This is a genomic window from Mycobacterium intracellulare ATCC 13950, assembly GCF_000277125.1.
Classification (GTDB): domain Bacteria; phylum Actinomycetota; class Actinomycetes; order Mycobacteriales; family Mycobacteriaceae; genus Mycobacterium; species Mycobacterium intracellulare.
The window spans coordinates 732743-789868 of sequence record NC_016946.1 but is presented as its reverse complement, the minus strand read 5'-3'; the positions used below and the strand labels follow the sequence as shown (position 1 = coordinate 789868).

Below are 57126 nucleotides of genomic sequence, written 5' to 3'. Positions count from 1 at the left end.
AATTCTTGAGGGCGCCCCGACCGAGGGGCCCATGGCGCGATGATCAGAAGGTGCCGATGCCGCGCAGGACGTAGTACCAAAAGCCAACTAGCGCAGCCGCTGCGCCCCATCCGAAACCCAGACGCACCAATTCCTGCCACACGGTCGAACCTCCAATCGCTCAGTGGGCTCCCGGTCGACTCACCGGGCCCCAAGACCATGGCGTGTGCTCTCGAGGAACTCGTCGAGCACACGACCGCGTACGAGTTTGGAGTCGTGATTGGTGACGAGCAGCGCATAGAACCCCAACAAAAAGAAGAGCGCGCTGTTTTCGGGGTCGGCTTCCGAACGCGCGACCCCGTCCCGTTGCGCCCGCGCGATCCGCTGGGCGACGAGTGCCACCAGTGGATGGTCCGTGGGCCTGCCGAAGCCGGGGGGTCGGGTTTGTGAAAAATGCAGGGCCAAAACATCTCTGAAGAGGCGCGGGCCGAATCTGGATTCCGCCGCCAGCACCAGCCTTACCACCTCCGAGAGGGTGGACCATACGTCAGGCTCCGCCGCGACGAAGCGGGCCAGCTCCCGGGCGAGCCGTGTGACCAGATCCCGCTCGATCTCCTCGAGAACGTGCTCCTTGGTAGGGAAATGAAAGTAGAAGGTCCCGCGCGCGACACCCGCGGTCGAGATGATGGCGGCGATGTCGGCGTCCGCGACACCCGATCGTTTGAACTCGGCCACCGCCGCCTCGTAGACGCGTTGGCGAGTCTCGAGCCGCTGCGCTTGGCGTCGCTGTGGCTTCTCATTGGCGTGTGTTGTCATCGGACGCTATCGTGAGCCGATCACTGACAAATGTCAATGACAATTTTCAACGAAATGACGGTGGCGACCCCGTCGCGCGCACGCCGAGCGTCGCCGAGATCAGCGCACTCGATATCGGCGACCGCGGATTCCACCCCGTCGGCGATCGTGACGCCGGTCAGGTCCGCCGCCTGCCGGCGCGGCCGGGCAGATCGTCCGCGAGGACCCGTATTCCGGTTCCTGCCGGGCCAATGCGGCAACCATGAGATCCCAGCAATCGGCGGCGTGCGCACCACCGCGCACCAAAACCAAGCCGGGCATGTCATGGTGGGTGACTGCGTCAGTCGCGGCGCACAACGCCGCGCAGGAAAAAGTCGACGGCGTGCTGCAAGTGGCGTTCCTCCTCCTCGGGAGGGCGGTAGATCCCGGAATCCGCCAGCCGCGCGGGTAGATGCTCGACCAACGCGATGAAGTGGCCGGCGGACAACTCGAGATCATCGACCTCGATCGCTCCGGCCCGCTGGTGGCGAGCAAGCAGGTCCATCACCTGCCGGTGGCGCGGGGACCAGGTCATGGAATGCGCGCTCACGGCGAATTCGGGAAACCGTGCCGATTCGGTCATGGCGATCTGCTTCAGGCGCACCATGTCCGGATCGATTGCGCGCTGCAGACCGGCGCGACCGACCGCAACAAGGGCGGCTCGCAGGTCATTGTCATCCACTTCGTGCGTGGCTTCATGCTCGGTTTTGCGGGTGAGCGCCCACGGAATGACGTCGAGAAAGACCGAACGCTTGTTGGGATAGCGCGCGTACAGAGTGCGTCGGGTGGTGCCGGCCGCTTTGGCGATCGCATCCATGCTGGCACCGTCGTAGCCGTGCTTGATGAATGTCGCGATCGCAGCCTTGCGCAGCCTTTGTTGCAGCTTCTTGACTTCGGCCTGCGTCGGGCGTCCTCGCCGGGCTGCGGTGACCACGGAAATATACATTAACGTATAGATAACTGTGGGCGCGACGAAGGACGTCAAGGAGCACCGTGACCATCACGCAGTCATTCATCAACGGCGAATCGGTGGCATCGGCGGACGTGTACGACAACATCGATCCGGCCACCGGACGATCCCTCGGTCCGGTGGCGCGCGGCGGGTTTGACGAATCAGATCGCGCCGTCAACGCGGCCCGAGCGGCGTCGGCCCCTTGGCGAGACACGTCACCCGAGGAACGCGCGATCCTGTTGACGCGGATCGCCGATCTCATCGACCAGAATCACGAACGGTTGGCCCGGATCGAAAGCGAGGACACCGGGAAGCCGCTGAGCCAGGCGCGCGGGGATGCAGGCGTTGCCGGGCGTTACTTCCGTTTCTACGGCCACGCCATCGACTCCTACTACGGCCAAACCATCCCGCTCACAACGGATTTACACGCGTATACCCGACGCGAGCCATTCGGCGTAACCGGTCACATCATCGCCTGGAACTACCCGATGCAGTTGCTCGCCCGTGCCGTAGCTCCCGCCATCGCGGTGGGCAACTGCGCGGTGGTCAAGCCCGCCGACGAAACACCCAGAACGGCAGTGGAACTCGCCGTGCTCGCGGTGCGGGCCGGGCTCCCGCCCGGGGTGTTCAACGTGGTGACCGGGATCGGCGCCGAAGCCGGCGCCGCCCTGACGGCACACCCCGACGTCGATCACCTGGGGTTTGTCGGGTCGACTGAAATCGGGTCCGTGGTCGCCCACGCCGCGGCGGATCGGGTGACACCCACGACGCTGGAGTTGGGCGGCAAATCCCCGCAGATCGTCTTCCCCGATGCGGATTTGGCCCGCGCATCGGAGTCGATCGCGAAGGCAATTCTGCAGAACGCGGGTCAAACATGCTCGGCCGGCTCACGTCTGCTGGTACACGACACGATCCACGACACCCTGGTCGAGATGGTGCGCATGCGTTTGTCGTCGACCACGATTGGGCCCGGAGTCGAAGACCACGACCTCGGACCGCTGATCTCCCGGAAGCAGCAGCAGCGGGTGCGATCCATGCTCGCCGATAATGTCGACGGCGAAATCCTTTGCGGCGGGGCACCTCCTGACGATCCGCGCCTGACTGACGGTGCGTACTTCTGTCCCACGATCATCGACGACGCCGACCCCGCGTCAGCGATCGCGCAGGAGGAGATCTTCGGACCGGTGCTGACCGTCCACCGGTTCCGCACCGAGGACGAGGCGATCGCAATGGCCAACGGCACGCAATACGCTCTGCTCGGCGCGGTGTGGACGACCGATCTGTCCCGCGCGCACCGCCTGGCGGCGCAGATCCGCGCGGGCCAGATCTACGTGAATACCTATGGCGCCGGCGGCGGAGTGGAACTACCGTTCGGAGGTTTCAAGAAATCGGGCTACGGCCGCGAGAAGGGCTATGAAGCCCTCGACACATTCAGCGCCACCAAGACTGTCGTGGTGCGGCTTTGAAGGGAGACGGCATTGGATCGCGAAACCTATGAGCGGGGGCTGCAAATCCGCTCCGAGGTACTGGGGGCGGACTACGTCGAGCGCGCGCTGGCCGGAGCGGACGACTTCACCGGGCCCCTACAGGATCTCGTCACCGAGTACTGCTGGGGCGCCGTCTGGGGTCGCGACGAACTGCCGCGCAAGACCCGCAGCATGCTCAACCTCGCGATGATCGCAGTGCTCAATCGGCCCAACGAATTGCGGATGCACGTCAAGGCGGCGCTGACCAACGGTGTCACCCGCGAGGAGATTCGCGAGATCTTTCTGCAGGTGGCCATCTACGGCGGCGTGCCGGCCGCGGTCGACAGCTTTCGCATCGCCCGCGAGGCGTTCGCCGAGCTGGACCGGGACTAGGGGCGCATCATGGAGATCGGCTTCATCGGGTTGGGAAACATGGGCTTTCCCATGGCCTGCCGCCTCATTCAGGAAAAGCACGACGTCGTCGCCTTCGACACGCGCAGCACCGCACTCGCGCGCGTCGTGGCGCTGGGGGCACGCCCGGCGTCGTCACCCCACGAGGTCGCCGATCGCGCCGACACGGTGCTGGCCAGCCTGCCCACACCCGGGGTGTCGCTGGAGGTGGCCACCGGCCCGGCGGGCGTGATCGAGGGCAAACGGATCAAGCGCTACGTCGACTTGTCCACGGTCGGTAGCCAAATGGCGATGCGGATCCACGGCCTGCTCGCCGAACGGAAGATCGCGCGGATCGACAGCCCGGTCAGCGGAGGTGTGGGCGGCGCGGAGAAGGGGACGCTGGCGCTCATGGTGTCCGGGCCCCGCGGCGAATTCGAGGCCATCCGAACGGTGCTCGACGCCCTCGGCCGGCCCGTGTATGTCGGGGACACCCCCGGTTCGGCGCAGACGATGAAGCTGGCCAACAACATCCTGGCGGCCAACGTCTTGGCCGCGACGGCCGAAGTGGTCGTCATGGGGGTCAAGGCCGGGCTCGACCCGGGCGTGATGATCGAGGTGCTCAACGCGGGGTCGGGCGCGACGAGCGCGAGCCGCGACAAGTTTCCCCGCGCGATCCTGCCGCGCACCTTCGACTACGGCTTTGCCACCGGCCTGATGGTCAAGGATGTGCATCTTTACCTCGACGAGGCCAAGGCGCTCGGCGTGCCCGCCGAGGTCGCGGAGGCGACCGCCCGGCTGTGGGAGGCCGTCGCCAGCGACGAGGGGCCCGATTCCGATTTCACGACGGTGATCAAACCGCTCGAGAGGGCCGCCGGCGTCACCGTGGGCCCGTCCCCGGCCTAGCTCGCGCGGGGGCCACAGCAAGTTTGTGAGGAGTGCGCGCGGCGCGGGCCACGCGGATCGTATCCCTGGACAACCCGGAGAATGGTATTATCCGTAATGAAGAACGACACTTGCTCAGTAACCCGCAAAATGCCCGCTACCAGCTATAACGACTAAACGGAACGCTTACCGAAAACCTATTGATTGAGCGCTCGGCAAAATGTTAGATTGGCTATTCACATGACCTCGCACGGCTCGTTGTTGGCCGCCGGAGCCGAAGGGTGGCTCTCGTGATCACACACGCTGACGGGACAAGCACACCGCTGATCGACGCGAGCGTGCACATCTTCTTCCCGTCCAACAAGGCGCTGCGGAAGACCCTGCGGGAGCCGTTCAAGAGTCGCGGCTTCCCCGATTACGAGATGGACTGGTACGGCGCCCCCGGCGGGGAGTACGCGCCCAACACCGAGGGGCCGGACCGGCAGTACCCCGGGTCGGATCCGGATTTCGTTGCCGCCGAACTCTTTACGAAGCGCGGGGTCGACGTGGCGGTCCTGCATCCGATGGGCCGTGGCATCATGCCGGACCGGCATCTGGGCAGCGCGCTGCACGCCGCGCACAACGAAATGATGGTGTCGAACTGGCTCGAGTCCAGCGAGTTCGGCGAGCGGTTCCGCGGCACCATCCGGGTGAACCCCGACGACATCCCCGGCGCGTTGCGGGAGATCGAGAGATGGCGTTCCCATCCGCGCGTGGTTCAGATCGGCGTCCCGCTGCAGTCCCGCGAGCTGTATGGCAAACCGCAGTTCTGGCCGATCTGGGAAGCCGCGGTCGACGCCGGCCTGCCCGTCGCCGCGCACATCGAGGTGGGGTCGGGCATCGCGTTTGCGCCGACGCCATCAGGGAACACCCGAACCTACGAGCAGTACGTCAGCTTCATGGCGCTGAACTACCTGTATCACCTGATGAACATGATCGCCGAGGGGGTTTTCGAGCGGTTCGACGGCCTCAAGTTCGTGTGGGGCGACGGCGCCGCCGACTTCGTGACGCCGTTCATCTGGCGGATGGACACCTTCGGCCGGCCGCACCTGGAGCAGACGCCGTGGTCCCCGCGGATCCCCAGCGATTATCTGCCCGGCCACGTGTATTTCGTCCAGGGCAGCCTCGACGGCCCCGGCGACGTCGAGTTCGCCGGCGAATGGTTCGGCTTCACCGGCAAGGACGACATGGTGATGTTCGGCTCCAGCTATCCGCACTGGCAGTGCGGCGATATCACGAAGCTGCCCCGCGCCCTGTCCGCCGAGCAGCGCGAGAAGTTGTGCTGGCGAAACGCCGCGCAGCTCTACGGCATAGACATTCCCGCCGGGGTGGGCGCACAGTAGAAGTGGACGCGGGCGGACCGAGAAAGACGAGGAGTTTCAGATGAGTTTGACCCATTCTCAGGAGCGGCTTCCCGCTGCCGAGCGCATCGCCGTCCGGTGCGTCGACTCGGACGTCCACCCGGCACCCAAGCGCGGAGAGCTCCTCCCGTACATCCCCGAGCCCTGGCGCAGTAAGTACTTCCTCACCCGCAACGTGGGTGAGCAGATCTACTACGACGCCCCGGACTACGCGCACTCGTATGCGATGCGGGTGGACTCCTTCCCCGCCAACGGCGAGTTCCCTTGCAGCGACCCGGACTTGGCGTTTCGCCAGCTGATCATGGAGGCCGGCTCCGACATCGCGATCCTGGAACCGGCGGCGTACCCGGCGCGCATTCCCGAAGCGCAACACGCGATGTCGGCCGCGCTCAACGACTGGCAGGCCAATCACTGGCTGGACAGCCACAACAACTGGCACGAGCGCTGGCGCGGTTCGATCTGCCTGGCCATCGAGGAGCCGGAAGAGTCGGTGCGCGAGATCGAGCGCTGGGCCGGACACCCGTACATGGCGCAGATCCTGATCAAGGCCGAGCCGCGGCCGTCATGGGGCCATCCCAAGTACGACCCGATCTGGGCGGCCGCAACCAAGCACGACATCACGGTGAGTTGTCACCTGTCGCGCAGCCACTTCGACGAGCTGCCGATGCCGCCGGTGGGGTACCCCAGCTACAACCACGATTTCATGGTGACCTACTCGCTCCTGGCCGCCAACCAGGTGATGAGCCTGATCTTCGACGGCGTCTTCGATCGGTTCCCGACGCTGCGGATCGTGTTCGTCGAGCACGCGTTCAGCTGGATCCTGCCGTTGATGTGGCGCATGGATGCGATCTACGACGCCCGCAAGTCGTGGGTGGACATCAAGCGCAAGCCCTCGGAATACGTCAAGGACCACATCAAGTTCACCACCCAACCGCTGGACTACCCCGAGGACAAGACCGAGCTGACCCGCGCGCTGGAGTGGATGGAGTGCGAGAAGATCCTGCTCTTCTCCTCGGACTACCCGCACTGGACGTTCGACGACCCGCGCTGGCTGGTCAAGCACCTGCCCAAGCACGCGCGGGACGCGGTGATGTACAAGAACGGCATCGCGACTTACCACCTGCCCGAGACCGTTCCGGTTCTCGAGGGTCAGACCCGGGTGCTCTGAATTGACGACCCAAGAGGAAGGGGCAACCACCAGGCGCCCCGAGCCCCGTCTCGCCCAGGGCCGTGAACATGTAGTCGCCACCGTGGACGAAATCCCGCCGGGCACACACAAACTGGTGCCGATCGGACGTCATGGTGTCGGTGTCTACAACGTCAACGGCACCTTCTACGCCATCGCGAATTACTGCCCCCACCAAGGCGGGCCGCTGTGTTCGGGACGCGCCCGAGGACGCACGATCGTCGACGAGACCGCGCCCGGTGACTCGGTCATGGTGCGCGACCTGGAATACATCTACTGCCCGTGGCACCAATGGGGTTTCGAGCTGGCGACCGGCACCACCGCGGTCAAGCCGGAGTGGAGCATCCGCACCTATCCGGTGCGCGTCGTCGGCAAAGACGTTTTGGTACAGGCCTAACAACAGGAGAATCGGGTGCCTTCTATCGAGATCAACGGGGGAAATGTCGTCTACGAAATCCTCGGTGACTCAGGCGATCTCATTGCCCTGACGCCGGGCGGCCGGTTCAGCAAGGAGATCCCCGGCCTGCGCCCATTGGCCGACGCGCTGGCCGCGGGCGGCTATCGGGTGCTGCTGTGGGACCGCCCCAACTGCGGCGCCTCGGACGTGCAGTTCTACGGGCAGAGCGAGTCCCACATGCGCGCCGAGACGCTGCACAAGCTGGTGACCGGCCTGGGCTTCGAGCGCTGCATTCTCGCTGGAGGCTCTGGCGGGGCGAGGGATTCGATGCTCACCACGATGCTCTACCCCGAGATGGTCACCAAGCTCGTGGTGTGGAACATCGTCGGCGGCATCTACGGCACCTTCGTGCTCGGTTCCTTCTACATCGTTCCCAGCATCCTCGCGGTGCGCGGCACCGGCATGGACGGCGTGGTGAAGGTGCAGGAATGGCGGGAGCGCATCGAGGAGAACCCGGACAACAAGCAGCGGTTCCTCGACTTCGACAAAGACGAATTCCTCAAGGTGATGCTGCGCTGGCTCAACGCGTTCGTTTCCAAGCCGGGGCAAACGATTCCCGGCGTCGAGGATGAGATGTTCGACCGGATCAAGGTCCCCACCTTGATCATTCGCGGCGGCGAGAACGACATGGATCACCCCAAGCGGACGTCGCTGGAGGTCAGTTGCTTGATCAAGGGGTCAAAGCTCATTGATCCGCCCTGGCCCGAGGACGCCTGGGAGCGCGCGTCCGAAGACCGCGCCGCCGGCAGGGTGCAGCATTTCAACATGTTCGACACGTGGGTGCAGGCGGCGCCCGCGATCCTGGAATTCCTGGGCTCGTAATGTCCCTACGTCGTCTTTTGTGGTTCCTACCGGGTGCGAATGTGGACCTCGCAATTGAGCGACGCCTCCAGTGCCGTGTGCACACGGCTTTCCGGAATCCGTTCGAGGTCTTTCTCCCGAAGCGTCACGTGCACGATGTCGAAGCCGTCGTCGCCCGGGGTTCGCTCGATGTCACCGGTCAGGCCGAAGGCGGACAGCACCCCGTGTGCGTCGTCGTTGGTCCCCCGGCTGACGAAGGTGATCACGCCCGGGCGCGGGGTCGTGCCGAAAGCTTTGGCGCACACATTGATTGCGGTGTTCTGCGCGGCGGCGCTGTCTTCGGCCGCGATGAGCAATTCGACCTCGCGGCGGCGCACCGGCATCGTGGCGAGGTCGTTTTTGACCACGTCGGCGCCCACCGCGGTCGCGAGCTCGTGGAGAGCTGCCATGCCGACACGTAGTTGTGCGGGTGTGAGCCCGCTTTCCGGGTCGACGTTGACACGCACCACGGCAGTTCGCATGTGTGCAAGCCTAACTAAGACGATGGCAGGCCAGCTTTGAACACCACCCAGTCCGCAACCACCACCGCCGTCCCCGCCGGGTGCTCGCCGCGGCTGCTGTCCGAGCAGGGCGGCCGGGAAGACCTGGCCGCCTATCGGCAGGCCGGCGGCTATCACCCGCTGACCGACACCGATGCGTTGCTGGGCGAGGTGGAGGCCAGCGGACTGGTGGGCCGGGGCGGCGCGGCGTTCCCGCTTGCGGTGAAGCTGCGGACGGTGCGCGAGAACGGGCGCCTGATGGCGGACACCGGGGGCCCCGTCGTGGTCGCGAACGGCGAAGAGGGAGAACCGGCGTCGATCAAGGACCGCTGGCTGCTGCGCAACCGTCCGCACCTGGTCTTGGACGGGCTGCGGTTGGCCGCAACGCTTGTTGCCGCCGACCGCGCCTACCTCTATGTGTCGGACGCGGAGTCGGCGCACAGCGTCGAGACCGCGCTGGGCGAACTGGGCCCCGACACGCTCGGCGTGCCGATCACCATGCTGACCGTGCCGGCCGGCTACGTGGCCGGCGAGGAGACCGCGGCCGTCCGCGCGATCAACGGCGGCCCGGCCAAGCCAACGGACAAGCCGCCCCGCCCATTCGAGGCGGGCGTCGACGACCGGCCGACCTTGGTGAGCAACGTCGAGACCTTGGCCAACCTGCCTTACCTGCAGCGGCATGGCTCGGCGGCGTTCCGCGCGCAGGGCACGCCGCTGTCGCCGGGTACCTTCCTGGCCACCATCACCGGGGCCGGGCGACCGCCGGTCCTCTACGAGCTTCCCCACGGCCTGCCTTTCACCGAATTGCTTGCCCTGCACGGCGTTCCGGCCGACCAAGTGCGCGGCGCACTGATGGGCGGTTACTTCGCCGGCCTGCTCAACCGCTCTGTGCTGGAGACGACGCTGGACCACGAGACGATGCGACGGGTCGGCAGCGGGCTGGGCTGCGGCGCGATCTCGGTCATCACGGACGACTGCCCCGTCGCCGTGGCGGCGTCGGTGCTGGCCTATTTCGACCGCGAGAACGCCGGACAGTGCGGCTCGTGCTTCAACGGGACTGCGGCGATGGCCGCGGCGGCCGGTGCCCTGCGTGACGGCGCCGCAACCACAGAGGACGTCGAGCGGCTGCGACGCTGGTCGGTGGTGCTGCGCGGGCGCGGGGCCTGCGCGACCCTGGATGCCGCCACCAACGTGGCCGCCAGCCTGCTCGATCAGTTCCCGGACGAAGTCGGCGCGCACGTCGACGGCGCGTGCCCGGACTGCGCCCGCGGCGCGTTCCACGCCGAGCGCCCCTACGAGGCGGAAGCTGTGAGGCACGCATGAAAATCCGTCTGGACCGCACCATTTGCGACGGCTTCGGCATCTGCGCCAAACACGCGCCAGGATACTTCTCGCTGGACGACTGGGGGTATGCATCCCTGATCGGCGATGGCACGGTCGCCGAAGCGGACCGCGATGCGGTCATGCGGGCGCTGCTGGACTGCCCCGTGCACGCGATCACCGAAATCGGTCAGCGCACCGCTCGCGCCCCCCAGCCGCCACTCGCCGATGCGGAGGATCCGGCGGAAAACCTCAAAACCGAAGAGAACGAAGCCGAATGGGGATTCACCCGTTGAACTTCTGCGGGCCTGAATTTTAGCGACCATGCAACTCACCTTTGACGCCGACGTTGAAACCTTCCGCGCGGAATTCGTCGCCTTTCTCGACGAACATCTGCCGGTGGAGGCCCAGGCCGCGGAGCGCCCCTCGTCGACCTCGCATGTGCCCGAGTGGTCGCGCCGCTGGCAGCGGCTCCAGTTCGACCACGGGTGGCTGCTGCCCGGAAACCCACCCGAATTCGGCGGCCGCAACGCCAACATCCTGCAGCAGTTCGTGCACCGCGAAGAACTCTCGCGGCGCCGGATCTATCACTGCTTCAACCCCCAAGGCGTCGGCATTATCGCCGCGTCGCTGCTGTCCTTCGGGACCGAGGAGCAAAAGCAGCGCTGGGCCGTCCCGATTCTGCGGGCCGACAAGACCGCCTCACTGGGAATGAGTGAACCCGGCGCCGGCTCCGACCTGGCCGGGTTGCGGACGAAGGCCGAGTTGGTGGGCGATCACTTCGTGGTCAACGGGCAGAAGGTATGGACGTCGGGCGCCCATGACGCCGACGTCATCCTGACCTTCGTTCGCACCGACCCAGATGCGCCGCGGCACAAGGGGATCAGCGCCCTGCTCATCCCCACCGAAACCCCCGGGGTTCAGCGCCGCCCCTTCGCCTCGGTCTATGACCCCGACGAGCTGGACTTCAACGAGGTGTTCTTCAACGACGTCCGGGTGCCCGCGGACAACCTTCTCGGCCCGCTCAACGGTGGATGGCGGGTCGCCAACGGGTCGCTCGGCCACGAACGCACCCTGATGTGGATGGCGTTCGCGAACCGGCTCGAGCAACTGCTCGAGGACTACCGGCCGGCCGACGAGTTGAACGCAGACCACTACGCCACCATTGTGATGGACTACTACGCGCTGCGGCTGCTCGGTTCGGCGGCGCTGGGGCGCGCGGCCCGCGGCGACGTCGACGTCGCCGCCTTGTCGGTGCTGAAGGTCTTCGGTTCGGAGGCCGAGCAGAGCGCGCTGAGGCACGCGCTGGACGCGGCCGGCGCCGACGGGTTGCGCGCCAAGGGGCTGACGGCCCCGTACAACCCTTACGCCCCCGACCTTTTCACCGCCGGCTGGTTCGCCCGCTACATCAGCAGCTACGCGGGCACCATCGCCGGTGGCACGTCGGAGATTCAGCGCAACATCATCGCCCAGCGGGTCCTCGGCCTGCCGGCGCGCTGATCACAACTCCGGACACAGCGACGACAGGAAGTCCTGGGTCCGGCGCCGCGAGTCGGCCCGCTCGCCAACATCCTTGCCCAGCGGCACAATTCGCGCCGCCAGGTCGGTCACGCCCGCGTCACGGTAGCGGGACAACCGGGCGAGGATGGCCCGTTCATCGCCGGCCGCCATGGTGTCGCCGACGTCCTCGGCGTCGCCGTGTTCCAGCAGCCGCACGTAGTTCGGCGAGAAATCCGCGTGTCCGAGCACCTCGCTGGCGTAGGCGCGGGCATCGCCGACCTCGTTGGCCGAGCACAGGGCGACAGGAACACCGGCGACGATTCGTGGCGCCTGCCGCCCGGCCCCGGTCGCCGCCGAGGTGATGCGCGGGACGACGTGGTCCGCGATCGCGCGCTCGTCGGCCATCCACAAGATGGTGCCGCCGGCCCGCTCGCCCGCGAGCCGCAGCATCGCCGGTCCCAGCGCCGACAACAAGATGGGCACGCCGTAGGCGTCCGTGACATCCACCGGCGAATGGACGCAATAGCTTTCGTTGTCGACGTCGACGCTGCCTGGTCCCGCGAAGGACGCGTTCAGCACGTCGAGGTAGTCGCCCATCAGGCGCGCCGGGCGGTCGTAGGCCAGCCCCAGTTGACCGTTGACGATCCAATGATGCGACGGACCGATGCCGAGCGTGAACCGCCCGCCGCACGCGATCTGCGTCGTCAAGGCTTGCTGCGCCATGATCATCGGGTGACGCGTCTGGATCGGCACGACCGCGGTCCCGATCTCGATGCGATCGGTCGCCTGCCCGATGAGCGTCACGGCGGTCATCGCGTCGAGGTAGCCGGGAACCTGGGGAATCCAGAACGCGGCGAAGCCGGCGCTTTCGGCGCCCGTCCCGTCGTCGATCAGCCCGGCCAGCCGGTCCGCCCGCGCGCGCTCCTTGTCGGAGCCAACCATCAAGCCGATGCGCACGCGACCCTCGACTCTCGCCGTCTACGGGACATATCGATCCCATTCATAGGGCACCACCGCGAAAAACGGTGCGGCGAACAAGGGTTCGACGCGGTGATCGGCCCAGCGGTCGGTCAGCACCGGTCGCATCCGCTCCGCGGTGTCGACCGGGTCGTCAGCCAGGAAGCAGTACGTGATCGACTGATTGCCCTGAGCGCTGGCCAGTTTGGCGTCGACCCGGCGCGATAGCGCGGACCAGACACCGGTGACACCGTCGACTTCGAGCAGCGGGTCCGGCGATGCCGACCCGCGTTCGACCAACAGGTACACGCCCCGCGCGGGCAACCAGGGCAGGACGTCCGACCCGGCCTTGATCCCGGGCGCCGCCGCCTTGTGCTGCACGTCGTACACGCCGCGCTCCACCGGTGGCAGCAAGGCAAGCTTGCGGCCGGCGTTGCCGAGCGCGGTGGACAATTCGTTGAAATCGTGCAGTCCGGCGACGTCGGTGAAGAAGTAGGTCATCACGTGGTCGACCGCGTTCAACGGCCCCTCGGTGAGCGCGCGTGCGGTGCGGCAGGCCGGCGTGGACACCAGGCGCAACGAGGCACGCACCGCGGCCAGCCGGTGTTGTTCGGGGCGGTGGTCGAGGGTGTGCCAGCGCATGTATTCGGCGTCCTTGCCCTCGGGGTGGCGCGTGGCCATGGACACGAACAGGGTGGTGATCCCGCCGTCGCCGGTGGCGAGGACCTCGGGGACCTCGTCCGAGGGTGTGCCGGGTAGATGCATCGCGTTCGTCCTCACCCTCGCGTCGAATCGTGCTGGGACAGCGCTATTTCGGGATGACGGGCTGCAATCATGCGGCGGAAGCCCTCGCGCCACGGCACCTTCGTGCGGCCGAGCACCTCGTGCATGTGGGTGACGTCCGGCCACAGCGGCGTGTGCGCGTCGGGCGTGTATTCGAAGTTGGGCTCGACACCGATCAGCTCACCCATGAACGTGCAGTAATCCTCGACGCTGACCGTTTCACTGCCGGCCCAGTTCACCACGACCGGCGGCGTCGCGGCCGCTTCCATGGCGCGGATGCCGAGTTCCACGTAGTCGTCCTCATAGATCGGGTTGTAGTTGTTCGGCTTGTCGGGATGCAGTCGAATGGGCTTGCCCGCCAGCATCGCATCGAGGCGGTCGGCGGGCGCACCGCCCTGCGGCCCGTACGTCGAACAGATCCGGATGATGGTCAGCGGAATGCGAAAATGCCTGGCGATCCACGTGCAGACCGCCTCTGCCGCAACCTTGGAGAAGCTGTAGTTGGCGCGCAGCGGCACCCCAGGCGGGTCGGCCTCGGTCAATGGGCGCTGTCCCTGGTACGCGTAAATCGAGCCGGTCGAGCACAACACGAAGCCCTTGGCGGCGCGGCAGTGATACAGCAATTCGCCCGACATCTGCGCATTGGTTTCGACGCAGCGGCCCCAGTCGTCCGCGCCGGGGTCGACCGCCGCGTGAAAGACGTAGCTGAAATCCTCGGGGAGACCGGAGAACTCGCCGGCGCCGACGTCCAGCGCGACGGGTTTGATGCCGGCCTCGACGAGTTTTCCCCGCGCCGTCGCATCTTTCAGGCGCGCGGCGCCCCACACCTCGTTTCCCGCTGCCACCAGGGCGCGCGCGATGGGAAACGCGATCTTGCCCGTCGCCCCGGTGATCAGGATCTTCTCCGCTACGAGCAACCAGGCCTCCGAATGTTAAGTACTTGATATCGCGCTTGGAGCATAGCGCCCGACGCAATAAGCTGAAACCCGCCAACGTCGGAAAGGCCCCAACAGGAGGCCCACCATGCAGTGGTTTGTTCGTCGTTTGACCACCGGCATCGCGCTCGCCGTCGCGGCGATGGCGGTCGGGGTGATCGCGGCTCCGGCGATCGCCTCCGCGGAGTGCGATCGCAACATGTCGTGGAATCGGACGACCGAAGAGTGCAAACCGCCGCCGCCACTGCCGGACTGGTACACCGCTCCGCCGGACTACGCGCCGGAGTTTGCGGCGCAGGAAGTGCCACCGCCGCCTCCGCCGCGGCCATGGTGGTCACCGAACGAACCGATGTGGAACGCCGGCTTTCACCAATGGGGTACCTATTTCACCGGCACCTGGGTCCCGTACTGACGGCACCCGTGCGATACGTGCGGTCTAGATCGTGCCTGCGCGCAAGTGATAACGTGATTCTCCGATTCGTATAACGGCCCTACCGAATTGGTCGTGCGACGCACCGGAGGTGACGTGTCAGCAGCACCCGGCCGCCCATTGCCCCTGGTCACGCCTGAGAACGAGTTCTTCTGGACCTCGGGTGCCGACGGAAAGCTACGGCTGCAGGAATGCAAGAGCTGCGAATCGCTGATCCACCCGCCCGCGCCGGTATGCCGGTACTGCCGCTCATTGGATGTCGGGGTCCGGGCCGTCTCAGGCAGGGCGACCCTCGCGGGATTCACCATCAACCGCCGGTTCAGCCTGCCCGGTTTGCCGGCGCCGTACGTGATCGCCCAGGTCGCGATCGATGAAGACCCCCGGGTTCGGCTGACCACCAACATCGTGGAATGCGATCCCGCCGAGCTCGAACTCGGCCAACAGGTCGAGGTCGTGTTCGAGCAGGCCGAGGACGTGTGGTTTCCGCTGTTCCGGCCCGTCTCCGGCGCCGAGCCCGGCCGGCTGCCGGTCGACGAGATCGCGCCCGAGCGCTTCGGCGAATACGTCCGGCCCATGCTCACCACGGAGAAGTTCGAAGACAAGGTCGCCCTCACCGGAATCGGCATGTCGCCCATCGGGCGTCGGCTGATGCAGCCGCCGCTGGCGCTGACCGTGCAGGCCTGTGAGGCGGCGATCGCCGACGCCGGCCTGACGTTCGCCGACATCGACGGCCTGTCCACCTACCCCGGCGCGATCAACGTCGGCGGCTTCGGGGAGGGCGGCGTCACCGCCCTGGAGGCCGCGTTGGGCATCCGGCCGACATGGCACAACGGCGCCATGGAGACGTTCGGCCCGGGTGGCTCGGTGATCGCCGCGATGCTCGCCGTCGCGTGCGGGTTGGCGCGTCACGTGCTGTGCTTCCGGACGCTGTGGGAAGCCACCCACGGTGAGCTGATGAAGCAGGGCAAGATCGCCCCGTCCATGGGCCGAATGTCGGGCTGGCAGATGCCATTCGGCGCGACCTCTGCGGCACACACCCTGGCGATGAACGCGCAGCGGCATTTTCAGCGTTACGGCACCACCAAGGAGACGCTGGGCTGGATCGCGTTGAACCAGCGAGCCAACGCCGAACTCAACCCGACCGCGATCTACCGCTCCCCGATGACGATGGAGGACTACCTCGACGCGCGGCCGATCACTACTCCCTTCGGCCTCTACGACTGCGACGTGCCGTGCGACGGCGCGATCGCCGTCATCGTCTCCGCCGCCGACGCCGCCCGCGACCTGGCCAAGCCGCCCGTGCTCGTGGAGGCCGTGGGAACCCAGATCGTCGAGCGAATCGATTGGGACCAAAGCACTCTCACGCACGAACCGCAGGTACTGGGCCAGGCGGCGCACGTCTGGACGCGGACCTCGCTGCGTCCCGCCGACGTGGACGTGGCCGAGCTGTATGACGGGTTCACCATGAACTGCCTGTCCTGGATCGAGGCGCTCGGATTCTGCGGGATCGGTGAGGCCAAGGAATTCCTGGACGGCGGCAAGAACATCGCCCGCGACGGCCAGCTTCCGCTCAACACGCACGGCGGCCAGCTTTCGCACGGCCGCACCCACGGCATGGGTCTGCTGCATGAGGCCGTCGCTCAGCTGCGCGGGGAAGGTGGTGACCGGCAGGTCGCCGATGCCCGCGTCGGCGTCGTCAGCAGCGGCGGCCTCACTCCCAGCGGCGTGATCCTGCTGCGAGCGGACCGGTGAGTCCCGCCGCGCCGGCGACGATGCAAAGCGAAGCGATGAGGAGGAGCGGCGCATGAGTGCCCAGCCCCGCCCTCGACTCGTCATCGTCGACGGGGTGCCGATGTCGGCCATTGTCGCCGAAGCCGCCGACCCGAAGGCCGTGATCGTGGCCATCCACGGCGGCGGCACCACCGCCGTCTACTTCGATTGCCCCGGCCACCCGTCGTCCTCACTGTTACGCAGCGGCGCCGCAGCGGGATTCACCGTCGTCGCTCTCGACCGGCCCGGCTATGGCAGCTCGGCCCCCTATCCGGAGGCGATGGCGCAACCCGAGCAACGAGTCGACCTGGCGTACGGGGCGGTGGATCGCATCCTCGCGCAGAAGCCGCGCGGCGCCGGGCTGTTTCTGATGGGCCATTCGGGCGGCTGCGAACTCGTCATGCGGATGGCGGCCGAGGCGCGCGGCGCGGATCTGCTCGGCATCGAATTGGCCGGGACCGGCCGGCACTATCACCCCGCAGCCCGCGACATCCTGAAGACGGCGACGCGCGAACGTCGTCCCGCGGGACTGCGTGACCTGTTGTGGCAGCCCGAAAGCCTTTATCCGCCCGAGGTTCTCAACGGCGCGACGGTCTCCCCGAGCGCCCCGTCCTACGAGGACCAGATGGTGTCGAACTGGGCGCGCCAGGATTTCCCGGCGCTCGCCCCCGCCATACGCGTGCCGGTGCGGTTCAGCATCGCCGAGCACGAAAAGGTGTGGCAGAACGACACTTCGGCGATGGACGAGATTGCGGAGCTGTTCTCCGCAACACCGCGGTTCAGCGTTCATCGGCAACCCGATGCGGGACACAACATCAGCCTCGGGCACACGGCGCCCGCTTACCACGCCACGGTTCTGGCGTTCGCGGACGAATGCGTGAGGGCCCGGTCGGATTCGTCCGACTCGCCGAACGTGACAGCACAGTCACCGTCGGGCCCGAACGTGACTGAGGTGTCACGGTCGGCCGATGACGAAGCCGATTTGGAGGCCGGTTGATGCGCGTCGGGTTCATCGGGCTGGGCAGTCAGGGCGGGCCCATGGCGCGGCGCATCGCCGAGGGCGGCTATGCCACCACGCTGTGGGCGCGCCGGCCCGCGACGCTCGAGGCGTTCGCCGACACCCCGGCCCAGATCGCCGGTTCGCCGGCCGAACTCGCCGCGGCCAGTGACCTGGTCTGCCTCTGTGTCGTCGGCGACGCCGACATCGACGAACTCACCGGCGGCGAAGGCGGATTGCTCTCGGCGATGAAGCCGGGCGGCATCATCGCGGTGCACAGCACGGTGCACCCCGAGACGTGCCGAGAACTGGCGAAGCGGGCTGGGGCGGTCGGTGTTTCGATCGTCGATGCGCCGGTGAGCGGGGGCGGCGGAGCGGCGGCGGAAGGCCGCCTGCTGGTGATGGCCGGCGGTGACACCGAGGCCGTCGAACGCTGCCGCCCGGTCTTCGAAACCTATGCCGATCCGGTGGTTCATCTCGGCGAGCTGGGTTCGGGGCAGACCACCAAGCTGCTCAACAACTTGCTGTTCACCGCCAACCTCGCCACGGCGGCGACGGCCTTGTCGCTGGCGGACGCGCTGGGTGTCACCCCGGAGCGTCTCACCGAGGTCGTCTCCCGCAGCAGTGGAAACAGCTTTGCGCTCAATGCTCTTGGCGGCATCGGCGGGCTGGATCGGCTGGCCGGTGTCGCCGGGGGGCTGCTGCAGAAGGACGTCCGGCTGGTCGTCGACCTTGCCGACCAGGCCGGGGCCGAAGGCGGCGCCGTGCTCGCGGCGGCCGATGCGGCGCTGACGCTGATGGAGCACCCCCGTTGAGGGTCGGATTCGTCGGCGCGGGGCGGATGGGTGGCCCCATGGTCGGTCGTCTGGTCGCGGCCGGTCACGACGTCCACGCCCTGGGCCGCACCGCCGAAAAGCGCCGCGAGCTCGAGCAACTGGGCGCGCGCGTCGTCGCGGAGGACGCCGACGCCGGCGCGCACGCCGACGTGGTGGTGCTCTGCGTGTTCACCGACGAACAGGTGCGCCGCGTGTGCCTGGACGGCGGATTGCTACCGGCCATGCCGTCGGGATCGACACTGGTGGTGCACACCACCGCCAGCCCCAACACCATCGAGGCCATCGCCGCGCGCGCCGATCACGTCGACGTCGTCGACGCCGCGGTCAGCGGTGGCCCGCACGACATCGCGGCCGGCCGGCTCACCCTGTTCGTGGGCGGGGCCGAGCCGGCGGTGGACCGGGTACGACCGCTGCTGGGTTGCTACGGCGATCCGGTCCTGCACGTCGGGCCCGCCGGCGCCGGCCAGAAGGTGAAACTGGTCAACAACGCCCTCTTCGCGGGGCAGATCGGGCTGCTCGCGGAAGCCATCCGGCTGGGCGAACGCCTCGGCGTGCCCGAATCGACGTTGCTGAGCACCCTGGGCCATGGCAGCGCGACCAGTCGCGTGCTGGACCTCGTCGCGGCGGGCGGGTCCGTCGCGTCGTTCATCGAGGTAACCGGCGACTTCGTCGGCAAGGACGTGGCCGTGGTGCGCGATGTCGCGGCGGAACTGGGCAGCGACCTGGGCGCACTGGATGACGTCATCACGGCGATCGAGACCGCGAAGATGGTTTGAGATGCCAGCGTTTTGGTCTTTCCGGTTCGTCACGAAGGTATTACCGTTAGCGTTACAGTCGGGGACTCCGCTGTAAAGGTTTCAGCCCGACCTCGCCGCTGAGGAGGATTCAGTGACAAAAGCGAAAGTCGTCTTCGATCCATACTCCGAGGACTACTTCAACAACCCGTACGACATCTATCGGCGGATGCGCGAAGACGCGCCCCTGTATTACGACGAAAAAGAGGACTTCTACGCGTTGACCCGCCATGAAGACGTGGCCGCCGCGTTCAAAGACTTCGAGACGTACTCGTCGGCACGCGGCTGCGACCTGGCGATGGTGCGGCGGGGCATTGCCCCCGAGCAGAAGTCGATCATCTTCATGGACCCACCAGAGCACCGCCACATGCGCAGCCTGCTCAACAAGGCGTTCACCCCCCGGGCGATCCAATCGCAGCGCGAGACGATCATCGAGGTGATCGACAAGTATCTGGGCGCGGTCGACCCCGACAACTTCGACGTCGTGCAGGACTTCTCCGGGCCGTTCCCGGTGGAGGTCATCACCCGGATGGCCGGTGTGCCCGAGGAATACCGCCAGCAGGTCCGGCACTGGATCGACACCAGCCTGCACCACGAGCCGGGCCAGATCGAGGTCAGCGAGGCCGGCGTGCAGGCCAACATCGACACGGCGATGTACTACTTCAGCCTGGTCCAGGAACGGCGCCAGGAGCCGCAGGACGACATGATCAGCCGGCTGATCGCCGCCGAGATTCCCGGCGAAGGCGGGCAGCTGCGCAAGCTCGACGACATCGAGATCTGCGGGTTCGCAACCCTTCTGGGTGGCGCGGGCGCGGAGACCGTCACCAAACTGATGGGCAACGCCGCGGTGATCTTCGCCAATCACCCCGACCAGTGGCAGAAGCTGCAGGAGGACCGCGACAAGATCCCCGGGGCGGTCGAAGAACTCCTGCGCTACGAGGGGCCGGTGCAATACAACGTCCGCTACACCCTCAAAGAGGCCCACGTCAGCGGCGGAGTCATTCCGGCGGGCAAACCCGTGTTCCTGTGCGGAGCCGCGGCCAACCGCGACCCGGATGCCTTCACCAACGCCGACACGTTCGACATCGAGCGCGATCACACCGAGGCGCAGCACCTCGGACTCGGGTACGGCATCCACAGTTGCCTGGGCGCCGCGTTGGCCCGCCTGGAGAGCAGGATCGCGCTGGAGCGGCTGCTCGACTTCATGCCGCGCTACGAGGTCGACTTGGCCGGGTGCAAACGGGTGACCATGCAAAATGTGGCGGGCTGGAAGAACGTGCCCGTCAAGGTGCTTCGTTAAAAGGGGGCCACGATGACGAAGAAGATCGAAGTCGACTGGGGACTCTGCGAGAGCAACGGTGTCTGCATGGGCATCAACCCGGACATCTTCGAGCTCGGCGACGACGACATGCTGACCGTCCACCAAGAGGAAGTCACCCCGGAGAACGAGGCGGACGTGCGCGAGGCCGTCCGTCAATGCCCTCGGCAGGCAATCTCCATCGTCGGTGAGTAGCGATCAGAATCCGGAGAGGATGACCGCGTTGCAGTCGGCGGCCTGCTGGCGCAGCTTCGCCGCCTTTTGGTAGCCCTCGGATTCGTACCAGGCCCGGGCGGCATCCACCGATTCGAATTCCAGGACGACGGTCTGGTCGCCGTGCCAGTCGCCCTCAATGACTTTGGGCGCGGTGTCCACCGCGAGAATGGTGGCCCCGCTCATCGCCGATCCGGCCGCCTGGGCGTACGCCTTCATGCCCTCCGGGTCCTTGATCGCCTCGGTCAGGATGACATAACCTTTTGCCACGCCGAATCTCCTTGCCTGCCTGTGGATTAGTTACTTCTCGCTGATCGCCTGCTCGGGACAACACTGGATGGCTTCCCGGGCGTCGGCCTCCAATTCCGTTGGGACGTCGGAATCTATCGCTTCGGCGTAGCCGTCGTCGGTCAGGCTGAACACGTCGGGACACAGCGTCAGGCACATCCCGTGACCGCGGCACCGCTGATCGTCTACCCAGACCTTCATGCGAGCGTGAACTCCAGGTGCAGTTCGGTCAGACCGCGCAGGATATACGTCGGAACATATTGGTAGCGACGGTTATTCGCCGGGCCGTGCTTGTCCTCGTTGATCCTGATGTCGGTCGTGCGGTCGAGCAGCCGCTCGAGCGCCACCCGCGTTTCGGCCCGCGCCAGCGGCGCGCCGGGGCAGCTGTGAATTCCGCGGCCGAAGGAGATGTGCTGTCGGGCGTTCTTGCGGGCCGGGTCGAACGTGGCGGGGTCCTCGAAGCGGCGCGGGTCGCGGTTGGCGGCCGCCTGCACGATCATCACGGTGCTACCCGCGGGCAGGTCGACGCCTCCGACATTGGCGGGCACCCGGTTCATCCGGAAGTCGCCCTTGACCGGGCTCTCGTGGCGCAGGGACTCTTCGATGAAGTTGGGGATCAGGCTGCGGTCCTTGCGCAACTGCGCCTGGACGTCGGGCCGCTCCCCCAGCGTCTGCAGCGCCGCACCGAGCAGCCGCACGGTGGTCTCCTGGCCCGCCGAGAAGACGTTGGCCGCCACGCGCGCCACGTCCTCGACCTCGGGGATCGAGCCGTCGGGGAAGGTGGCGGTCGCCAGGCCGGTCAGCACGTCGTCGCGGGGCTCGCGGCGACGGTCGCGGACGTAGTCGGAGAACAGGCCGTAGAGGAATTCCAGCGGGCTGTGGGCCAGCGATTCCTTGCCGGTGCCGCCGACGCCGCCACCCGAGTGCTCGCGGATGCCCTTGACGAATTTGTCGCGGTCTTCCATGGGCACGCCCAGCAGGTCGGCGATCACCAGCAGCGTGAAGGGGCCGGCGAAGCCCTTGATCCATTCGCCGTGGCCGGGCGCCAGGAACTCGTCGAGCGCCTGGTCGGCGAGCGCCCACATCGCGTCCTCGTTCTCCTTGAGGCGCTTGGGGGTGATCAGCCGCATCAGCAGGGAGCGGTGGTTGGTGTGGGTCGGCGGGTCGAGCGTGGGCAGCTGGTCGCTGAAGGGCAGTTCGTCGCGGTGCCGCTCGATGAGCTCGGTGACGTCGTCGCCCTCGAGCGGCACCGGAAAGCCGGGGAACGGCCCGGTCACGGAGATGCACGACGACCACGTCTCGGCGTCGTTGAGCACCGCGCACGCCTCGTCCCAGCCGGTGATCATCGTGACGTCGTGATGGCTTTCCCGCGTGACGGGGCACCGCTGGCGCAGCGCCTCGTAGTAGGGGTACGGGTCCGCGATGAGCTCGCTGCCGCGGAAGAAGTCCAACTCGGAGAATTCCTTCGTCATCTCCTGCTCCTTGAATCTCGGCTAGTGAGAACGTGCCTCTCGCAGATGAGCATTACATTTCCATAGGGCGCGGTGGTCGTCAACGCGGGGTCCCGCCCGCGCGCCGAGACGGGCGGCACGTCGAGCCGTCGTGCGGGCCCCCGGCACGCCGAATCAGCTGGCGGGCACCAGATCGGCGGCGACCGACGGCCACGCCAAAAGACCGCTCCGAAAGGTCTCGACGTGCGCGACGGGAAGCTGCGGGGCACCCGCGGCATTCGACGCGGCCGCCAGGGCCTGCGCCTTGAACGTCTGGGCGGCCATGCTCAGCTGGTGTTGCACCAGTCCGACGCTTTCGTCGAGTTCGGACGGCCAGTTCTCCCCCCACAGCGTGACCTCGGTGACGCCGTGATCGAGGGCCTGCAGCACGCCCTGACGCACCCGCGGATCGCAGCCGAACAGGTCGGCCGCGGCGGCCAGGGCCTGCGGTCGGGGACGCGACTGCACCGACGTCAGGGCGTCCTCGAGGTCGAGCACCCGGGCGCCGACGATCTGCAAGGGCCGGACGTCGGGGTGGTCCGCGACCAGCACGGTGACGTCCCATCCCGCCATCGACCGGTCGAAAATCCAGCCGCCGGCGAAGCGCACCACGTCGATGACGGTGGCGGCGACGACGTCGAGCCGGTATCTCATGGCGTCGCGGGTTTCTTCGTGGGTGCGAAGTCCCGCGCCAGTGTCTCGGCGTACTGCTTGAACACCTCGGGGAGTGGTATCGAAGGATCGAGCAACCATGTGGTTTCCATTCCGTGGACGAAGGCGAGGATTTCCACTGCCTTGACGGCGGGGTCGATGTCGTCGCGGTACCGGCCATCGGCCTGACCGCGACGGATGAGATCGGCGACGATGTCGGTCGCGGCGCGGTGCCGGGCCAGCATCCGGTCGTGCAGCGGCGCCTCGGGGAGGATGTTCTCCACCAGGAGCACCGTGAAGGTGCCCACCAGCTCGGGGGCGCGGTGGAACCGGTCGGCGACCTGGGTGATCTGGTCGAACAGGTCGCCGGTTCGGTCGGCGTGGGTGTCGTCGTCGAGGTCGCGCGCATCGAGCACGGCGTGCAGCAGCTGCTCCTTCGATTCGAAGTGATGCAGCAGGCCCGCGGGGGTCACCCCGGCCTCGCCGGCGATCTGCGCGAGCGTCGTGCTGCGCCAGCCGTTACGGGTCAGGAGGCGTTGGGCGACGTCGAGGATCCGCTGTTTGCGGTCCTCCCCCTTGGCGAGAAGCGTGTCGTAGCGCCGTGCGACGGCCAACTGGACTCCCTGGAGCAGACGGGTGCGATTGGCGGCTGAACCAACCTAGTGAACACACAGTAGGTTAGTTGGGCCGCTGTGACAAGGGTCACCGGGGTGTCTTTTTCGTGAGCCGGGTCGCCGCTAGCGGACGAGCTCGACCAGCGTCGCGTTGGCGGTCCCGCCGCCCTCGCACATGGTCTGCAGCCCGTACCGAATCCCATTGTCGCGCATGTGATGCGCCATGCGGGTCATCAGCACGGCTCCCGAAGCGCCCAGCGGGTGTCCCAGCGCGATCGCGCCGCCCAGCGGGTTCATCCGGGCTGGGTCCGCTCCGGTTTCCGCCAGCCACGCCAGCGGGACCGGCGCGAACGCCTCGTTGACCTCGAACACACCGACGTCGGACAGCGCGACGCCGGCCTTGCTCAGCACCTTCTCGGTCGCGGGAATGGGGCCGGTGAGCATGAGCACCGGATCCGCCCCGGTGACCGCGCCCGCCACGTACCGCACGATCGGGGTCAGACCCAGTTCGACGGCCATCTCGGCGGTGGTCACCAGCAACGCGGCCGCACCGTCGGAGATCTGCGAGGAATTGCCGGCATGGATCACACCGTCCTCGGTGAAGGCCGGCTTGAGCGCGGCGAGCTTCTCCGCGCTGCTTCCGCGCCGCACCCCCTCGTCGGCGGCCACGACGTTGTTCTCGGCGCCGTCGACGAACACCGGCACGATCTGGTCGGTGAACGCGCCGCCGTCCTGGGCCGCGGCCGCCCGCTCGTGGGACTCGGCGCTGTACTCGTCGAGGCGGGTGCGGGAGAAGCCCCACTTTTTGGCGATCATCTCCGCCGAGAGGCCTTGGTTGAAGGAGAAATCGTCATAGCGGGCAAGCACTTTCGGGCCATAAGGCATGCCCGAGGCGCGCGCCGAGCCGAGGGGGACGCGGCTCATGACCTCGACACCGCCGGCCACCACGACATCCTGCTGGCCCGACATCACCGCCTGCACTGCGAAGTCCAGCGCCTGCTGGCTGGAGCCGCAGGCGCGGTTGACGGTGGTCCCGGGGATGCTTTCCGGCCAGCCGGCGGCCAGCACCGCGTAGCGGCCGATGTTGCTGGACTGGTCGCCCACCTGGGAGACACAGCCCCACACCACGTCGTCGATGATCTCGGGCCCGATGCCGGTGCGATCGACGAGTTCGTTGAGGACGACCGCGGACAGGTCGGCGGCGTGCATGCCCGCAAGTGCGCCGTTACGTTTCCCGACCGGGGTGCGCACGGCCTCGACGATGACTGTTTCACGCATATCTCTACTCCGATTGTTTCTCGCCCGAATCCGGTTCCACCCCGGATTTTGTTAGGGCCCATCGACCAGTAAACGACGGCTCCCGCCGCTGCGCGAAAGCGGCATAGGCCGCCGCGGTGTCCGCGGTGGCGTAGTTGACGCCCTGCGCGCGGGCCTCGCTGGCCAGCGCGTCGCGCAAGGTGCGGTCGGCGCCCTCGTTCAGCAGCGCCTTGGTGTGGGCGAGCGCGATCGGGGGGCCGGCGGCCAGCCGATTGGCGAGATCCGTGACGAAGGCGTCGATCTCCTCGGCCGACACCACCCAGGTCACCAGGTTCAGCGCGCACGCCTCCTCGGCATCGATCGTGTCCGCGAGCAATGCGAGGCGCTTCGCCTGTTGCAGGCCAACGATTTTGGGCAGCAGCCAGGAGCCACCGAGGTCGATCGACAGACCACGCTTCGAAAAGATCTGACAGAACGTCGATTCCGGGGTCGCGACCACCAGGTCGCAGCCCAGCGCGAGATTCCAACCGGCCCCGACGGCCACACCGGTCACCTTGGCGATCGTCGGCATCGATAGCTCGTGCAACGCCAGCGCCACGTCGGTCAGGCGCTGCAACTTGTATTTCGGATGGATGTCCTCGGGCACCGAGATGTCGGCCCCCGAGCAGAAGCTGCCCCCGGAACCGGTGAGCACGAGCGCGCGCACGCCAGGATCGTGACCGGCGGCGTCGAGCGCGTCGCGCAGGGCGACCCATAATTGCGGGTTGATCGCGTTCTTGCGCCGTGGCCGGTTGAGGGTGAGTGTGCGCACGCCGTCGCGGTCTTGCGACAGCAACAACGGTTCGTCGTTCGTGGTCATCGGTGTCGAACGCGCGTCACATCACCACGCCGCCGTCAACCGGCGGCAGCCGACCGGCATCAGTAGCTCCTCGGCAGCTTCAAAACGTTGGCTCCCAGGAAATTCAGGATCATCTCCTGGCTGACCGGCGCGATCTTCATCAGCCGGGCCTCACGGAAGTAGCGGGTGATGTGGTACTCCTCGGCGTAACCCATGCCGCCGTGGGTTTGCAGCGCGCGGTCCGCGGCGGTGAAGCCGGCATCGGCGCACAGGTACTTGGCCGTATTAGCCTCGCGCCCACAGGGTTTGCCGTTGTCGTACAGCCAGGTGGCCTTGCGCAGCATCAGCTCGGCGGCATCGAGCCGGGCCAGGGAATCGGCGAGCGGGAACTGCAGGCCCTGGTTCATCCCGATCGGCCGGCCGAAGACCTCGCGCTCGTTGCCGTATTTCACCGCCTTCTCGAGCGCCACCCGGCCGATACCGAGGGCCTCGGCGGCGATCAGCATCCGCTCCGGGTTCAAGCCATCGAGGATGTACTGGAATCCCTTGCCCTCCTCACCGACCCGGTCCTCGACCGGCACCTCGAGGTTGTCGATGAACAGCTCGTTGGAGCTGACGGCGTTGCGGCCCATCTTGCGGATCGGACGGATGTCGACCCGGCTCCGGTCGAGGTCGGTGAGGAACAGCGTCATCCCGTCGGTCTTCTTGGTGACCTCGTCATAGCTTTGGGTCCGGGTCAGCAACAGGATCTTGTCGGATTCCATCGCTTTGGAGATCCACACCTTGCGACCGTTGACGATATAGCGATCGCCGTCGCGCTTGGCGAACGTGGTGATACGGGAAGTATCAAGCCCCGCACCGGGTTCGGTCACGCCGAAGCACACGTGTACCTCTCCGGTCGCGACCGCGGGCAGCGTCCGGGCCTTGAGGTCATCGGAGCCGTGCACCACCACGGGCTGCATGCCGAAGATGGACAGGTGGATCGAGCTGGCGGCGTTCATGGCGCCGCCGGACTTGGCGACCTCCTCGAGCAGGATGGTCGCTTCGGTGATCCCGAGGCCGTGGCCGCCGTATTCGGTGGGGATGGTCATTCCCAGCCAGCCGCCATCGGCGATGGCGCGGTAGAACTCGGTCGGGAATTCGTGCGCCTGGTCCTTTTCCATCCAGTACTGGTCGTCGAACTTGCGCGCCAACTCCGCGACCGACCGACGGATCAGTTCCTGGTCCTCGGTCAATTCAAAGTTCATTCCACCCACTGGTGGCACTCCTCGTCCTCAGCGCGAGAAGACGCAGAATCGCACGAATTCCGCCCGAACAGTGCGATTCTGCGTCCGCTCGCCAGGTCAGTCCTTGTTGCCGGAAAGGGCTTTGGCGTTGGCCGCGAAATCCGCGAAGGACGAGCCGCCTCGGCTGTCCTTTTCGTGGCCCTGGGCCTTGATGGACACGTCGTGCCCCTCGGCGGCTTTGCGCAGCGCACCGACGGTCGCCTGCTCCCGCGAAATGTGGGTGAACGGGTCGAACGAGTACCAGCGCATGGCGTTCTCGTAGGTCATCTTGTTGATCTCGTCGTCGGGAACGTTGTTGAGGGACAAGACATCCCACAGCTCTTCGGGCGCACCCGGCCACATCGAGTCGCTGTGCGGGTAGTCGGCCTCCCAGCAGATGTTGTCGATGCCGATCATGTTGCGCAGCGCCACGCCGACCTTGTCGCTGATGAAGCAGGTCAGGAAGTGGTCGCGGAACACCTCGCTGGGTAGCTTGCCCTTGAAGTCCTGGTGCGTCCAGGCGGAGTGCATCTCGAAGGTGCGGTCCGCGCGCTCCAGGAAGTAGGGAATCCAGCCCGTTCCGCCCTCGGACAGCGCGATCTTGAGGTCCGGGTATTCCTTGATCGGCCTGGACCACAGCAGGTCGGCGGCGGCCTGCACGATGTTCATCGGCTGCAGCGTGATCATCACGTCCATCGGCGCGTCCGGCGCGGTGATGGCCAGCCGCCCTGAGGAACCGATGTGCACGTTCATCACGGTGTCCGTGTCCACCAAGGCTTTCCACAGGGGGTTCCAGTATTCGTCGTGGAAGCTGGGATAGCCCATCGCGGCGGGGTTCTCGGTGAAGGTCAGCGCGTGCACACCCTTCTTGGACACCCGGCGCACCTCGGCGGCGCACGCCTCGGCGTCCCAGATGACCGGTATCGCCATCGGGATGAACCGCGCCGGGTAGGCGCCGCACCACTCGTCGATGTGCCAGTCGTTGTAGGCCTGCACCAGCGCGATCGAGAAGTCGTTGTCGTCGGTGGCGAACAGGCGCCCGGCAAAGCCGGGAAATGACGGGAAGCAGATCGAGGCCAGGATGCCGCCGGCGTTCATGTCCTTGACGCGCTCGTCCACGTTGTAACAACCCGGCCGGATCTCGTCGAGCCCGGTCGGCTCGATGCCGTACTCCTCCTTCGGCCGGCCGGCCACCGCGTTGAGGGCCACGTTGGGGATCACGGTGTCGCGGAACTTCCACATGTCCGAGCCGTCGGCGTTGTGCACCAGCCGGGGCGCATCGTCCTGGTACTTCTTCGACAGATGGTTCTTGAACATGTCGGGCGGCTCGACCGTGTGGTCGTCGACGCTGATCAGGATCATGTCCTCTTTGTTCATGGCCGTCCCTTCCGTCGGTTCCACCGAATCGATCACGGACTCGGCGAATCGCTGTCCCGTGCCAAGATCACTAAAATGAAAACTATCTTCTCGCCAGGCGAGAATCAACATCCATCGGTTGCTGAGCCGGCCCGCACCCGCCTGACCAGCGACCGAAGGAAAGGGAGGAATTCCCCGCCGCCGACCGGCGATGCCATGAGGTAGGACCCGGCCTGACACCGCGGCGGGCCGCGCCGCCCGTTGTTCGGTACGGCGGCCATCCCGACCACCGCGTAGACCAGGCGATGACCGCACCTGTACTCGAGCGACACGCCGGCATTGACCGGGCGCACGTTTCGTGCCAGTCTGTTAGTTGCAAATGAGAATACGATTCTCTTTCACCGAGAGGACACTGCTAATGCGCTTGCGGCCGCTCCCCGCCGATCAGTGGGACGAGGCTACCCAGCAGGCACTCTCGGCCATGCGTGAAGCGGACACCAACAACGCGCTGTCGACGCTGGCCCACCACCCGGCCCTGGCCAAGGCGTTCCTTCGCTTCAATGTCCACCTGCTGACGTCGTCCACGCTGCCGCCTCGCATCCGCGAACTGGCCATCCTGCGGGTGGCCCATCGCCGGCAGTCCGCCTACGAGTGGTCCCACCACGTACGCATGGCCAAGGAAGAAGGGGTCACCGAGGACCAGATCGCGGCGGTGCAGCGTGGGGAGGGACTCGACGCGTTCGACCAAGCGGTCATCACCGGGGTCGACGAGCTCGACGAGAAATCGGAATTGTCCGACCACACGTGGGCGACGTTGGGCGAGCGCCTCAACGACCAGCAACGCATGGACTTTGTCTTCACGGTCGGCTGCTATGCGCTGCTGGCCATGGCCTTCAACACTTTTGGCGTCCAGCCCGAACACGCCACCACAGCCGCTAACAACGTCGAATAAGAGGAGTAAGAACGTTGCCGCACTTCCCCAAGCCAGCCGCCGGCAGCTGGACAGAAAACTACCCCGATCTGGGCACCGAACCGGTCGACTACACCGACTCGATCGATCCCGCATTCTTCGAAGCCGAGCGCGACGCGGTCTTCCGGCGAATGTGGCTCAACGTCGGAAGGGTCAACCGGCTCCCCCGCACCGGCAGCTACTTCACCAGGGAACTGCCGTCGGCCGGCAAGGGGACGTCGGTGATCATCGTCAAGACCAAGGACGGGTCGGTCAAGGCCTACCACAACGTCTGCCGCCACCGCGGAAACAAACTGGTGTGGAACGACTTTCCGAACGAGGAGACGTCCGGCACCTGCCGGCAGTTCACCTGCAAGTACCACGCCTGGCGTTACAACCTCGACGGTGACCTGACCTTCATCCAGCAGGAAGAAGAGTTCTTCAACGTCGACAAGGGCGACTACGGGCTGGCGCCCGTCCGCTGCGAGGTGTGGGAAGGTTTCATCTTCATCAACTTCGATGACAACGCGGCGCCGCTCACCGACTACCTCGGGCCGCTGGCCAAGAGCATCGAGGGCTACCCCTTCGGCGAGATGACCGAGACCTACTCGTACCGGGCCGAAGTCGGCAGCAACTGGAAGCTGTTCATCGACGCGTTCGTCGAGTTCTACCACGCGCCGATCCTGCACCAGGGTCAGTACACCAAGGAAGAAGCCGCCAAGATCCAGAAGTTCGGCTACGAGGCGCTGCACTACGAATTGGCCGGCCCGCACAACCTGCAGTCGACGTGGGGTGGTCAGGCACCGCCGGAGGACATGTCCATGGTCAAGCCGATGGACCAGGTGTTGCGCAGCGGGTTGTTCGGTCCATGGGACAAGCCGGAGATCATCGAAAAGCTCGAGCTGCCTGCGGGTGTCAACGTCAAGCGGGTGCCGCAGTGGGGCATCGACTCGTGGCTCTTCTACCCGAACTTCATGCTGCTGATCTGGGAGCCCGGCTGGTACCTGACCTACCACTACTGGCCGACCGCGGTGGACAAGCACATCTTCGAGTCCACCCTGTATTTCGTCCCGCCGCGCAACGCGCGGGAACGCCTCGCCCAGGAGTTGGCGGCCGTGACGTTCAAGGAGTATGCGCTGCAGGACGCCAACACCCTGGAAGCGACCCAGACCATGATCGGCACCCGGGCCGTCAAGGAGTTCCTGTTGTGCGACCAGGAAGTCTTGATCCGTCATCTGCACAAGACGACCAATGACTACGTGAAGGAGTACCAGCGCAATGGCGCTACCGTCTGAATTTGCCGCCCTCGAGCCCTATTTGGATTGGGACCTGGCCACCGAACCCGAGCGCTACGCCAAACGGCTGGCCTCGACGATGGCTGAGATGCAGGAGTTCTACGACGTCGCGTTCCCGTTGCTGAACGACGTGATCGCGTACTGCGACAAGTTTCCGCTGGACGACCTGCCGGATGACGCAAAGACCCTGATGCACATGATGCAATCGTTGGTGATGGTGTCGTTCCCGATCGAGGCGTGGAAGCAGCCGCGCGTCCCGGACAGCGGCGCGGCGTGGGTTGAAGTGCTTCGGGAACCGGTGATCTGACTCGTGCTGACCCTCAAGGCCGCCGGGCTTCTCGACGTTGACAGCGGCGAGATCCTTCGGCCCGGCATCGTGCGGATCGAGGGTGACCGGATCGTCGGTGTGGGGGGCGAGCCGGAAGGCGAGCTCATCGATCTCGGCGACCAGATACTGCTGCCCGGGTTGATGGACATGGAGGTCAACCTCTTGATGGGCGGGCGCGGCGAGACGCCCGGGCTGTCCCAAGTGCAGGACGACCCACCGACGCGGGTGCTGCGCGCGGTCGGCAACGCCCGACGCACGCTGCGCGCCGGGTTCACCACCGTGCGCAACCTCGGCCTGTTCGTCAAGACCGGCGGATACCTGCTGGATGTCGCGCTGGGCAAGGCGATTGACGCGGGCTGGATCGAGGGGCCCCGAATCGTCCCGGCCGGTCACGCGATCACGCCCACCGGCGGGCACCTGGACCCGACGATGTTCGCCGCGTTCATGCCGGGCGCACTCGAGCTCACGGTCGAAGAGGGCATCGCCAACGGCATCGACGAGATCCGCAAGGCGGTGCGATACCAGATCAAACACGGCGCCGAATTGATCAAGGTGTGCGTTTCGGGCGGCGTGATGTCGTTGACCGGCGAGGCCGGCGCACAACACTATTCGGACGAGGAACTGCGCGCGATCGTCGACGAGGCGCACCGGCGCGGGCTGCGCGTCGCCGCGCACACGCACGGGGCGGAAGCGGTCAAGCACGCGGTCGCGTGCGGTATCGACTGCATCGAACACGGCTTCCTCATGGACGACGAGGCCATCCAGATGCTGGTCGACAACGACCGGTTCCTGGTGACCACCCGCAGGCTCGCCGAGGCGATGGACGTGTCCCGCGCGCCGAAGGAGTTGCAGGACAAGGCAGCCGAGATGTTCCCGAAGGCGAAGACGTCGGTCAGGGCCGCCTATGAGGCCGGCGTGAAGATCGCGGTCGGCACCGACGCGCCGGCGATACCGCACGGCAAGAACGCCGACGAACTCGTCACGCTGGTGGAGTGGGGTTTGCCGCCTTTGGCGGTGCTGCGCGCGGCCACCACCACCGCGGCCGAGCTCATCGACAAGACCGACCGGGGGCGCCTCGCGACGGGCCAGCTCGCGGATATCATCGCGGTGCCGGGAAATCCGTTGGAGGACATCACCGTTACCCAAAACGTCAGCTTCGTGATGAAAGGTGGCAAGGTCTATGTCGACCCCCGGTCAGCCTGAAAGCGGCCCAACCAAAACCGACGACCTCGTCGAGATCCAGCAACTGCTCGGCCGCTATGCGGTGACCATCACCCAGCAAGACATCGACGGTCTCGTCGCGGTCTTCACCCCGGACGGAACCTATAGCGCCTTCGGCGAAACCTACAGCCTGAGTCGATTCCCGGAACTGGTGGCGGCAGCCCCAAAGGGCTTGTTCCTCACCGGGACTGCGGTGGTCGATCTCGACGGTGACGCGGCCAGCGGGACCCAACCGCTGTGCTTCATCGACCACTCCAGTCACGACATGCGGATCGGCTACTATCGCGACACCTATGTGCGAACCGCCGACGGATGGCGCCTCAAGACCCGCGCGATGACGTTCATCCGCCGCAGCGGTGTGCACGATTCCGGGCGCCCGCACGCCATCGGGCGTCCCGCCGGTGACTCGGCGTCCCAGGCAACGACCTAAGGAGCCAACCAATCGACAGTGCGGTGAATGTCGAGCAGTTCCGGGCGGACCTGCGCGCGTGGCTCGACGACAACGATCTGACACCCGGGCCCGACCACTCGCTGCAGGGCCATATGCAGCAGTTCGCCCGGGTCAGTCGCGCGCTCTACGACGCCGATTGGATGCGCTACGGCTGGCCGGAGGACGTCGGCGGATTGGGCGGTCCGGCGGTGCTGCGGGCGGTCGTCGGCGAAGAAGTGGTGGGCCGTCGGCTGGCCGAACCCGGCCCGTACTCGATGCTCGAGGTGCTGGCACCCACCATGATCGACTACGCGCCCCCGGAGCTCGCCGCGGAGATGGTGCCGCGGCTGCTGAGCGGCGAAGAGCAATGGTGTCAGGGCTTTTCCGAACCGGGATCCGGCAGTGACCTCGCGTCGCTGACCACTCGCGCGACCCAGCAGGGCGACAACTGGATCGTCAACGGACAAAAGGTGTGGACCAGCTTCGCGCAGTTTTCGACGCGGTGCGTCCTGCTCACCCGCACCGCGCCCGGCCACGACGGCATCACCGCCTTCTTCGTCGACCTCGACACCCCCGGCATCACCATCCGGCCACTGCGCACGATGCACGGCGTCGACGAATTCTGCGAGGTGTACTACGACGACGTGGTGATTCCGGCGAGCAGGATGCTCGGCCGGCCCGGGGACGGCTGGCGGCTCGCCATGGACCTGCTGCCCTATGAGCGTTCCTCGTGCTTCTGGCAGCGAATCGCCTACCTCTACTCCCGGTTCGACGACCTGCTCGCCGAAGCATCCGAGATCGGTGAGCCCGACGAATCCGCGCTGGGCGGAGCCTATCTGGCGCTGCACACCCTGCGCTGCCGTTCGCGCGCCACCCAGCACCGGATGCGCGACGGGGCCCGCCTGGGCCCGGACACCTCCATCGACAAGGTGTTGTTGGCCGCCGCCGAGCAGCGGCTCTATGACACCGTCCATGACCTGTTGCCGGGGAAGCTCGAACTCGAAGACACACCGTGGCGTTCGGAGTACCTGTACTCGCGCGCGGCGTCGATCTATGGCGGTACCGCCGAGATCCAGCGCAATATCATCGCCCGCCGATTGCTCGACCTCGGGAAGGAGTGACCGTGACGCCTCCGCCGGACACCGAGTCAGACCCCCAATCGCTGCGGCTGCTGGCCGACTCGCTGCGGACGACGATGGGCGCCGCCTCCGGAACCAAGCTCGACGCCGCGCTGACCGACCTCGGCTGGCGCGACATGCTCGAGGAAATGCCCGACGCCGCAATACCGTTGGTCTTCAGGCTGCTCGGCGAGACCGGCTCGCACGCGCCCGTGCTCAACGATGTGCTGCTGTGCGCGGCCGGTGATGCGCCCGGGGGCGCGCTTCCGCTGCCGTTCGCCGGCGGGTCCTGGGTGCTGTGGGAGCGTCGCGACGAGTCCGACGCTGCGATCGACGAGCTGCTTCCCATACACCCTGTGCCGCAAGGCGATCCATTGCCGTCGGCCGCGCTGCACGCGGGATGGCGCGCCCTTGGCTGGTGGCTGGTCGGCACCAGCCGCGCCATGCTCTCGCTGGCCCGTCAACATGCCCTGGACCGCGTTCAGTTCGGTCGCCACATCAGCTCCTTCCAGGCGATCCGACACCGTCTGGCCGAGACGCTGGTGGCCATCGAGGGCGCCGAGGCGACGCTGCAGGCCGCCACCGAGTGCGACGACGAGGGGCTGGCCGCACTGCTGGCCAAAGCCGCGGCCGGCCAGGCGGCGCTGACCGCCGCACGGCACTGCCAGCAGGTGCTCGGCGGTGTCGGATTCACCGCCGAACACCCGCTGCACCACCACATCAAGCGCTCGCTCATTCTCGACGGACTGCTGGGAAGCGCGCGAGAACTCACCCGCGAGGCCGGAAGAGCTTTGGTGACAACGGGTTCCGCCCCACGGCTTGCCCAGCTGTGACGGATCGGCCCGCGCGATGACGATCGGCGGGCCTCTTCTCGGCGGCGTCCACGTAGACTCGTCCCGACACCACAAGGATGGGACGCAATGAGTCACCCCGACGCACCGCGCAACGAGGCCGGCGTCGCCTCGCTGCTGCTGGGCCTGGTCGGGCTCATCACGTGTTGGATGATGCTGGGGGTGCCGTTCGGTATCGCGGCGGTGGTGACGGGCGACGTCGCCCGCCGGCGCGTCGCCCGCGGGGAGGCGAACAATCCCCGAACCGCGTTGGCGGGAATGGTTTTAGGCGTGATCGCGATACTGGTCGGTCTCGTCGCCATCGGCTATTACGCCAGGCTGGACGTCGCCAGGCACTGACGCGCGGATCAATTCCGCGGGAGCCCCAGCACGCGTTCGGCGATGATGTTGCGCTGAATTTCCGAGGTGCCGCCGGCGATGGTCGCGGCGAACGTGCGCGTGTACCGGTCGAACCAGGCGCCGTAGTGGCTGTCCAGGTTGAGTGGGGCGAACGGGGCGGTGACCCCGTGCAACGCCAGTCCCTCCCCGCCCTTGGCGCCCAGCGCGTCTTCGCAGGCGCGTTGCATTGCCTCCGATCCCAGCAGCTTGAGCACCGACTGGGCCGGCACGTCCTCTTCGCCGCGCGCGGCTTTGGCCAGCGTCGCCGACCCGAGCAGTCGCATCGCGTAGAAATCCATCACCAGCGTCGCGTAGCGATCCCGCTGGACAGGCCCCGCGGGCCTGGACTCGACGGTCAGCGCGTGCAACATGTCTGCGTAATCCAGCCACAGCATCGCGCGTTCGTGACCGAGCGAACCGGTCGCCACGCGCCAGCCCGCGTCGAGCTCCCCCACCAGGTTCTCGGCCGGCACCCGCGCGTCGGTGAAGAAGACCTCGTTGAAGTCGACGTCTTCGATGTCGCCCATCGACGCGAATGGACGGCGGACCACACCGGGGGTGTCGGTCGGAATCAGTAACGCGCTGATGCCCTTGTGCTTTGGGGCGCCCGGATCGGTGCGCACGAACGTCAACAGCACGTCGGCGTGATGGGCGCCCGATGTCCACACCTTCTGCCCGTTGACGACGAAGTGGTCGCCGTCAAGCACCGCACGGGTTTTCAGCGACGCGAGATCGGATCCCGCGCCCGGTTCGCTCATGCCCAGTGACGCGGTGATCTCCGCCCGCAGGATCGGCACCGCCCAGCGCTGCTTCTGTTCGGGGGTGCCGAACGTCAACAACGACGCCGCGATGATGCCCACGCCCTGCGGGTTGAAGCTTTGATAGATCCGCCGTCGTGACAACTCTTCTTGGTACACGTATTGCTGCAGCAGCGTCGCGTTGCGCCCGCCGAACTCCGGGGGGTTGCCGGGCAGTAGCCATCCGCTGTCGAACAGCAGGCGTTGCCAACGGCGGGCCCACGCAGGGATGTCCGAACTCGACCGCGGCCGGTCGAGTGCCTCGGCCTCGGAAGGCAGATGCTCATCGAGGAACGCGATGAATTCGGCGCGGAACGCCTCCACGTCGGCGTCAAACGTCAGCTGCACGGCACTTCCCGAATGGTCCTGAGCGCAATCGCGCCGCCGGTAGATCACGCTTTCCGCCAGCGGCGCGGTTCACTCTTGCGATTACGCTTCCATACACACGTCTAAGAGAATAGTATTCTCGTGGTAAGAAAGTTACAATCTCCGACACGTGATCCGTGAGGGGGTCGAGCGCAGCGATGTCACGGCGTTCTCCGGTAGAGTCCAACCATGTTCTCCCAGCGCGGCAATCACCTGAGTCGGCCGTGACCAGTCCCAGCGAAGAGCCGGCCTGGAAGCAACGCGCTGTCGAGCGGTCCATCAAGACGGCGAAACTGCGTGCGGCGCAACGTGTTCAGCGCTTCCTCGACGCCGCCCAGGCCATCATCATCGAAAAGGGCAGCACCGACTTTACCGTCCAGGAGGTCGTCGACCGCTCCCGCCAGTCGCTGCGCAGCTTCTACCTGCAGTTCGACGGCAAGCACGAGCTGTTGCTGGCGCTGTTCGAAGACGCGCTGAGCCGCTCGGCCGACCAGATCCGCGCCGCCACGGAAAGCCACACGGATCCGCTGGAGCGGCTGCAGGTCGCCGTGCAACTGCTGTACGAGGCCTCGCGCCCGGATCCGACCGCCAAGCGCCCGCTGTTCACCGACTTTGCTCCGCGGCTGCTGGTGACGCATCCGGCCGAGGTCAAGGTCGCGCATGCTCCGCTTCTGGCATTGCTGACGGAACTGATGGACGCGGCTCACGATGCCGGCAAGTTGCGTAACACCATCAATCCCAAGCGCGTGGCCGCCATGACCATGCAGACGGTGATGTTCATCGCGCAGTCCAGCGGCGGACCCGACGACGCGACGACCCACCCCATCACCGCAGAAGAGGTATGGGACTTCTGCTCGCGCGGTTTCGTCGCGTAGCACGCCCCCACGGGCCGTAATCTTCCTCACTCCGGAGCTGAGCAGATAGCGCACGCCGTTTGCCCGTGAGAATGAGATTCTCTAATATCTAGAACCACAAATGGCCGAAACGGATTCGCCATTGACACCCGTGTTGGCCGAATGACAGAGTTCAAAAGCGGCAAGACCCACGATCCGGGGACGCGATTGTTCTCCGCGCAGGCGAGCCGATCAGATCAAGTCAGGAGTTGAGGTAGCCATGACCGGACGTGTTGAGGGCAAAGTCGCCTTGGTCACCGGAGCGGCGCGCGGTCAGGGCCGCAGCCATGCGGTGCGATTGGCGGAGGAGGGCGCCGACATCATCGCCATCGACATCTGCAAGCCCATCCGCGAGGGCGTGCTGGACACCGCGATCCCGGCGTCGACGCCCGAGGACCTCGCCGAGACCGCCGACCTGGTCAAGGGGCACAACCGCAGGATCTTCACGGCCGAAGTCGACGTGCGCGACTACGACGCGCTCAAGGCGGCGGTCGACAGCGGCGTCGAGCAACTCGGCCGGCTCGACATCATCGTGGCCAACGCCGGAATCGGCAACGGCGGAGAGACTTTGGACAAGACCAGCGAAGAAGACTGGACCGAGATGATCGACATCAACCTGGCCGGGGTGTGGAAAACCGTGAAAGCCGGTGTGCCCCATCTTCTGGCCGGCGGTCGCGGCGGATCCATCATCCTGACCAGCTCGGTCGGAGGGCTCAAGGCCTACCCCCACACCGGCCACTACGTCGCGGCCAAACACGGTGTCGTCGGGCTCATGCGCGCCTTCGGAGTTGAATTGGGACAGCACATGATTCGCGTCAACTCCGTGCACCCCACGCACGTCAAGACCCCCATGCTGCACAACGAGGGCACGTTCAAGATGTTCCGGCCGGACCTGGAGAACCCGGGCCCCGACGACATGGCACCGATCTGTCAGCTGTTCCACACGCTGCCGATCCCGTGGGTCGAGCCGATCGACATCAGCAACGCCGTGCTGTTCTTCGCCTCGGACGAGGCGCGCTACATCACCGGTGTGACCCTGCCGATCGACGCGGGTAGCTGCCTGAAATAGAGTTCCGTCCCATGGACGGATTTCTGTCTGGCTTCGACGGCCGCGGGGCCGTGGTCACCGGCGGTGCCAGCGGCATCGGCCTGGCCACGGCCACCGAATTCGCCCACCGCGGCGCCCGCCTGGTGCTCTCCGACGTCGATCAACCCGCGCTGGAACAGGCGGTGAACCGGCTGCGGGGCGAGGGTTTCGACGCGCACGGAGTGGTCTGCGACGTCCGGAATCTCGATGAGATGGTTCACCTCGCCGACGAAGCCTTCCGGTTGCTCCGCCGCGTCGACGTCGTTTTCAGCAATGCCGGCATCGTCGTCGCAGGGCCGATCGGCCAGATGAACCACGACGACTGGCGCTGGGTGATCGACATCGACCTATGGGGATCGATCCATGCCGTCGAGGCCTTCGTGCCCAGGTTGATCGAACAGGGCAGCGGCGGGCACATCGCCTTCACCGCGTCCTTCGCCGGGTTGGTGCCCAACGCCGGTCTGGGGACGTACGGCGTCGCCAAATACGGTGTCGTCGGACTCGCCGAGACACTGGCGCGTGAGGTCAAGGCCAATGGCATTGGCGTATCGGTGTTGTGCCCGATGGTCGTGGAAACCAAGCTGGTCTCCAATTCCGAGCGAATCCGGGGCGCGGACTACGGGCTGTCGGCCAGTCCCGAGGGCGCGTTCGGGACGTTGCCCACCCAGGACGAGAGCGTCAGCGCCGACGATGTCGCGCGGCTGACAGCCGATGCGATCCTGGCCAACCGGCTGTACATCCTGCCGCACGCGGCGGCCCGGGCGTCCATCCGCCGCAGGTTCGAGCGCATCGACCGGACCTTCGACGAACAGGCCGCCGAGGGCTGGACGCACTAGGTCGACGGGCCCAGCCGGTAGTCGCCGGTCCGCGGGTCGTGATACCACCCGCTGGAGGCCTGGGTGCCGCCGTCGATGTGCAGCGTCTGGCCGGTCAGATAGGCCGCCATGTCGGAGGCCAGAAATACTGCCGCGCTGGCGATTTCATCGACATGGCCGGGACGGCCGAGCGGCACCATGTCGCGCATGGCGCTCGTCGCGGCCTCGCCGCCGAGCTGCGCGAGCCCCTCGGTGAGCGTGATGTCGGGGGCTATCGCGTTGACCCGGATCCCGTGCGGCGCCAACTCCAGCGCCGCGGTCTTGGTGTAGTTGATGACACCGGCCTTGGCGGCCGCGTAGGCGGCGTAGCCCGGCGCCGCGCGCACGCCCTCGATCGAGGTCAGCGAGACGATGCTGCCGGGCAGGCCCTCGGACACCATCTTCCGGGCGACGCGCTGGCTGCACAGCAGCACGTGGCGCAGGTTGGCGCGATAGAGCGCGTCCCAACCGTTTTCACTCGTTTCCAGCAACGGCGAGGAGAACACGCCGCCGGCGTTGTTCACCAGGATCGTCGGCGTGCCAAGTTCCGCGATGGTGCGTTCCAGCGCGGCATCCACCTGGCCGCCGTCTCGGACATCGGTGACGATCCCCAGGCCGCCGATGGATTCGGCTGCCTGTGCGCAGGTTTGGGGGTCGCGCTCCCAGATCGCCACCCGAGCGCCGAAAGCCGTCATTCCGGCCGCGATGCCGCGGCCGATGCCCGCGCCCCCGCCGGTCACCACCGCGACGCGGCCGGTCAGCAGGATGTTCGAGGGGTCGATCGCCATCGTCGATCAGCCGTGCATCGCCGGCGCGCGGCCGATGACACCGTCGGATTCCAGGCCGGCGATCTCGGCGTCGGACAACCCGAGCCCGGCCAGCAGCTCGCGGTTGTGCTGCCCGAGCAGCGGCGCGTGCTCGGTGTGGAACTTGTCGGGCCCGGCTGAGCATCTCATCGGCACGGTGCTGAGCCTAGCCGGACCGTTGACCGGGTGGTCGACCTCTTCGAAGAAGCCGCGGAACGCCAACTGCTCCAGCTCGGTTTGACGATGCGGTTGCATGACCTTGGCCACCGGCACTCCGGCGTCCCAGAGGGTTGCGACGATCTCGTCGCGGCTGCGCCGTTGGCACCAGGCTGCGAGTTGTTCGTCGATCAGATCGTGGTGCTCACTGCGGCCGGCGTGCGTCGTCAGCCCGGGATCGGTTGCCCAGGAGGGTGATCCGATGGCGCGACACAGTTTCACCCACTGATCGTCGGTGGCCACGGCGATGGCGACCCAGCTGTCGAGCCGGCCGAATTCGTCGATATCCGCGCTGAGGTAGAGGTTCTGCGGTGCGGCCGCCGGTCCACGGTTGCCGGCGCGCTCGAGCAGCGCCCCGTACGCCGAGTACTCGATGACCTGCTCGGCCGAGATGCTCAGGGCCGCATCGACCATTGCCGCTTCGACGAACACGCCCTCGCCCGTTCGGCGGCGATGCTCCAGCGCCAGTAGCAGGGCGTTGGCCGCGTGCACACCGGCATTGGGGTCACCGATCGAATACGGGTCATAGGGTGTGCGGTCCGGGTAGCCGGTGAGCCAACTGACTCCGGAGGCGGCTTCGATGACGTAGGCGAAGGCGGGATTGTCACGCCATGGCCCTTCGAGGCCGAAGCCGGGCATCCGCACCATCACCACGTCGGGCCGAATCGATTGAACGGTGGCGAAATCCAGCCCGATCTGGTCCAGCACCCGGGGGGTGAAGTTTTCCACGACGACGTCGCAGGTGGCGATGAGCCGGCGCAACAACTCCCTGCCGCGCGGGCTCTGCAGGTCCAGCGTCAGACCCTTCTTGTTGGTGTTCAGCGCCTCGAAGATCGGCGACTTCTCCCACCATTGCTCCTCGGTGACCGGCACGCCGGCGATCAGCCGCGTGCCGTCCGGCCGTCGCGTCGATTCGACGTGGATGACCTCGGCGCCGAGCATCGCCAGAAAGTGCGTGGCGCAGGGTCCCGCCCAGAATGTCGTCATGTCCAGCACTCGAATGCCGCTGAGTGGCAGTGCTTTTGCTACGCCCGTCGGAGTAGGCCGGGCGGGGAGGTTCGCGGCCCGGTAATGCTCGGTGTGCGCCCCCAACCGCGGCGCCGGGCGCGGTCCGCGCAACTGCGCCGGCCGCATCCGGTAGGGGTGACCCGGCTGCTGGTAGCCGTCGCGCGGATTGCGGACGAACGAACCGCGTTCCACGAACTGATCGAACGACGTGACGTTGGCGCCGTTGGCTACCGGCGCGTTGGGAATGCGGAACGCCGAAGCGAGTTCCCGGATTTCGGCGACCGTGGTGTGGGCCAGCCAGTCGAAGAGCTCCTCGGCGTGGATGTTGGCCTGCTCCGTGATCGACAGCGGCGATTCCTCGTCGATCCACTCCGGGTGGCCCACCATCGCGCACAAGTCGAACCACTGCTGCGCGGTCCCGCAGCCGAGGTCCACCAGTCCGTCTTTCGCCTGAGCCACGCCCGGAATCGTCGGCCGTCGCATGTCCCGCCACGGCCGCCCGAGCACCTCGAAGTACGACACCGGGTAATAGGTGAGACACAGGATCTGCGTCTCGAGCATCGACAGGTCCAGCAGTTCCCCTGGCCCGCCGTCGAAGCGGCGCCATCGCGACGCCAGGGTGGCCGCGCTCGCGTAGGCTCCGGCCAGGTACTCGCCGACCTGACCGCCGACGAAGACGGGCGGGCGTTCCTGCTCGCCGCGGCCGAGCCCGACGATTCCTCCCGACCACGCCTGCAGCGTGAATTCCGTTGCGGCGCGGTCACGCCAGGGGCCTTCCAGCCCGAACGGCGTGATCGCCGTGACGGTCAGCTGCGGGTGCCGCCGGTGGATGGCGCGCGGCGCGAAGGCCGGGTGCTCGGCCACGTTCGAACCGGCGGACCAGACCACCGCGTCCGCGGAGGCCAGGAGCCGGTTCACCAGCTCGGCGTCGTCCTCGTCGGAGGGGTCGGCGATGACGCTGTGTTTTGCACCGGCCAGGAAGCCGAACAACGCGCCGTCGTCGCCGGGCGCGATGGGCACTCCCGAGGCAGACCATTTGCGCAGCGGATCTCCTTGCGGCGGCTCGACTTTCACGACATCGGCGCCACCGTCGCAGAGCAACTTGGTGCAGTAGGCGCCCGCTATGCCGGTGGACAGATCGATCACCGTATAGCCGGTCAGTGGCGGTTCGACCCGGGATGGCGTCACGAGTTCTTTTTCTTCGCTTTGGCTTTTTTGCGGGCTTTCTTGCTCAGGCGCCACTCGGCGGGAAACTTGCCGTCGTTGTCTTTGACCGCATCGCCCAGCCCCTGTTCCATGGCGTCAGCGAGCGTCAGTTCGTCACCGACATCCGGGCGCACCATGGCGCCCATCGACTCGAAGACACCGCTGAGCATGCTGCCCAGATACTCGCCCTGGAACTGCTTCATGATCTCGAAGAAGACCTTCTGCATGAAGACGGTGTCGGTGGGGCGGTTGCGGGCGCAGGCCAAGGCGTACTTCTCGACCTCCGCCTCGAGTTGGTCCCTGGGCACCACGCTGTTGAGGAAGTTGCAGTCGTACATCTCGGCGGCGGTGAAAGCCCGTCCGGTGAACACCATTTCCTGGAATTTGCGGATGCCCATGGTCTGCGCCCACCACCACATGCGGGGACCCCAGCCGTAATACCGGAACGACGGATGCCCGAACAGGGCGTCGTCGCTGGCGATCACCAGGTCCGCGTCGGCGGCCTGGTAGAAGTGCCAGCCGTAGCAGTAGCCCTTGGCTTCGAGGATGCTGATCTTCTTGAAATCCTGCAGGCCGCGGATGCCGGAATTCGGATTGGCATACCACTGACCGAGCGTGGCGCCGTTGCGAAACGAGCCCTCCGGCGGGTGCCTGACCTCCTGGGCACCGATCCGGTATTCGGCGAGCCGCGGCCCTTGGTCGGCCGCGGCACGGACCCGCATCACCTCGACCAGGTCCGCACCCGAGCCGAGGTCGTCGCCGGCTCCGCGGACCACCAGGACCTTGACGTCGTCGTCAATGCCGGCGCGGTGCAACAAATCCGCGTAGCGCAGGCGCGCGGCGATCGTCGGCGCGTTGAGGTAATCCGGGCGGTCGAACGTGATCGTGGCGATCCGCGTCTCGGCGTCTTTGTCGTACCGGATGATCTCGTCGGCCGGTGGCTCTGCGGGATCGGTCATGGCTAGGGCTGCCAGAACGGGCTGGCGGTGAGCACTTCCGGACCGTCGGCGGTGATCAGGACCGCTTCTCGCCCGAATACCGCGCCGACTCCTTCTTCCCAGACATAACCCGTCACGGCGAGCACCATCCCCGGTTCCAGACGTTCGCCGGCCGCGGTGGCGGGCAGATGCTTGGAGACGACGGGTGGGTCGAACCCCATGCCCAGGCCACGGGCGACCGGCATCGGTGGGTCCGGCTCCCCCGCGGCGTGGTACGCGGCCATCAGCTCGGCCGCGCCGGCGCCGGGCCGACAGGCCCCGATCAGCCTGTCCCACAGGCTGTCCCAGCGTCGATAGAGGGCCGCGGCGCCGCCGGGAACCTGCTTCTTGCCGGCCGGCCAGGTGCGTCCCACCTCGCCGACGTACCCGCCGGCCAGGACTCCCGCGGAGAACGCCACCAGATCGCCGTCCTGGATGCGGCCTTGAACACGGTCACCGCCGTCGGCGCGCCGCCACGGGTGCGTGCGCGAGGTCGCCCACGCGACGTCTTGATTCGACGGCGTGCTCACGCCGCCGGCCGCCGAGGCCTCCAACACGACGCCGGCCAGCGCTTGTTCGCTCACCCCGGGCCGCAATTCCGCGACCGCGGCCGCCAGGGCCGATTCGGCCACCGCGACGGACTCCCGCACCGCGGCGATCTCTTCCGCCGTCTTGACGCGGCGTGCGGCCCGCATCGCGAGCTCGCCGTCGATCAGCTGGGCGTTGGGGAATGCGGTCGGCAGCAGCTGCGCGAAAACCGGTGAGAGCGCGTCGGTTCCGACCCGCTGTGCATCGGCCGCGCCGTCGATGCGCTGCAGCGCCGACATGGTGTTCACCGGGTTCCACGAGATGCCGTAGAGGTTCTCGTGGGGGATGTCGTCGGGCACGCCCTCGTCCCACGTGCTGAGGAGGTGCACGGCACCTGTCTCCCGCACCACCACACAGGTCGGACCGAACGGCCGGGTGCCGGCGACCCAAAGCTGCGGCGCGCCGGTGACGTAACGGACATTGGCTTGCCGGCCGAGGACCAGGACATCGAGGTCGTGCGCGGCCATCTGGTCGAGCGCCCGCTGGCGACGCCCCGAGCGCAGCGCGCGCTCGTCGGGCAGGACTTCAGTTCCCATAGGGGTCATAGGGGTAGTCGGTCAAACGGATCCAGCCTTCCTCGGTGATCACCAGGACCTCTTCGCTGCGGTAGCCGCCGGTGCCGTCCTCCCACACCACGGGCTCCAAAACCAGCACCATCCCGGATTGAAGGACGAAATTCTCGTCGAACTCCTGGCCGAGATCCGTTCCGATCATCGGCATTTCGGCGGCATTGACGCCGATGCCGTGGCCCAGGTAGAAGTGCGGCAGCCAGGGCTTGGTGCCGCCGTTGGCCTTGATCGCGGCCCGGCCGAGGTCCGCCGCGGTGGCGCCGGCCTTGGCGACACCCAGGACGGCGGTCATGATCTCGAACCAGGTGTCGAACTGCGCCTGTTGGCGCGGGGAGGGGTCCCGCCCGACGATCCAGGTGCGTCCGAAGTCCGAGCAGTAGCCCTGGTAGGTGATGCTGACGTCGGTCCACAGCACGTCGCCCTCGGCCAGCTCGCGCTCGGTGCTCAGCAGCGGCAACGCCAGGTCGCCGTGCGTGGTCCACACGCCCTCGGCCTTGCTGGGCGGCATCACCTGCCAGATCGGTTCGAGCATGCTGGCCGTGGCGCCCAGCTCGAAGGCGCGTCGCAAAAAGCTTGCCGACAAATCGATCTGACGTATCCCGGGCGCCAGCCGCTTCTGCACCTCGACCATGGCCTCGTCGGTGATCCGGATGGCGGTGCGCATGCACGACAATTCGTCCGGGGTCTTGACCGACTTGGCCGCGCTGACGACGGCCGCGGCGTCGACGGGGGCCCCGTTCGGGAACAGGACGTTCGCGGCGCGCGACATCGCCCCCGTGCATTCGTCGACAGCGACCACCGATTTGGCCGGGATCAGCTCGGCGAGTGTCCGCGCGAAATGGGCCACGCCCTCGTCGAATTCGAGATAGACCGGCCCGTGCAGGTGGTCGGCGGGCAGATCCGACTCCTGTGCGGCCCCCTCCCGGAACGGGAGGAACAGGTGCGGCCACTCGTCGTCGGCGAGCACCACGGCCACCGGGCGCTCGACATAGGACAGTCCGGCGTCGCCCAGTGGCCAACTGGCGCCGGTGGCGTAGACGACGGCGTTGTTGCCGAGCAGGATCATCGCGTCGACGCCGCGTTCGGTCATCGCCGACCGCAGCCGCGCTCCCGTCTCGCGGCGCAGGCGCGCCAGGTCGGGTGTTTCGGGGATCACCAGTCCGTTGCCTCTGCTGGTGCCCAGGTCCGCGAGCGTCTTCACTACAGGCCCAAGAACGTTGTGATGTTGTCGCTGACGATCTTCTTCGCGTTCGCCGGACCGACGGCGTCAACAACGGCCGTCAACGACTTCTCCGAGTAGCCATAGGTGCTTTCGTTGTGCGGGTAGTCGCTGGACCACATCACCCTGTCCACCCCGATCTGGTCGATCAGCTGCAGGCCCAGGGGGTCGACCATGAACGACGCGCTCATGTGGGTGTCCCAGTAGTAGCGCACATCGTGCTGCAGCGGCCGGTTGAACATGTGCTGATAGGACGCGACCAGGTGCTCGGCGTCCTGCAAAGCCCATGGCACCCAGGCGATTCCGCCCTCGAACCAGCCGATCCGCAGCCCGGGATGATCGTCGAGAATTCCGGTGAAGAGATACTTGGCGAACTGCTCGCGGAAGCCGTCGACGTTGATCATCATGCCGACCACCACGCTGTTGAACTGACACGGGGTCTTCGGCGGGGTCTCGCCGATGTGGTGGGTCACCGGCAGGCCGGCGGCCTCGATCTCGTCCCAGACTGGTTTCATCGCGGTACTGCCGTAGTCGATGATGTTGCCCTCGTCGTCCTTGCCCGGGTTGAGCGGCAGTAGGAACGTCTTGAGTCCCAGGGACTTCAGCTCTTCGAGGGTCTTGCGGGTCCCCCGAGGGTCCCACCAGTTGATCAGGCCCGCACCGTAGAAATGGCCGCCGGAGCGCTCCTGCAACTCAGCGATGTATTCGTTGTAGATGCGGAAGGCAAGCTCGCGAAGTTGCTTGTCCGGGTAGTGGAACAGCGCCAGCACCGCGTTGGGAAAAGCCAGTTCCTTCTCGACCCCGTCGTCATGCAATTCCTGAATCCGGGCCTCGATGTTGGTGCTGGCGGCGCCGGGCAGGTCGTCGTACTGCATCAGGACTGCGCTGAAATCACCCGGCAGGAACGACTGTCCCTTGCGGCCGACCTGGTAGGCGCCCTCCTCGTACCAGATCCGCGGTGCCTTGTCCTTCAGGTCTTCCGGGAAGCGTTGGTAGAAGATGTCATCGGCGAGCGAGATGTGGTTGTCCGCCGAGAAGACCACGGTCCCCGCGGGCAGGCCCACATCGCTGCCGGCGGCGTGGCCGCGCCGGTCCTTCGGAGCGCCATAGCCTCCGGGCGGGTAGAGCGTGCTTGCTTGAGTCGTCATCGTTGACCCTCCATTCGGATCCGCTGTTGTCAGCAGTTTTTCAAAGGCAGCGAGCTGGGCTACCAGGTCACCGGCAGTTCGTAGACGCCGTAGGCGAGGCGGTCGTGCTTGAACGGGACTTCTTCGATCGGCACGGCCAGTTCCATCGTCGGGACGCGGCGCAGCAGGGTCTGGAACACGATCTGCAGTTCCGCCCGCGCCAACTGCTGGCCCACGCACTGGTGGCGGCCGTATCCGAAGGCCACATTGCGATCGGCTCCCGAGCGATGCAGGTACAGGCGATCGGGTTCGGCGAAGGCCTGCGCATCCCAGTTGGCCGGTGCCAGGTCGATGATGATGCCCTCGTTGGCACGAATGGTCTCGCCACCGATATGAATGTCTTCCACGGCGACGCGGCGCTGTCCGTTTTGGATGATGCTGAGGTAGCGCAGCAATTCCTCCACCGCGTTGGCGAGAATCTTCGGGTCCTCGGCATCGCGGATGACGGCGGCCTGGTCCGGATTCTCCAGCAGCGCAAGCACTCCGAGCCCGATCATGTTCGCGGTCGTCTCGTGCCCGGCGATCAGCAATCCGGTGCCCAGCTGCGCGGCTTCCTTGACACTGAGCTCGCCGGCCTTGACCCGCTCGGCGAGGTCGGAAACCGCGTCTTCCGCAGGGTTTTCCATCTTGGCTTCCACCAGCTGAGCCAGGTACTTGTGCAGGCTCATCGCGCCCTTCATGGTGTCCTCGGCGGCGGCAAAGCGCGCGAGGCCAACGTTGGCGTGGTGCTGGAACATCTCGGCGTCCTCGTAAGGCACGCCCAGCAATTGGCTGATCACCAGCGACGGAACCGGAAGCGCAATGGCGGCAACGACATCCGCGGGCTGCGGGCCGGCCAGCATCGTGTCGATGTGGTCGACGGTGATCTGCTGGATCGTCGGGCGCAGACCCTCCACCCGCCGGAACGTGAAGGGCTTGGACAGCATCCGCCGGAACCGGGTGTGCTCCTCGCCGTCGGAGGTGAACACCGACCGGGGCCGCTTGTGCACGGTCGACAACATGCCTTCGTTCCAGTGCGGGAAGCCGGGCACCCGGTCGTCGACGCTGACCCGCGAATCCGAGAACAGCTCGCGCACTTGCTCGTAGCCGGTGATGAGCCACGGCGTACTGCCATCCCAGATCCGCACCCGAGACAGCGGCCGGGACTCGGCCAGCGCCATGACGTCCGGCGGCGGGGCGAACGGGCAGCGCGGCTCCCTGGCCATCGGATAGTCCGGAATGTCGGCGGTCTGCTCTGTGGTGGCACTCGTCAGAATGTCTGACATCTCTATTCCTCGATGTGGATGGCCAGGGCGGGACAGGCGGCCGCCGCCCGCCTCGCACCTTCGGCCTGGTCGGCCGTAGGACTGTGATTGAGTAGGACGACCACGCCGTCGTCGTCGCGCTGGTCGAACACTTCGGGCGCATTCATGACGCAGTTCCCGGACGAGGCGCAAACATCTTGGTCAACAGTCACTTTCATCTTCAAACCCCCTCACTCGTACGCCGTCACGGGCGCCAGCCACAGGCCCACGATCGCATCGATGAGCCCGGACGCCGCAGCGCGCCAGGAACGATGGGACGTCAACGTTCCCGCGACAAGCGCGCGTTCACGGTCGGCGCAGGTGTGCATCAACAGGTTTCGGGCCATGATGTTGCGTTCGAAGTGCACCTCGGCCGGCAATTCGGGCAGACACCGGTTGATGCCCTCCACGACCTGAACCAGCGAGGGCGAGCTGAGCGCGCCCTTGACGATGATGTTGTAGTAGGCGGGGTCGGTCATCGCCTGCGCCGCAAACCGCGCGTACCACGTCGGATTTCCGAGCTCCTCGAGGTGATCGGTGAGCGGGCGCACCAGGCAGGCCACCCAGTTGCGCAGTTCGGCGTCCCGGCCGTCGGCGGCGCCGGAGGCCAACAACTCGTCGACCATCCGCTCGCGGAGCTGCTCGACGGGTCCGCGGTGCTTGTGCTCGATGGCGCGCACCAGGTCGGCCTTGGTGCCGAAGTGGTAGCCGACCGCGGCGTTGTTGCCCTGGCCGGCGGCCTCGCTGACTTGTCGGTTGGACACCGCGAACATGCCGTGCTCGGCGTAGAGCCGCTCGGCGGCCACCAAGATCGCCTCTTGGGTGGAGCTGGCCCGCTCGGTGCGCACGGTCCGGCCGACGGTGGTCATCGGCCCAGTCAACCCGCCGCAAGCCGTTAAGTCAAGCGCTTGATTTAATCCACAGACCGACCTCGGAGCGGGAGGCCGCCGGCACAAGCGGCCCGGGCGCGGGCTTACGGTCGCGTATCCGAGTTTGGCCCCGCGGGTTGCGGGTATTGCAGCTTCGCAGCGTCCTTCAGTCAACAGGGACGGTTCTGCTTCTCGACAGACGGGACGGTGCCGCCAGGACGCGCGGCTGCCCCTACAGATTTTGAGAAGGGGCCTTGAGTTTGTTGCGCGTAGCTTCGGTGCCGGCGTCGCACGTCTACGTCCGTCACCTCGGCAATCCGTACTCGGATTGCGTTGTGCGCCTGGATGATCCGGCGCCGGCGGATGGCCGCACCGTGCCGGGAGGTTGGTGGCCGCCGCTGATGTTGGAGCCGGGCTGGGTCAGCGACAACCACTCACGATTCGACGTGTTCCACATCCACTTCGGGTTCGACGCCATCACTCCGGAGGATTTGGCCGGAGTCGTCCAGGAGCTCAAAGAGCACAACAAGCCGCTGGTGTACACGGTGCACGATCTGCGCAATCCACATCACCCGGAACCCGAGGCCCACGCCGCGCAGCAGGACGTCCTGATTTCCGCCGCCGACGAGCTGATTACGCTGACACCCGGTGCCGCACAGCTGATTTGGCGAAACTGGCGGCGGCGGGCCCGCGTATTGCCGCACCCGCACGTGCTCGAAAAGGAGTGGATCGAGAGGCCCCGCGGCCGCGGCGAGCGATTCGTCGTCGGCCTGCACGCCAAAAGTCTGCGCGCCAACATGGACCCGTTGCCCGTCGTGGACGCGCTCGCGGCGATCGTGTCGTCCCTGCCCGACGCGATCCTGCAGGTCGACGTCCACGACGAGATCTTCGATCCCGACAATCACTGGTTCGCACCGTCGACCGGCGCGGCACTGCTGGCCTACGACTCCCACGAGCATGTGCAGGTCCGGGTGCACCCGTACTTCTCGGACGACGAATTCTGGGACTACCTCGCTTCGCTGACGGTTTCCGTACTGCCCTACCGGTTCGGCACCCATTCGGGCTGGCTCGAGGCGAGCTACGATCTCGGAACCGCCGTGGTGGCCCCCAGCTGCGGCTTCTATCGCCAGCAACGCCCGTGCGGCGTTTTCGGTTTCGGCGACCGGGGCTTCGATCCCGTGTCGCTGTGCGGTGCGATCCACCGGGCACACGCGCGTTGGGCCGCCGGCTGCCCCGCCCCCCGGGCCGACTGGGTGGCGCGGCTCGCCGAAAGGCGAGAGCTCGCCGCGGCGCATCGTGCCATCTACGCGAGCGTCCTGCGATGACGGAGCCACTGCGCGTGGCGCTGATCGCCTCGACCCGCCATCCGATCCGGCAACCGTTCGCCGGGGGGCTCGAAGCGCACGTCTGCCACCTGACCGGCGCGCTCGCATCCCGCGGCTATCGGGTGTCGCTGTTCGCCGCGGCGGGTTCGGATCCCGGTTTGAACTGTCAGACGCTCGACGTGCGCCCGTTGGATCTGTCGGAGGCGGCGCGCCACGACGTGTCGATGCCGCCGGCAGATTTCATGGCCGATCACCACGCGTACCTGTCGTTGATGTTGTGGCTGGCGGGGCCCGGGAGCCAACAGTTCGACGTCATCCACAACCACAGCCTGCATTACCTTCCGGTGGCGATGGCCTCGGCGTTGTCCACTCCGATGCTCACCACGGTGCACACGCCGCCGACGCCCTGGCTCGAGTCGGCGATCGGTGCCGCCACCGGGAAGGGCACCCGCTTTGCGGCGGTCTCCCGGCACACCGCTGCGGCGTGGCGAAGCCTCACCGGAGATATCACCGTGGTTCCCAACGGCATCCATACGGGCCAGTGGCCCCTCGGCCCGGGTGGGCCGTCCCTGGTGTGGTTTGGTCGGATCACACCGGAAAAGGCACCCCATCTGGCGATCGCCGCGGCCCAACGGGCGCGCCGACCGCTGGTCCTCGCCGGTCCGATCTCCGACCAGCAGTACTTTGTTCGCCACGTCGAGCCCCACCTTCGGGGCGACATCCGGTATGCGGGCCATCTGGACCACCGGCGTCTGGCCCACGTGGTCAGCCACGCCGCAGCGGCGCTTGTCACCCCGAGCTGGGACGAGCCGTACGGGCTTGTCGTCGCCGAAGCGATGTCGTGCGGCACCCCCGTCGTTGCGTTCGCCCTCGGTGGCATCCCCGAACTCATCAGCGCGGCGTCGGGGCGACTCATCGTCGCCGGTGACGTCGCCGCCATGGCGGACGCCATAGGCACGGTGCTCGCGCTACCGCGAAAGCGGGTGCGCGAGCACGCCATTCGCCAGTGTTCGGCCGAAGCGATGGTGACCGCCTACACCAATGTGTACCGAGAAATGATCGACGACTTCGCGGGCAGGCAACATGATCGGGTACTACATTCACCACCACGGGTTCGGGCATCTGGCTCGGGCCATGAGCGTCTGCGCACGGATGCGCCGCCCGGTGACCGCCATGACATCGCTGGATGTGCCGGAGCCCCAGCCGTTTTCGGCGGTCATGAGGCTACCGTGTGACGACGAGGGACCGCGGCCACGCGAGGCCACCGCACACGGCGCGCTGCACTGGGCGCCCCACCACGACGCCGGGCTGAGCGCCCGAATGAATCAGATCGCGGAGTGGGTGTCCGACGCGCGGCCCGAGGCCGTCGTTGTCGACGTATCGGTGGAAGTGGCGCTGTTCATCCGGTTGCTCGGCGTACCGGTGATCGTCGTGGCGTTGCCCGGCACCCGCGTGGACGCCCCGCATGTGCTGGTGCATCGCCTCGCCGATCACATCGTGGCGGCCTGGCCGCGCGCGTTGTGTGTGCCGTCATGGCTGCGGCAATGGGAGGACAAGACCAGCTACGTCGGTGGCATCAGCCGCTTCGAGGGCCGTGACCGTCGCGGCGACGAGCCCGAGTCATCGGCACGGCCGTTGAAGGAGACGCGCGTCGTCGTATTGGGCGGGGCCGGCGACGCCTTCGGAACCTCGCTACAGGATTGTGCCGCAGCGGATTCGGTCCGGTCATGGACGACGCTCGGCGGCAAGGTCGGTGCGTGGAGAGATGATCCGTGGCCCGAGATCCGGGGGGCGGATGTCGTCGTCACCCACGCGGGTCAGAGCTGTATTGCTGATGTCGCCGCGGCGAGGCGCCCCGCGTTGGTCCTCCCGCAGCCGCGGCCCTTCGATGAGCAACACGCGACGGCCCGGATGCTCAAGCGCCATCAGCTTGCGGTGGTCGCGCACGGCATGCCCGACCCACGGGCGTGGCCGGCGCTGCTGACCGCCACCGCGGCGACCGACCCGCGACGGTGGCGACGGTGGGAAGTGGATGGGGCGGCCGACCGTGCCGCCGAAGCCATCGAGTCGACGGCCCGCCGTTGCAGGCAAGGCACGTAGTGCGCACCGCCGTCATCACCATCGTGCACGGCAGGGGCGCCCACCTGCGGCGGCAGCTCGAAGGCCTCGCCACCAGCACACTGCGGCCGGACCTGCACATCGTGGTCGCGCTCGGTGACCCCACCGTCGCCGCCCTGGTAAGCGAGCTGAAGGCGCCGGCGCTGGTGGTTGAGTGCGAGGCCGCCCGCCCGCTGCCGGTGGCGATGGGACGCAACGTGGGAGCCGCCGCGGCGATACGAAATGCCGCCGAGCTCTTGGTTTTTCTCGACGTCGATTGCATTCCCGGCGCGGAGTTGCTCGACCGCTACCACGGGGTCGCAGGCAGATCCGAGCACGCGGACGCGATCCTGAACGGCCCGGTCACGTATCTGCCACCACCCGGGCCGGGCGGCTACGTGATCTCCGAGGTGCGGTCGAATCCCGATCCGCATCGTGCTCGGCCCGCGCCGCGGGACGGCGCTGTCCTGTCCACGACGGACTATGCGCTGTTCTGGTCGCTGTCTTTCGCGGTGAAAGTCCCTACGTGGCAGCGGATCGGGGGATTCTGCGAGCGGTACCGCGGCTACGGCGGAGAGGACACGGACTTCGCGCAATGCGCGGCGGCACGCCAAGTTCCGATGCGCTGGGTCGGCGGGGCCCACGCATTCCACCAGCACCATGCGGTCGCCGATCCCCCCGTCGACCACCTCGAGGACATACTGCGCAACGCCGAGATCTTCTATGGGCGTTGGGGTTGGTGGCCGATGGAGGGCTGGCTGTCCTCCTTCGCGGACCAAGGCCTGATCCGTCGCGACGCCGACGGGCGTCCCCGCCCTATCCCCCACCCTTCTTGGGCCGAATGACCTTGCCCGCCACCGTTCCGCCGTCGACGGGCAGCACGGTCCCGGTGACGTATCGCGACCGGTCGGTGGCGAAATACAGCGCGGCCTCGGCGACGTCATCGGGCGTGCCGTCGCGCTTCAGCGGGCGGTCATCGCGCATCCCCTGGCGAATCCGCGCCTCGAACCGCTCGAGCTGTTCGGGGTCCATGCCGGCCGCCGACTTCCCCAAGATCGGCGTGGGGATGCTGCCCGGCGCGATGGCGTTGACCCGAATCTCGTGATACGCCAACTCGATTGCGGCGGACTTGGTGAACTGGATGACCGCCGCCTTGGACGCGCGGTAGATCATCACGCCGCCGCCGGCCTGGATCCCGCCGATCGAGGTGATGTTGATAATGGATCCGCCGCCATGTTCGGCCATGTGCCGCGCGGCATCTCGGGTGCCCGCCATGACGCCCAGCACGTTGACCCCCATCACCCTGTGGAAATCGGTCAGGTCGTCGTCGAGCAACTTCCGCAGGGGGCTCGAGATTCCGGCGTTGTTGACCATCACGTGCAGGCCGCCGAACTTCGCGACGGCAGCGGAGACCAGCGCGCCGACCTGCTCGAGGTCGGAGACATCCGTCGGCTGGAAGAGCGCATTGTCGCCCAGCGATGCCGCCAGCGCCTTGCCCCGGTCGGTCTCGACGTCGGCGATGACGACGCGTGCGCCCTCGGCCACAAACCGCTCCACGAGGCCCCGGCCAATGCCGGACGCGCCGCCGGTGACGATGGCGACCTTGCCATCAAGTTCGTTAACCACCTGACGAGTTAATCGGGGCCCTCAGCGTTAAGTCAAGCAGTTGATTTAAGACTGCGCGGGCCGGGTGCTCGTCGCCCCGGCGACGCGCGCCATCGGTAAGGTCGTACAGCAAATCCTTCGGACGCGGCGGTGTGGGTGAAAGTTCAGCAAGCGCAACCTTTGCGCGGCCGGAGCGCGGAATGCGCGGCGCTCGAACGCCTGGTGTCGGACGCCCGCGCCGGCCAAAGCCGGGTCCTGGTGTTGCGGGGGGAAGCGGGCATCGGCAAGACCGCATTGTTGGACTTCGTTTCCGAGCGTGCTTCGGGATTTCGCGTGGCGCGGGTGGCGGGCGTGGAGTCCGAGATGGAGCTCCCGTTCGCCGCGCTGCAGCAACTCTGCGTGCCGCTGCTCGAATTCTCCGACCGCTTACCGGCTCCGCAACGCGACGCCCTGGAGATCGCCTTCGGGCGAAGCGCCGGACGGGCACCGGAGCGCTTCCTGGTCGGGTTGGCGGTGCTCAGTTTGATCGGCGCGGCGACGGAATCGCAGCCCTTGATCGTCCTGGTCGACGATGCGCAGTGGATTGACCGTATCTCGGCCCAGACGTTGGCGTTTGTCGCCCGCCGCCTGATCGCCGAGCCGGCGGCGATGGTCTTCGCGATGCGCGACGGTGCCGTGGCGTTGGACACCGATGAGCTGAGCGGGCTGCCCGAATTGACGCTCGGCGGGCTCGAACCGGGCGACGCCCGCGCGTTGCTGGATTCGGTCATCCTCGGCCGGCTGGACGACCAGGTGCGCGATCGCATCGTGGCGGAAACGCGGGGCAATCCGTTGGCTCTGCTGGAGCTGCCCCGGGGCCTGACCGGCGCGGAGCTGGCGGGCGGCTTCCAGCGCCCGGACGTGCGACCGCTGACGGGACAGATCGAGCAGACATTCCTGCGGCGGATCCGCTCGCTTCCCGACCACACCCAGCGCCTGTTGACGACCGCCGCCGCGGAACCGGTGGGCGACGCCGCGCTATTGCTGCGCGCCGCCGAGCATTTGGGCCTTCCGCCGGACGCGGCGGCCGATGCGGAAGCGGCCGGGTTGATCGACGTGGGGACCCGGGTGCGGTTCCGGCATCCCCTGGTGCGCTCGGCCGCATACCGCACGGCGGACCTGATCGAGCGCCGACGGATCCATCGCGCGCTGGCCGAGGCGACCGACAGGCGAAGTGATCCCGACCGCCGCGCATGGCATCTGGCCATCGCGGCCCACGGCCCGGACGAATCCGTTGCCGCCGCGCTGGAGCGCTCCGCCGACCGCGCCCAGGCCCGGGGCGGCGTCGCCGCCGCGGCCGCCTTCTTGGAACGGGCGACCCAATTGAGCGCCGAGCCGTCCCGCCGGGGAACGCGGGCGCTCGCGGCCGCTCAGGCCAAACGCGACGCGGCAGCCTTCGACGCGGCGGACGAGCTGATCACGGTCGCCGAGGGCGCGTCGCTGGATGAGTTGCAGCAGGCCCGTGCCGCCCGGTTGCGCGCGCAGATCGTCTTCGCCCGAAGCCGCAGCGGTGCCGCCGACGCGCCAACGGTCTCCGACGCCGCCATCGGTTTGCTCGATGCCGCCCGCGGGCTGGAGAGACTTGACGACGCGCATTCCCGCGAAACGTACCTAGAAGCCTTGGGGGCGGCGATGTTCGGCGGCCGGCTTTGCCCGCACGGCGGCATTCACCTGGTCGCCGAAGCGGCCCGCGCCGCGCCGCCCGGACCGCAACCCGCGCGTCCGGTCGACCTTCTGCTGGACGGCATCGCGTTGCGGGCCACGGCCGGGCAAGTCCCGAGCGTGACGGCGCTGCGCGACGCGCTAGCCCGCATCCAGGACGAACCCGAGCGGGGCGACGATGTGCTGCACTGGTTCTGGCAAGCCTTCCCCGTCGTCCAGGAATCCGCCGTCCACGAGCTGTGGGACGACGAGGTATGGCACCGTCTGGCCACCCACGCCGTTCGGCTCGCGCGCGGCGCGGGCGCACTCGCCGTGTTACCGCACGCCCTGGTCTACCGCGCCGGAGTGCACGTGCAGGCGGGCGAATTCGCGACGGCGTCTCAACTCATCGAGGAGGCCAAGGCGATCTCGGCCGCCACCGGTTATGTCCCGGTCAAATACCACTCGGTCCTGTTGGCCGCGTGGCGCGGCAACGAGGACGTCGCGACCGCCCTGATCGAGCAGGCCGCCGCGGACGGGATGGCAAGGGGCGAAGGGCGAGTCGTCGGATTGACCGGGTATTGCGGCGCCGTCCTCTACAACGGCCTGTGCCGCTATGACGACGCCTTCGCGGCGGCCCGCAGGGCATGCGAATACGAGGACCTGGGCCTGTTCGGATGGTGCCTGATCGAACTCGTCGAAGCCGCCGCGCGAAGCGGCCAAAAGGACGCGGCCCGCGACGCCCTGCGCCAACTGGAAGTCCGGGCGCTCAGCGCCCGAACAGATTGGGCCGACGGCGTTTACCTTCGGTCCAAGGCGCTGCTGGCCTCCGACCGCGACGCGGAGGCCTGCCACCTCGAGGCGATCGACAAGCTCGCGCGGACGCGCATCGCCGTCCAGCTGGCCCGCGCGCACCTGTCCTACGGGGAGTGGCTGCGCCGTTGCAACCGCCGGATCGACGCGCGCTCCCAGTTGGGTACCGCCCACGAGATGTTCACCCGGATGGGTGCCGACGCGTTCGCCGCGCGAGCCCACCGCGAGCTGCTGGCCACCGGCGAGAAAGTGAACAAGCGGTCCGGGAAAACGGGAAACGCCTCCGGCGGCGAGCTGACGGCGCAGGAGGCCCAGATCGCCCGGCTGGCCGGTGAGGGCCTGACCAACCCCGAGATCGCCGCGCAGTTGTTCATCAGCAGCCACACCGTCGAATGGCACCTGCGCAAGGTGTTCGCCAAGCTCGGCATCACCTCCCGCCGGCAACTGCGCGGCTTGGCCAAGGAGTTCGGCCCCCTGAGTTCGGCATGACTACGGACTTTCCAGGGTTCCCCCGGACCGGCGCGCGGGCCATGCTGAAGAGGCCAGTTCGTCGGGAAGCGTGAAAGGCGTGGTCATGAAGGTTTTGGTAATCGGTGGCAGTGGGTTGATC

59 protein-coding genes and 2 pseudogenes (1 of these 61 running past the window's edge) are annotated in these 57126 nt (G+C 67.1%); 34 read left to right on the top strand and 27 right to left on the bottom strand.

Translation table 11 applies throughout. The features are described 5' to 3' along the window. Nucleotides 1-180: 180 nt before the first annotated feature. Nucleotides 181-795, bottom strand: coding sequence for a TetR/AcrR family transcriptional regulator (locus OCU_RS28960; RefSeq protein WP_009952139.1), 615 nt, complete (start codon nt 793-795; stop codon nt 181-183). 319 nt (nt 796-1114) lie between these two features. Continuing rightward, nucleotides 1115-1759, bottom strand: coding sequence for a TetR/AcrR family transcriptional regulator (locus tag OCU_RS28955; protein ID WP_014379187.1), 645 nt, complete (start codon nt 1757-1759; stop codon nt 1115-1117). Between the two features lie 47 nt (nt 1760-1806). Here OCU_RS28955 and OCU_RS28950 point away from each other — a divergent pair, with 47 nt between their 5' ends. The 7 genes from OCU_RS28950 to OCU_RS28920 all read left to right on the top strand — a co-directional run bounded on the left by OCU_RS28950 (nt 1807) and on the right by OCU_RS28920 (nt 8371). Beyond that, complete coding sequence (locus OCU_RS28950; RefSeq protein WP_009952142.1) at nt 1807-3231, top strand: aldehyde dehydrogenase family protein; 1425 nt, start codon at nt 1807-1809, stop codon at nt 3229-3231. Nucleotides 3232-3243: 12 nt separating this feature from the next. Further along, entirely contained in the window at nt 3244-3624 is a 381-nt protein-coding gene (locus OCU_RS28945) for a carboxymuconolactone decarboxylase family protein (RefSeq protein WP_009952143.1), read from the top strand. Nucleotides 3625-3633: 9 nt separating this feature from the next. Then, complete coding sequence (locus tag OCU_RS28940) at nt 3634-4527, top strand: NAD(P)-dependent oxidoreductase (protein ID WP_014379186.1); 894 nt, start codon at nt 3634-3636, stop codon at nt 4525-4527. A 269-nt stretch (nt 4528-4796) separates the two neighbouring features. Continuing rightward, nucleotides 4797-5888 carry an amidohydrolase family protein gene (locus tag OCU_RS28935; protein WP_014379185.1) on the top strand — a complete coding sequence of 364 codons (1092 nt, stop codon included), beginning with the start codon at nt 4797-4799 and terminating at the stop codon, nt 5886-5888. A 40-nt stretch (nt 5889-5928) separates the two neighbouring features. Continuing rightward, entirely contained in the window at nt 5929-7074 is a 1146-nt protein-coding gene (locus tag OCU_RS28930; RefSeq protein WP_009952148.1) for an amidohydrolase family protein, read from the top strand. A 1-nt stretch (nt 7075) separates the two neighbouring features. After that, nucleotides 7076-7489: a Rieske (2Fe-2S) protein gene (locus OCU_RS28925; protein ID WP_026071476.1), complete on the top strand. Its 414-nt coding sequence runs from the start codon at nt 7076-7078 to the stop codon at nt 7487-7489. Between the two features lie 15 nt (nt 7490-7504). After that, the gene (locus tag OCU_RS28920) at nt 7505-8371 is read left to right on the top strand and encodes an alpha/beta fold hydrolase (protein WP_009952150.1); all 867 of its coding nucleotides are present in this window, start codon (nt 7505-7507) and stop codon (nt 8369-8371) included. Between the two features lie 26 nt (nt 8372-8397). On the opposite strand, the gene OCU_RS28915 is transcribed toward OCU_RS28920, so the two are convergent. Beyond that, nucleotides 8398-8871, bottom strand: a complete 474-nt coding sequence (locus tag OCU_RS28915; protein WP_009952151.1) for a hypothetical protein — start codon at nt 8869-8871, stop codon at nt 8398-8400. 36 nt (nt 8872-8907) lie between these two features. On the opposite strand from OCU_RS28915, the gene OCU_RS28910 reads away from it, so the two are divergent. From OCU_RS28910 to OCU_RS28900, 3 genes are read left to right on the top strand one after another with little or no spacing between them, the layout of a single operon-like run. Then, nucleotides 8908-10212: an NADH-ubiquinone oxidoreductase-F iron-sulfur binding region domain-containing protein gene (locus OCU_RS28910; RefSeq protein WP_009952152.1), complete on the top strand. Its 1305-nt coding sequence runs from the start codon at nt 8908-8910 to the stop codon at nt 10210-10212. Continuing rightward, nucleotides 10209-10505, top strand: a complete 297-nt coding sequence (locus OCU_RS28905; protein ID WP_008253702.1) for a ferredoxin — start codon at nt 10209-10211, stop codon at nt 10503-10505. Before OCU_RS28910 ends, OCU_RS28905 begins: the two co-directional genes overlap by 4 nt. Before the next feature lie 28 nt (nt 10506-10533). Beyond that, the gene (locus tag OCU_RS28900; RefSeq protein ID WP_009952153.1) at nt 10534-11709 is read left to right on the top strand and encodes an acyl-CoA dehydrogenase family protein; all 1176 of its coding nucleotides are present in this window, start codon (nt 10534-10536) and stop codon (nt 11707-11709) included. On the opposite strand, the gene OCU_RS28895 is transcribed toward OCU_RS28900, so the two are convergent. Genes OCU_RS28895 through OCU_RS28885 form a run of 3 tightly spaced genes read right to left on the bottom strand, consistent with a single transcriptional unit; the run spans nt 11710 to nt 14366 of the window. Beyond that, entirely contained in the window at nt 11710-12666 is a 957-nt protein-coding gene (locus OCU_RS28895; RefSeq protein WP_009952155.1) for an LLM class F420-dependent oxidoreductase, read from the bottom strand. A 21-nt stretch (nt 12667-12687) separates the two neighbouring features. Further along, on the bottom strand, nt 12688-13431 hold the full coding sequence (locus OCU_RS28890) for a hypothetical protein (protein ID WP_009952156.1): 744 nt from the start codon (nt 13429-13431) through the stop codon (nt 12688-12690). An 11-nt stretch (nt 13432-13442) separates the two neighbouring features. Further along, nucleotides 13443-14366, bottom strand: a complete 924-nt coding sequence (locus OCU_RS28885; protein ID WP_014379183.1) for an NAD-dependent epimerase/dehydratase family protein — start codon at nt 14364-14366, stop codon at nt 13443-13445. Nucleotides 14367-14472: 106 nt separating this feature from the next. On the opposite strand from OCU_RS28885, the gene OCU_RS28880 reads away from it, so the two are divergent. The 7 genes from OCU_RS28880 (at nt 14473) to OCU_RS28850 (ending at nt 20724) form a co-directional block, all read left to right on the top strand. Then, nucleotides 14473-14796 (top strand): hypothetical protein, encoded by a 324-nt coding sequence (locus OCU_RS28880; RefSeq protein WP_014379182.1) that lies wholly within the window; start codon nt 14473-14475, stop codon nt 14794-14796. Between the two features lie 114 nt (nt 14797-14910). Then, nucleotides 14911-16566 (top strand): thiolase C-terminal domain-containing protein, encoded by a 1656-nt coding sequence (locus OCU_RS28875; RefSeq protein WP_041787025.1) that lies wholly within the window; start codon nt 14911-14913, stop codon nt 16564-16566. 52 nt (nt 16567-16618) lie between these two features. Beyond that, nucleotides 16619-17581, top strand: coding sequence for an alpha/beta hydrolase (locus OCU_RS28870; RefSeq protein ID WP_014379180.1), 963 nt, complete (start codon nt 16619-16621; stop codon nt 17579-17581). Continuing rightward, on the top strand, nt 17581-18396 hold the full coding sequence (locus OCU_RS28865) for an NAD(P)-dependent oxidoreductase (RefSeq protein ID WP_014379179.1): 816 nt from the start codon (nt 17581-17583) through the stop codon (nt 18394-18396). Before OCU_RS28870 ends, OCU_RS28865 begins: the two co-directional genes overlap by 1 nt. Nucleotides 18397-18434: 38 nt before the next feature. After that, nucleotides 18435-19193 carry an NAD(P)-dependent oxidoreductase gene (locus OCU_RS28860; RefSeq protein WP_014379178.1) on the top strand — a complete coding sequence of 253 codons (759 nt, stop codon included), beginning with the start codon at nt 18435-18437 and terminating at the stop codon, nt 19191-19193. A gap of 112 nt (nt 19194-19305) precedes the next feature. Beyond that, nucleotides 19306-20511, top strand: coding sequence for a cytochrome P450 (locus OCU_RS28855; RefSeq protein WP_009952165.1), 1206 nt, complete (start codon nt 19306-19308; stop codon nt 20509-20511). Nucleotides 20512-20523: 12 nt separating this feature from the next. Further along, nucleotides 20524-20724 (top strand): ferredoxin, encoded by a 201-nt coding sequence (locus OCU_RS28850; protein ID WP_007777398.1) that lies wholly within the window; start codon nt 20524-20526, stop codon nt 20722-20724. A gap of 3 nt (nt 20725-20727) precedes the next feature. On the opposite strand, the gene OCU_RS28845 is transcribed toward OCU_RS28850, so the two are convergent. The 9 genes from OCU_RS28845 to OCU_RS28805 all read right to left on the bottom strand — a co-directional run bounded on the left by OCU_RS28845 (nt 20728) and on the right by OCU_RS28805 (nt 28522). Next, a complete protein-coding gene (locus tag OCU_RS28845) occupies nt 20728-20961 on the bottom strand; it encodes a DUF1330 domain-containing protein (protein WP_230487555.1) in 234 nt (77 codons plus the stop codon). Between the two features lie 81 nt (nt 20962-21042). Beyond that, nucleotides 21043-21231, bottom strand: coding sequence for a ferredoxin (locus tag OCU_RS28840; protein ID WP_008253680.1), 189 nt, complete (start codon nt 21229-21231; stop codon nt 21043-21045). Next, nucleotides 21228-22502: a cytochrome P450 gene (locus OCU_RS28835; RefSeq protein ID WP_014379176.1), complete on the bottom strand. Its 1275-nt coding sequence runs from the start codon at nt 22500-22502 to the stop codon at nt 21228-21230. The genes OCU_RS28840 and OCU_RS28835 overlap by 4 nt, the downstream gene beginning before the upstream one ends. A 153-nt stretch (nt 22503-22655) precedes the next feature. Then, nucleotides 22656-23174 (bottom strand): hypothetical protein, encoded by a 519-nt coding sequence (locus OCU_RS28830; RefSeq protein WP_009952168.1) that lies wholly within the window; start codon nt 23172-23174, stop codon nt 22656-22658. After that, a complete protein-coding gene (locus tag OCU_RS28825) occupies nt 23171-23785 on the bottom strand; it encodes a TetR/AcrR family transcriptional regulator (RefSeq protein ID WP_008253677.1) in 615 nt (204 codons plus the stop codon). Before OCU_RS28825 ends, OCU_RS28830 begins: the two co-directional genes overlap by 4 nt. Before the next feature lie 123 nt (nt 23786-23908). Continuing rightward, nucleotides 23909-25063, bottom strand: coding sequence for a thiolase family protein (locus tag OCU_RS28820; protein WP_014379175.1), 1155 nt, complete (start codon nt 25061-25063; stop codon nt 23909-23911). A gap of 4 nt (nt 25064-25067) precedes the next feature. Continuing rightward, nucleotides 25068-25901 (bottom strand): enoyl-CoA hydratase/isomerase family protein, encoded by an 834-nt coding sequence (locus OCU_RS28815; RefSeq protein WP_014379174.1) that lies wholly within the window; start codon nt 25899-25901, stop codon nt 25068-25070. Nucleotides 25902-25960: 59 nt separating this feature from the next. Beyond that, the gene (locus tag OCU_RS28810; RefSeq protein WP_008253669.1) at nt 25961-27127 is read right to left on the bottom strand and encodes an acyl-CoA dehydrogenase family protein; all 1167 of its coding nucleotides are present in this window, start codon (nt 27125-27127) and stop codon (nt 25961-25963) included. A 96-nt stretch (nt 27128-27223) separates the two neighbouring features. Then, entirely contained in the window at nt 27224-28522 is a 1299-nt protein-coding gene (locus tag OCU_RS28805; protein ID WP_009952173.1) for an amidohydrolase family protein, read from the bottom strand. Nucleotides 28523-28919: 397 nt separating this feature from the next. Between OCU_RS28805 and OCU_RS28800 the strand changes: the two genes are divergently transcribed. From OCU_RS28800 to OCU_RS28765, 8 genes are all read left to right on the top strand, one after another. Continuing rightward, nucleotides 28920-29453 (top strand): carboxymuconolactone decarboxylase family protein, encoded by a 534-nt coding sequence (locus tag OCU_RS28800; RefSeq protein ID WP_020188704.1) that lies wholly within the window; start codon nt 28920-28922, stop codon nt 29451-29453. Nucleotides 29454-29467: 14 nt separating this feature from the next. Then, nucleotides 29468-30745: an aromatic ring-hydroxylating oxygenase subunit alpha gene (locus tag OCU_RS28795; RefSeq protein ID WP_009952175.1), complete on the top strand. Its 1278-nt coding sequence runs from the start codon at nt 29468-29470 to the stop codon at nt 30743-30745. Further along, nucleotides 30729-31052 carry a hypothetical protein gene (locus OCU_RS28790; RefSeq protein ID WP_009952176.1) on the top strand — a complete coding sequence of 108 codons (324 nt, stop codon included), beginning with the start codon at nt 30729-30731 and terminating at the stop codon, nt 31050-31052. The genes OCU_RS28795 and OCU_RS28790 overlap by 17 nt, the downstream gene beginning before the upstream one ends. Before the next feature lie 3 nt (nt 31053-31055). Next, nucleotides 31056-32276 (top strand): metal-dependent hydrolase family protein, encoded by a 1221-nt coding sequence (locus tag OCU_RS28785; RefSeq protein ID WP_014379170.1) that lies wholly within the window; start codon nt 31056-31058, stop codon nt 32274-32276. Then, nucleotides 32254-32724: a nuclear transport factor 2 family protein gene (locus tag OCU_RS28780; RefSeq protein ID WP_009952178.1), complete on the top strand. Its 471-nt coding sequence runs from the start codon at nt 32254-32256 to the stop codon at nt 32722-32724. Before OCU_RS28785 ends, OCU_RS28780 begins: the two co-directional genes overlap by 23 nt. 23 nt (nt 32725-32747) lie before the next feature. Then, nucleotides 32748-33845, top strand: a complete 1098-nt coding sequence (locus OCU_RS28775; protein WP_014379169.1) for an acyl-CoA dehydrogenase family protein — start codon at nt 32748-32750, stop codon at nt 33843-33845. Beyond that, entirely contained in the window at nt 33842-34675 is an 834-nt protein-coding gene (locus OCU_RS28770) for an acyl-CoA dehydrogenase family protein (protein ID WP_014379168.1), read from the top strand. The genes OCU_RS28775 and OCU_RS28770 overlap by 4 nt, the downstream gene beginning before the upstream one ends. Before the next feature lie 87 nt (nt 34676-34762). Continuing rightward, the gene (locus tag OCU_RS28765; protein WP_008253654.1) at nt 34763-35032 is read left to right on the top strand and encodes a DUF4190 domain-containing protein; all 270 of its coding nucleotides are present in this window, start codon (nt 34763-34765) and stop codon (nt 35030-35032) included. Nucleotides 35033-35040: 8 nt separating this feature from the next. On the opposite strand, the pseudogene OCU_RS51870 reads toward OCU_RS28765, so the two are convergent. Then, nucleotides 35041-35451 (bottom strand): annotated as a pseudogene (locus tag OCU_RS51870) (acyl-CoA dehydrogenase family protein); the annotation flags it as partial. 159 nt (nt 35452-35610) lie between these two features. After that, nucleotides 35611-36192 (bottom strand): annotated as a pseudogene (locus tag OCU_RS51865) (acyl-CoA dehydrogenase family protein); the annotation flags it as partial. Between the two features lie 266 nt (nt 36193-36458). On the opposite strand from OCU_RS51865, the gene OCU_RS28755 reads away from it, so the two are divergent. The 3 genes from OCU_RS28755 (at nt 36459) to OCU_RS28745 (ending at nt 39050) form a co-directional block, all read left to right on the top strand. Beyond that, nucleotides 36459-37109, top strand: coding sequence for a TetR/AcrR family transcriptional regulator (locus OCU_RS28755; protein WP_008253652.1), 651 nt, complete (start codon nt 36459-36461; stop codon nt 37107-37109). Between the two features lie 238 nt (nt 37110-37347). Further along, nucleotides 37348-38196, top strand: coding sequence for a mycofactocin-coupled SDR family oxidoreductase (locus OCU_RS28750; RefSeq protein ID WP_014379166.1), 849 nt, complete (start codon nt 37348-37350; stop codon nt 38194-38196). 23 nt (nt 38197-38219) lie between these two features. Continuing rightward, the gene (locus OCU_RS28745; protein ID WP_085981099.1) at nt 38220-39050 is read left to right on the top strand and encodes an SDR family NAD(P)-dependent oxidoreductase; all 831 of its coding nucleotides are present in this window, start codon (nt 38220-38222) and stop codon (nt 39048-39050) included. On the opposite strand, the gene OCU_RS28740 is transcribed toward OCU_RS28745, so the two are convergent. The 9 genes from OCU_RS28740 to OCU_RS28700 form a co-directional block, all read right to left on the bottom strand. After that, nucleotides 39047-39856, bottom strand: coding sequence for an SDR family NAD(P)-dependent oxidoreductase (locus OCU_RS28740; protein WP_014379164.1), 810 nt, complete (start codon nt 39854-39856; stop codon nt 39047-39049). The genes OCU_RS28745 and OCU_RS28740 overlap by 4 nt on opposite strands. A gap of 6 nt (nt 39857-39862) precedes the next feature. Next, nucleotides 39863-42286: a CaiB/BaiF CoA transferase family protein gene (locus tag OCU_RS28735; RefSeq protein ID WP_041787024.1), complete on the bottom strand. Its 2424-nt coding sequence runs from the start codon at nt 42284-42286 to the stop codon at nt 39863-39865. Beyond that, entirely contained in the window at nt 42283-43263 is a 981-nt protein-coding gene (locus tag OCU_RS28730; RefSeq protein ID WP_009952191.1) for an enoyl-CoA hydratase/isomerase family protein, read from the bottom strand. The genes OCU_RS28735 and OCU_RS28730 overlap by 4 nt, the downstream gene beginning before the upstream one ends. 2 nt (nt 43264-43265) lie before the next feature. Next, nucleotides 43266-44405, bottom strand: coding sequence for a M24 family metallopeptidase (locus OCU_RS28725; RefSeq protein WP_014379162.1), 1140 nt, complete (start codon nt 44403-44405; stop codon nt 43266-43268). Next, nucleotides 44395-45639 (bottom strand): M24 family metallopeptidase, encoded by a 1245-nt coding sequence (locus OCU_RS28720; RefSeq protein ID WP_009952193.1) that lies wholly within the window; start codon nt 45637-45639, stop codon nt 44395-44397. Before OCU_RS28720 ends, OCU_RS28725 begins: the two co-directional genes overlap by 11 nt. Next, entirely contained in the window at nt 45639-46700 is a 1062-nt protein-coding gene (locus tag OCU_RS28715) for an amidohydrolase family protein (protein WP_193375143.1), read from the bottom strand. The genes OCU_RS28720 and OCU_RS28715 overlap by 1 nt, the downstream gene beginning before the upstream one ends. 164 nt (nt 46701-46864) lie before the next feature. Then, nucleotides 46865-48109 (bottom strand): cytochrome P450, encoded by a 1245-nt coding sequence (locus tag OCU_RS28710; RefSeq protein ID WP_014379160.1) that lies wholly within the window; start codon nt 48107-48109, stop codon nt 46865-46867. Nucleotides 48110-48111: 2 nt separating this feature from the next. Continuing rightward, a complete protein-coding gene (locus OCU_RS28705) occupies nt 48112-48306 on the bottom strand; it encodes a ferredoxin (RefSeq protein WP_041787022.1) in 195 nt (64 codons plus the stop codon). A 12-nt stretch (nt 48307-48318) separates the two neighbouring features. Next, the gene (locus OCU_RS28700; protein ID WP_014379158.1) at nt 48319-48996 is read right to left on the bottom strand and encodes a TetR family transcriptional regulator; all 678 of its coding nucleotides are present in this window, start codon (nt 48994-48996) and stop codon (nt 48319-48321) included. 278 nt (nt 48997-49274) lie between these two features. On the opposite strand from OCU_RS28700, the gene OCU_RS28695 reads away from it, so the two are divergent. The 4 genes from OCU_RS28695 to OCU_RS28680 are packed head-to-tail and all read left to right on the top strand — an operon-like array spanning nt 49275 to nt 53263. Continuing rightward, nucleotides 49275-50321, top strand: a complete 1047-nt coding sequence (locus tag OCU_RS28695; protein ID WP_014379157.1) for a glycosyltransferase — start codon at nt 49275-49277, stop codon at nt 50319-50321. Next, complete coding sequence (locus OCU_RS28690) at nt 50318-51556, top strand: glycosyltransferase (RefSeq protein WP_041784799.1); 1239 nt, start codon at nt 50318-50320, stop codon at nt 51554-51556. The genes OCU_RS28695 and OCU_RS28690 overlap by 4 nt, the downstream gene beginning before the upstream one ends. Further along, on the top strand, nt 51540-52421 hold the full coding sequence (locus tag OCU_RS28685; protein WP_036458256.1) for a glycosyltransferase: 882 nt from the start codon (nt 51540-51542) through the stop codon (nt 52419-52421). The genes OCU_RS28690 and OCU_RS28685 overlap by 17 nt, the downstream gene beginning before the upstream one ends. Next, a complete protein-coding gene (locus OCU_RS28680; protein WP_014379154.1) occupies nt 52421-53263 on the top strand; it encodes a glycosyltransferase family 2 protein in 843 nt (280 codons plus the stop codon). The genes OCU_RS28685 and OCU_RS28680 overlap by 1 nt, the downstream gene beginning before the upstream one ends. Here the strand turns inward: OCU_RS28680 and OCU_RS28675 are convergent. Beyond that, on the bottom strand, nt 53235-54044 hold the full coding sequence (locus OCU_RS28675) for an SDR family NAD(P)-dependent oxidoreductase (RefSeq protein ID WP_014379153.1): 810 nt from the start codon (nt 54042-54044) through the stop codon (nt 53235-53237). The genes OCU_RS28680 and OCU_RS28675 overlap by 29 nt on opposite strands. Before the next feature lie 201 nt (nt 54045-54245). Between OCU_RS28675 and OCU_RS28670 the strand changes: the two genes are divergently transcribed. Continuing rightward, nucleotides 54246-57005: a helix-turn-helix transcriptional regulator gene (locus tag OCU_RS28670; RefSeq protein WP_014379152.1), complete on the top strand. Its 2760-nt coding sequence runs from the start codon at nt 54246-54248 to the stop codon at nt 57003-57005. A gap of 85 nt (nt 57006-57090) precedes the next feature. Next, nucleotides 57091-57126, top strand: the start of a protein-coding gene (locus OCU_RS28665) for an SDR family oxidoreductase (RefSeq protein ID WP_026071471.1). 732 nt of this gene lie beyond the right edge of the window; the window shows 36 of its 768 coding nt (coding positions 1-36); the start codon lies at nt 57091-57093; its stop codon lies off the right edge, out of view.

Coding starts and splice junctions, on each gene's coding strand:
- OCU_RS28960 (WP_009952139.1), bottom strand. CDS start 795: ATGACAACACACGCCAATGAGAAGCCACAGCGACGCCAAGCGCAGCGG.
- OCU_RS28955 (WP_014379187.1), bottom strand. CDS start 1,759: ATGTATATTTCCGTGGTCACCGCAGCCCGGCGAGGACGCCCGACGCAG.
- OCU_RS28940 (WP_014379186.1), top strand. CDS start 3,634: ATGGAGATCGGCTTCATCGGGTTGGGAAACATGGGCTTTCCCATGGCC.
- OCU_RS28930 (WP_009952148.1), top strand. CDS start 5,929: ATGAGTTTGACCCATTCTCAGGAGCGGCTTCCCGCTGCCGAGCGCATC.
- OCU_RS28915 (WP_009952151.1), bottom strand. CDS start 8,871: ATGCGAACTGCCGTGGTGCGTGTCAACGTCGACCCGGAAAGCGGGCTC.
- OCU_RS28905 (WP_008253702.1), top strand. CDS start 10,209: ATGAAAATCCGTCTGGACCGCACCATTTGCGACGGCTTCGGCATCTGC.
- OCU_RS28900 (WP_009952153.1), top strand. CDS start 10,534: ATGCAACTCACCTTTGACGCCGACGTTGAAACCTTCCGCGCGGAATTC.
- OCU_RS28890 (WP_009952156.1), bottom strand. CDS start 13,431: ATGCATCTACCCGGCACACCCTCGGACGAGGTCCCCGAGGTCCTCGCC.
- OCU_RS28880 (WP_014379182.1), top strand. CDS start 14,473: ATGCAGTGGTTTGTTCGTCGTTTGACCACCGGCATCGCGCTCGCCGTC.
- OCU_RS28870 (WP_014379180.1), top strand. CDS start 16,619: ATGAGTGCCCAGCCCCGCCCTCGACTCGTCATCGTCGACGGGGTGCCG.
- OCU_RS28865 (WP_014379179.1), top strand. CDS start 17,581: ATGCGCGTCGGGTTCATCGGGCTGGGCAGTCAGGGCGGGCCCATGGCG.
- OCU_RS28860 (WP_014379178.1), top strand. CDS start 18,435: ATGGTCGGTCGTCTGGTCGCGGCCGGTCACGACGTCCACGCCCTGGGC.
- OCU_RS28850 (WP_007777398.1), top strand. CDS start 20,524: ATGACGAAGAAGATCGAAGTCGACTGGGGACTCTGCGAGAGCAACGGT.
- OCU_RS28845 (WP_230487555.1), bottom strand. CDS start 20,961: ATGAAGGCGTACGCCCAGGCGGCCGGATCGGCGATGAGCGGGGCCACC.
- OCU_RS28840 (WP_008253680.1), bottom strand. CDS start 21,231: ATGAAGGTCTGGGTAGACGATCAGCGGTGCCGCGGTCACGGGATGTGC.
- OCU_RS28835 (WP_014379176.1), bottom strand. CDS start 22,502: ATGACGAAGGAATTCTCCGAGTTGGACTTCTTCCGCGGCAGCGAGCTC.
- OCU_RS28830 (WP_009952168.1), bottom strand. CDS start 23,174: ATGAGATACCGGCTCGACGTCGTCGCCGCCACCGTCATCGACGTGGTG.
- OCU_RS28820 (WP_014379175.1), bottom strand. CDS start 25,063: ATGCGTGAAACAGTCATCGTCGAGGCCGTGCGCACCCCGGTCGGGAAA.
- OCU_RS28815 (WP_014379174.1), bottom strand. CDS start 25,901: ATGACCACGAACGACGAACCGTTGTTGCTGTCGCAAGACCGCGACGGC.
- OCU_RS28810 (WP_008253669.1), bottom strand. CDS start 27,127: ATGAACTTTGAATTGACCGAGGACCAGGAACTGATCCGTCGGTCGGTC.
- OCU_RS28805 (WP_009952173.1), bottom strand. CDS start 28,522: ATGAACAAAGAGGACATGATCCTGATCAGCGTCGACGACCACACGGTC.
- OCU_RS28800 (WP_020188704.1), top strand. CDS start 28,920: ATGCGCTTGCGGCCGCTCCCCGCCGATCAGTGGGACGAGGCTACCCAG.
- OCU_RS28790 (WP_009952176.1), top strand. CDS start 30,729: ATGGCGCTACCGTCTGAATTTGCCGCCCTCGAGCCCTATTTGGATTGG.
- OCU_RS28780 (WP_009952178.1), top strand. CDS start 32,254: ATGTCGACCCCCGGTCAGCCTGAAAGCGGCCCAACCAAAACCGACGAC.
- OCU_RS28765 (WP_008253654.1), top strand. CDS start 34,763: ATGAGTCACCCCGACGCACCGCGCAACGAGGCCGGCGTCGCCTCGCTG.
- OCU_RS28750 (WP_014379166.1), top strand. CDS start 37,348: ATGACCGGACGTGTTGAGGGCAAAGTCGCCTTGGTCACCGGAGCGGCG.
- OCU_RS28740 (WP_014379164.1), bottom strand. CDS start 39,856: ATGGCGATCGACCCCTCGAACATCCTGCTGACCGGCCGCGTCGCGGTG.
- OCU_RS28730 (WP_009952191.1), bottom strand. CDS start 43,263: ATGACCGATCCCGCAGAGCCACCGGCCGACGAGATCATCCGGTACGAC.
- OCU_RS28725 (WP_014379162.1), bottom strand. CDS start 44,405: ATGGGAACTGAAGTCCTGCCCGACGAGCGCGCGCTGCGCTCGGGGCGT.
- OCU_RS28710 (WP_014379160.1), bottom strand. CDS start 48,109: ATGTCAGACATTCTGACGAGTGCCACCACAGAGCAGACCGCCGACATT.
- OCU_RS28705 (WP_041787022.1), bottom strand. CDS start 48,306: ATGAAAGTGACTGTTGACCAAGATGTTTGCGCCTCGTCCGGGAACTGC.
- OCU_RS28700 (WP_014379158.1), bottom strand. CDS start 48,996: ATGACCACCGTCGGCCGGACCGTGCGCACCGAGCGGGCCAGCTCCACC.
- OCU_RS28690 (WP_041784799.1), top strand. CDS start 50,318: ATGACGGAGCCACTGCGCGTGGCGCTGATCGCCTCGACCCGCCATCCG.
- OCU_RS28685 (WP_036458256.1), top strand. CDS start 51,540: ATGAGGCTACCGTGTGACGACGAGGGACCGCGGCCACGCGAGGCCACC.